A 57,671-nucleotide genomic window follows, 5' to 3' on the forward strand; every position below is an offset into this window, starting at 1 on the left:
AATAGCTAGAAATATATTTTCTGCTTATTATCAAAAGCAAAAAAAAGAAAGAACAAATATTATTGAAGATGATAAACTTTCTTCAGAGGATATTGTTTTATCAGAAGGAAAAAAAGAAGAATTAGATCATTTAAAGGTAGCTTTATTACAGCTTAGTAATTCAGACAGAGAGTTAATTGTAATGCATCGCTATCAAGAAATAAAATACGAGCAAATAGCTGAAATTATCGGAAGTTCAGAAAATGCCGTAAAAGTTAGAGTGCATAGAGCATTAAAAAAGTTAAAAGACATTTATTTTTAAACAGCAAACAATGAAGTGTAACGACATAGAAAATAAACTAATTGGTTTTATTGAAGGAGAGCTTACAAAGCAAGAGTCTTCATTAATTCAAAACCATATTGACTCTTGTAGTAACTGTCAAGATGAAGTTGCTCAAATGAAATCATTTTTAGGAGTTTTTGATGCTGATGTAGAAGAAATGCCTTCAGCAAATTTAAAAATGAATTTCAATACATTTTTAGAACAAGAAAAGCAACAAATAAAGGTCGTGCAATTGCAACCAAAAACGAACTGGAAATCACACTTACGTATCGCAGCAAGCATATTAATAGTTGTTAGTGCCTTTTTAATTGGAAAACATCAATCAGGTGAAAGTCAATTAACGATTGCTGAGAAACAAAAAATAAAAGAAGAAAAACAAGTATTGGCTTTGTTAGAAAATCAATCAGCTAGTAAACGAATACAAGCAATTGATTTATCAGAAGAGTTTACCAAAACCGACACAAAAATAATTGATGCGCTTATAAACAAGTTATTTAATGACAAGAATGTAAATGTGCGTTTGGCTGCAGCAGAAGCATTATCGAAATTCTCATCATTAGAAAAAGTAAAAGCCGCATTAATAAAATCGCTAGAAACCGAAAAAGTTTCCTCAATGCAAATTGAATTAATTCAAATTTTAGGAAAAATTCAAGAGAAACGAGCGCTCGAACCTATGAGGAAATTATTAGAAAAGCAAGAAACACCTAATTACGTTAAACAAGAATTACAGTATAACATTGCTAGTTTATTGTAAAAAAAACATATCAAAATCATGAAAAAAATATTTTTATTACTACTATTTATAACTGGAGTTATAACGGCTCAAAACAAAGAATACAAACACTCTTTATCTGGAATTAAAAAGGTGCGTTTAGAAACAAACACTACAGCTAAAATTACAGTAGGAGCAACAAATTCCTTAATCCTTAAAAATTATAAATTTTCACATAACGATTGTGATAATTGCGATCATGATGACGATCATGACCATGATAATGTACATTGGTCAGTAAAGAATGATAGAGATAAAAGAACGAAAACAAAAGAAGATAAACGCAAAGGTTTAACTGCTATTTATCCAGGAGGAAAAGATAATACTAATGGTTTTGGTTTTTCTGTTGAGAAGGAAGGAACTGTGTTAATTATTAGAGATCTAAAATCACATTTTCAACGACACGGTATTCAGTTAGAATTACCAAAAAGCATGAACATTTCTGTTGATTCTGGTAATCTAGGAAGCATTGAATTGGAAGGATTTACTTCTGAAGTTGAAGCTAATACCAATGTTGGTAGAATTACAATGAAAGATGTTACAGGACCAATAACAGCACATTCTAGTGTTGGACCAATAAATATTGAGTTTTCAAAAGTAAGCCAATCATCTCCTATTACAGTTAGTACTTCTGTAAGTGAAATTGATGTTGCAATTCCTTCTAGTACCAAAGCTAATTTAGAGCTAAAAACAAATGGAACTGTTTACACAAATTTCGACATTGAAATTCCAACCAAAAAGGGAATGAAAAACGTTAGTGGAGCTAAAAAGATTACAAGCGCTATTAATAGCGGAGGTGTAAATATCAAGCTTAAATCATCAATGGGAAACATTTATTTGCGTAAAAAATAAGCTCTCTAAAAAACTAATTCACACATAATTTAAAACACTACTAATGAAAAGATTATTCTTATTCATAGGATTACTATTGACTTTTGGTAACCTAGCAGCACAGAAAAAAATTACTAAAAACACTAAGTCATCAGGAATTGACGAGGTATATGTACACGTAAGGTTTGCTGACAAGATTAAAATAAAAAACTGGAATAAAAATGAAATTTCGGTTGAAACAACGATTAACATCAACGATAATAAAGACAATAACCTATTTAGCTTAAAAGAAGATGAAACAGGATCGACATACACTATAAAATCTGATTACGGAACATTATTTAAAAAACATAAGAAAGGAGTAACAATAACTCATGGAGGAGAAGGGTGTAATGGTTATAATCATTGCACAAACCACAATAAAATGGATATCAATTATGTTGTTTATGTTCCAAAAAACATGAAACTAAAAGTAAAAAGTATTTCAGGAAACGTAGATGCTTTGGCTTACAATGGTCAATTAACATTAGATTTAATTAGCGGAAATATTAATGTAAAAAAACACTCAAAAGCAATGAATTTAAAAACTATTAGCGGGGATATTGATGTAGTAGTTTCTGATGCTGAATTTAAAGCTGAAACATTAACTGGAACCGTGTATTCTGATTTAGATATCGACTTTAGCAAAAACAGCAAAAAATCTTTTGGAAATAAAATTTACGGAACCATTAAAAACGGAACCTCATCATTAAAACTAAAAACAATTAGTGGAGATATTTTTCTTAGAAAGATTTAAACTTTAGTTTTTATTATATATTAAACAGTTATTCTTTTTTAGAGTAACTGTTTTTCTTTTAAATTAGTAACACTAAAAGTTAATTTAAAAAAGTGTCCCCTTTTTAATTTTAACAAACGTCTTATAAGTGAATAACTTTAAAACTTTAAATTATGAAAAATTTTATGATGATTTTTATCGGTAAAGAATATACCGACTTAGGACTTTCACAAGAAGAAATGCAACAACGTATGGAAAAATGGTTTGCTTGGGGAAATAAAATGGAGCAAGCTGGAGTTTTACGTGGTGGAGAAGCACTAACACCACAAATAAGACGAGTTATAGGGCAAGACAGAACTGTTACTGATTTAACTTCAGCAGATGTAAAAGAGATTGTTGGAGGTTTCTATTTAGTTGAAGCTAAGGATTTTGACGCTGTACAAGAAATTGCACAAGATTTTCCTGATTATGATTTAGGAAATACTGTTGAGATTCGTGAAATCATGGTTTTTGACCGTTAATGGAAGCTAATCACATAGATCATCTTTTTCGTCATCATAGCGGAAAGATGATCTCTGTTTTAACTCGAATATTCGGGCTTTCGAACCTTGAAATTATCGAAGATGCAATACAAGACACTTTTTTAAAAGCCAGCATTCAATGGCGCATTAAACAACCAGATAATCCTGAAGCTTGGTTAACTCAGGCTGCTAAAAATAGAGTATTAGATATTTTTAGAAAACTTAAAGCGGAGCAAAAACATTTACCAGAAATTAAAAGCGGAGCCGAAGCCATAGCCATCAACGAACTTTTTCTAGATTCCGAGATTGAAGATGCTCAATTAAGAATGATTTTTACGGCTTGTCACCCTAGTTTAGAACCAAAAGATAGAATCTCTTTTGCATTAAAAACTATTTCTGGATTTAGTACGAAAGAAATCGCTTCTGCTTTACTAATTAAAGAAGAGACTGTTAAAAAAAGATTGTCTAGAGCTAGAAAAACGATTCAAAAAAAAGAATTATCATTTAAAATTCCGCAAGGAAAACAATTACAATTACGTATTGAGAGTGTTTTAGAAGTTTTGTACCTCATTTTTAACGAAGGCTTTCATTCTAATAAAAAAGAGGTTTTAATTAGAAAAGAGCTATGTGGTGAAGCTATGCGTTTGTGTAAAAGCTTATTAAAAAATAAGCATACCAGTATTTCTGCTAGCTATGCTTTATTTGCTTTAATGTGTTTTCACGCTGCGAGATTAGATGCTAAAATTAATATTGAAAATGAGTTGTTAGATTTAAAAAATCAAGATAGAAACAAATGGTCTTTTCCTTTAATTCAATTAGGAAATGCTATGATGAATAAAGCTGTAGAAAATAATGAGTTTTCTTCTTATCATTATGAAGCTGCTATTATAGCAGAACACATTAAAGCTCCAAACTTTAAACAAACCGATTGGAATAAAATATTACAATGGTATCAATATTTATATAAATTACAACCTAATAATTCACACTTACTTTCTATGGCAGTAGTATGTTTACAAAGTGAAAATTATGTGAAAGCTAATTTTTATTTTGAACAAATAAAACCAGAAGATTTAGAACAACGTTCATATTTGTTTTACGGAGCTAAAGCTGATTATTTCTCAGCTATAAAAAACAAAAAAGAAGCTATAAAATATATTGACATTGCTTTAAAAAAAGTAACAAATGGTTTAGAAAAAGAGTTTTTAGAGAAAAAGAAACAAAAGCTAATTACTTAATTCCTTTTTCAATTTTCTTAGCAGCATATACCTCTGCAATAGTTAAGTTTTCAGAACACGATTTAATTTGATTAAATTCATCGCCAGATTTCACAAAACCAGTTTGTAATACTTTAAAATAAATACCTGGGAAATCTTGTTGCCAAAATTGTTTTACAATTTTCATGTCATTAAAACGCACACCTAATTTCATACAAGGCTGTCGAGGTTTAGTTACTTCTAAAACTACTTCGCCAACTTGAAATGTATCTCCAACGTGTATTTTGGTTTCATCTAAATCGTCAATAGTTAAGTTCTCTCCAAACATTCCATATTGCCAATCTAAATCTGGATACAATTCTTTCCAATAATCGTAATGTTTTAGAGAGTATCCATAAACAGCTTGATCTATACCTCCATGATGTTCTCTGTCACAAATAACATCCTCTCTTACATCTTTTGTATCTAAAAAAATAGGTTGATCAACTGAAAATTTAAAAATACCAGTAGTAATGCTTTTACCTTTCCAATCAATCTTTTTTCGTCCTCCTAAGTTTGTAGATACTATTTTCATAACACTATTCCTTTAAGAAGTTTTGTAATACATCAGCAATCTTACGATTGTCTGATAACTGAGGAATTTTATTTTGTCCACCAAATTTACCAATTGATTTCATATACTCATGAAATCCACCTTTTTTAACTTTCCTAATAATAAGCGGACGTAATATTTTACCTTCTAACAAATCAAAATAATATACATTTTGGTTTTGCATTGAAACATCTATTTTAGATGCTAATTCTTCTAAGTTCTCTGGTTCGTTTTCAAACTCTATAAACCATTCATGGTATGGTAATCCACTTTCAGGATTTACTTGTGGAGCTACTGTAAACTCACTAACATTTACATCAGTGCCAACAATAGCATCATTCAATGCCTTTTCAACTTCTTTACCAATTACATGTTCACCAAAAGCAGAAATAAAATGCTTAATTCTTCCTGTAACTTTTATTCTGTAAGGTTTTAATGAGGTAAATTCAACTGTGTCTCCAATATTATATCCCCAAAGACCTGCAGATGTATTTAAAATAATTACATAATTCACGCCTACTTGAACATCATTTAAAGAAATTCTTGTTGGGTTTTCATCAAAAAATTCTATTGCTGGTATAAACTCATAAAAAATCCCTGAATTTAACTGCAATAACATTCCTTTTTCTGTCTGTGAATCTTGATAGGCTATAAACCCTTCTGAAGCTGGATACAATTCAACATAATCTATCTTCTTTCCAATCAATGCTTCAAACTTATTTTTATACGGTTCAAAGTTCACTCCTCCATACACAAAGAAATTAAAATTCGGAAAAATCTCTGAAATGGTTTTACCTGTTTTGTCTATCAGTTTTTCAAAATACATTTGTACCCAAGACGGTATTCCGCTAATCACCGTCATATCTTCAGGTAATGTTTCTTCTACAACTTTATCAACCTTAGTATCCCAATCTTCAATACAATTCGTCTCCCAACTTGGTAAACGATTTTTTAATAAATAGTTAGGTACATAATGCGCAGCAATACCACTTAAACGCCCTAATTTAACTCCGTTTACATCTTCTAGAACAGGGCTTCCTTGTAAGAAAATCATTTTACCATTAACAAAATTAGCATCACCTGTTTCTGCAATATAAAATAACAACGCATTACGTGCAGCTTTTATATGCGTAGGCATAGATTCTTTAGTAATCGGAATGTATTTTGCGCCAGAAGTAGTACCTGAAGTCTTTGCAAAGTATAAAGGTTTTCCTTTCCAAAGTACATTCTCTTCACCTTCAACAATTCTATCTACATAAGATCGTAAACCTTCATAATCGTTTACAGGAACTCGTTTTTTAAAATCTTCGTAATTGTTGATTGATATAAAATCATGATCTTTTCCAAAAGCAGTTTTGCATCCTTCTGAAACTAAGTATTGAAATACTTTTTCTTGGGTTTTGTGTGGCTTATTGGCCCATTTATAAACTCGTTTTCTAACTTGCTTTGCAAATGGGATTGCTAATTTTGACTTGATGCTCATTTACTGAAAATCTATATAATTTGTTGGATTTACTGGAAATCCGTTATTCCATAATTCGAAATGCAAATGAGGTCCTGTAGTTAATTCACCTGTTGAACCGACACTTGCTATAGCTTCACCCGACTTAACAACATCTCCTTGTTGCTTTAATAAAGTTCCGTTGTGTTTGTATACTGATATAAACTCATTAGGGTGTTGAATTGTTACTACATATCCCGTTTCTGCGGTCCATTCAGCTAAAATTACGGTTCCGTCTGCTACAGATTTTACTGGAGTTCCTACTGGAGCTACAATATCAATAGCATAATGTTTCTCGCTTGCATCGTATTGTTGACTAACTGTTCCTGTAAGCGGAGAAAAGAATACGATTTTTGCTCTTCCAATTGCCCCATCTGATAAAGGGAAACGATCTTTACCTTCTATTTTTTCTCTAAATAAAGAATCTTGCTTAGTTGCTTGTAGTTTACTTTCATCTAAAGCAATACTTTGCGCTTCGTTTTTAATTGAATCTATTTTTTCTGGTTCAATTTCACCAGTTAAAACAGGTTTTAAAGCACTTGTATAACGTTCTATAATATCTAATCTGGTTTTTAATGAATCTGCTTCGTAAGTTAATCTTGTAGCTTTCTTTTTTAATGAAGTTGATGAATAACCAGGTATATATTCTCTAATGCCTGTAAAAGCAATTAATAAAGTAGTTAAACCTATTAATATTATAGAAAAAACACCACCGAAGACAAATACATTAAGTCTAGATAATTTTAATGAGAATTTTTCCTGAAAAGTATTTTCATTTAAAATCACTAATCGATATTTATCGGTAAGCTTTTGTTTTATTTTTCGTTTGTCTTGAGTTTTTGCCACGTTTAATACTAGTTTGGACTTCAAATATACAACGAAAAAATGGCGAAACTATTTTTTAAATAAATTACAGTTTAACATAAAATACTCACACTACAAATCAAACAAATAAGACATAGAAAAATTAAATGAATTAGTAACTTTTAAATTCGTTTCTCCTTCTAATGCTGTTGGAAAATTAATTCTATACCCTAACTCTAAATCGAAGTCACCAACATCGTATTGTAATGGAATTATTAACTCGGTGTTAATTAACCCAAAATCATTATTCTCAAAATACCTTGTAAATTCTCTATCTCTATAAGTAAATGTTTGTGATAATTGGATGGTTTGTTCTGCTAGAATAATATTTAATTGTGGGCGTAATTTCAAATGATGTTTTTTAGTTTTAGATAAACTTAAAACTCCGTAAGTAGATCCTATTATTTGAAATGAATTATCACTACCAAATAAATACGTTGTTTCTATTTCCGCTCCAAGAGTTTTCTTTTTGTTATCTAATTCAAAACCTAATGAAACTGCATTTTTAAAAGGATTATCTCGTAAAGTATTCGTGTAAAAATATCGAGCATATGAAGTGGACCATCTATATTTTTTATCTCTTCCAAAACTTTTACCATATCCTAATGTCGCAGAAGTATAATCCCATCTTGGTGTGAATTGATCATAATAGATCCCTGTTACTCCTGCGTAGATTCCATTGGAATGCAAATAAATAATTTGAGGACTTATATTGAATTGATCGACTCTAAGCTCTCTACCAGAAAAATATGTTTTGTTATTATATTCTAACGAGACATGAATAAACTGAAACTTTGTAGTTGATTTTAAAAATTCCTCTTCACTTTCTTCTCCTAAAATATTATCTATTATTTCATCTTCTTCCGATAGTTGAATTTCACTTTTTTTCTCAGGAATATTTTGTCCGTAGAAATTTAAAAAACCTAAAAGTAAAAAGAAAAATGTGACGTTTTTTTTCATATATGGTATAAAAATACAAAAAAGCGGTTGAGGGATCTCAACCACTAAAAATCAATCAAAACATTAATTTTAAACAAGAGTTTTTTTATCTTTTTTGTAATCTTCTACGTATGTTTTTTCTTGCTCTTTTTTTCGACACTCCTCTTTTTGAATTAAATCGTTGTTTTAATTGTTGCTTTTGCAACTTAGTAAGAGTTCCTCTAAATTTAGATTTCGATTGTTTAACACTCAACCTATTTTGAGCAACAAGCTTTTTTTGAGTTACTGTTAGCGAATTTTTTAATGCTTCTTGTCTTTCTAGTTTTGTTAGTGCTTTGTTTTTTAATATCGCTAACTGGCTAGAAGTAAGAGTCGCTTTAAAGGCTTGTCTATTTTCTTTAATCAACTCTTTTTGTGCCTTCAATAACTGCTTTTGCTCTAATGAAAGGTTTAAGTCTTCAATTGAGTTTTGAGCAATAATATTTACACTTCCTATTAAGAGTGTAAAAATAAGTGCAGTTATAATTTGTAAAGATTTCATTTTTTTGTTTTGGTATTAACTCTATTTTTTAGACCTAAGCTTTTTAAAAAAGTTTTGATTATTCAGAAAAAATTTCATCAGTTAATAATTCATCGTTTACATATTCATTTAATAATTGATCTACATCTTCATCATCAATTACTAAAGAAGCGATTAAAATATCATTAACTATTTCATTTCCTTCTGATGAAAAAGGGTTTATTACGGCTAAAGTAAACAACAAAGCTATAACTGCTGCTGTAGACCAAGCGTAGATGTTCTTGTATAAAGGAATTACTTTTTTTTCCTCTTTAAAAACTGTTTTGTTTAAAATAGATTCTTTCGATTTAGAAAAATATCCATCAGGGATGTTTAAACCTAAATCTGCTTTATGTCTTTTTTCTGTGTTCACATCAAAAGTGTTTCGGATGTTAAAGTTATTGTTTTGTGAGTTCATAACAAACTATGCTTTAATTTTTTCTACATACGCTACTGCTGTAATGTTGTTTTCTATATGCTTTACAGCATCATAATAATATGTTTTTAAGGTGCCTTCTTTTATTTTTAAGATACCTGAAATTTCTCTAAACTTTAAATTATCATAATATTTCATTTGAAAAACTTGCCGTTGCTTTTCAGGTAAATCGTTTAAAACTTGCTGCAGTTTTAGCTGTGCTTCATCTCCATCAAAAAACACATCACCTGTTAAATCACCTAGGTACTTATCGCTTACATCTGTTAAAGATGAAAATGTTTTCTTTTTTTCTCGCTCTAAAAATCGCATAGATTCATTGTATGCAATTTTATACATCCAAGTATGTAAAGAACTTTGTTGCTTAAAATTTGCTAAACTTTTATAAACCCTAACAAAGGTGTTTTGCAAAACATCATCAGCATTTTCATGAGTTCCTACCAGCTTTCTTATATGCCAATACAAGCGTTCTTGATATAAGTCTAACAACTTAGAAAATGCCTTTTCTCTATGCTTTTTACTTGTTAATTGATTTATAAAATCAGCTTCGTTCATAGGTTTGTTAGTCTTATTTTTAATTAGACCCTTAAAGTTTAAAAAAGTTTAGATTTATTTTTACTTTTTTAATTTACTGAAAATACTGAACACAAAAAAAACCAGCTTAAAAAAGCTGGTTTAAAACATTAAACTTGTTTTTTACTTCTTCTTTTTATTTAATTTTAGTGTAATTTCTTTAGTGTTTCCTTCAGCATCGGTTAATGTTGCTTTATTATCACAAGATCCATCTCCAAAATCTAAAGTAGCTGTTCTTCCGTCTTTAGAAATTTCAATTACCCCACTTACAATGTATTTGCAAGCCCATTCTCTTCTTAAGTTAGTAGTAATAGTTGCTGTTTTTACAACTCCATTTTTATTTACAGATTCCCAGTTTCCTGAAATTGAATACACGTCATCTCCTCTAGTATCGGTATCTGCTCCTTCTATCTTTTCTTTTACTTTAGTTCCTTTTCTAACTATTACAGCTCCTGATTCTAAAGTAATTGTAATATCTATATTAAAAGTAGCTTCTGGATTTCCGTTTGCATTTTCTTTTACTTTAACAATAGATTTTCCTCCTTCAACAGTGTTGCCTTCTACCGAAAAGTTTTCAAATGTTAATGTTTTAGATAAACTAGTATCGTTTTTTTCGTATTCAATAATTATTTTTCCAGCAAATTCTCTTCCTCTTCTACCTTCACATCCATCACCAAAATCTAGAGTTACAATTTTCCCATTTGTAGTTTCTTCTACTGTTCTTTCAATACAACTTGTATGATAGCTTGTAGTAGTCGTTCCTTTACTTTCATAACCACTTTCAATACTATCATCTTCTACAACCTCATCTATTTCTGTTGAAATATCATCTGCTAAAACTACATTTAAAGCTTCTTCTGTTAGAGTTTCATCAAAACTACTTATCTCTTCAGAAGATTCGCAAGAAGCAAATAATAATAAACCGATAATTGATAGGTAAGCTAATTTCTTTTGTACATTTTTAAAAGTCATAATTCCTAATTTTTAAAGTTAATCAGTTCTTTGACCTTGGTATTTTAAAAAAGTTTGAAAAAAAATTATTTTTTATAAAAATTCATCTCATCTACATATTTCCAAACCTCTTTAGATAATAAAGGTTGAATGTTCTTTTTCTCCTTTATAGAATTACGAACCATTGTTGATGAAATTTGTACTATTGGAGCGTCAACTCTATGTATTTTAGAATGCTCTTTAAATTGGTTTTCTATAATTCCTTCAGAAATTCTTGGATATACATAAACGTTATAATCGTCTAGAATAGCTTCATAATTTCTCCATTTATGAAAGCTCTTCAAATTATCTTCACCCATAATTAAATTAAAATTGTAATCTGGGTGTTTTTCTGAAATGTGCGCTAAAGTATTTATCGTATAGTTTGGTTGTGGTAAATTAAACTCGATATCTGAAGGCTTAATTTTATCGTAGTCTTTCGTTGCTAGATGCACCATTTCTAAACGATGGTAATTATCTAACAATGAATTTTTCTTTTTAAATGGGTTATGAGGAGTAACTACCATCCATATTTCATCTAAGTCAGAATTTTCAACCATATGGTTTGCTATGATTAAATGACCTATGTGGATAGGGTTAAAAGTTCCGAAATACAGCCCGATATTCTTTTTCATTATTTTTTATCTAAGCCTAAAAAATCATCAACTAAATCTTCTGCTTCTTGCAAAGCTACATCTAAATCATAATTTTTAATGATCTGATCAAATTGTGGAGCAGTAGCCAATTCCACTGAAGCTTTTGCTATACGCATGTTGATTTTATCTTCGCTTTCTGTGCTTCTTTTCTTTAAACGAATTTTTAATTCATCAACACTTGGTGGTTTTACAAAAACAGCTAAAGTTTCTTCTGGAAACTTCTTTTTAATTCTTAATCCTCCAACAACATCAATATCAAAAATAACATGTTTTTCTTGAGCCCAAATACGCTCAACTTCTGTTTTTAAGGTTCCGTAAAAATTATCACGGTACACTTCTTCCCATTCTAAAAACTCATCGTTTTTAATCTTTTGTTTGAAGTCTTTTGCTGATATAAAATAATAATCTTCTCCGTTAACTTCATTTCCTCTTGCTTCTCTTGAAGTTGCAGAAATTGAAAATTCTAATCCGAAACGTTCTTGTTTTAATAAGTGGCGTACGATAGTTGTTTTTCCACTACCTGAAGGTGCAGAAAAAACAAATAATTTTCCTTGAAAGTCTTTTTTCATTTTGTTGTGTGTTGTAGTTTGACTTCTCAGTATTTTTTTAAAGAACGTTTAAGATTTGTTCTTTTATTTTTTCTAGTTCATCTTTCATTTGGATTACCAATTTTTGCATTGGTGCAAAATTAGCTTTAGACCCAGTGGTATTTACTTCTCGTCCTATTTCTTGAACGATAAAACCTAATTTTTTCCCGTTAGAATCTGCAGTAGCTAATTGTTCTAAAAAGTAATCTAGATGATTCGCTAAACGAACCTTTTCTTCGTTAATATCTAACTTTTCTAAATAGTAAATCAATTCTTGCTCAAAACGATTTTCATCGATCTCAACTTTTAAATCAGTTAATGCTTTTTGCAAACGTTCTTTTACGTTTTCAATTCTATCTCCGTCTAGCTTTTTTACCTCCTCTAATGCTGATTTAATATTTGCAATTCGCAATTTGAAATCATCTTCTAAAGACTTGGCTTCATCAGTTCTATAAGCTATGATTTCTTTTAAAGCTTCATCAATATGAATATCAATCTCAGTCCATTCATTTTCATCTAATTCTGCACGCTCAGTTTTTAAAGCATCAGGCATTCTTACTGCCATTTTTAATAACTCGACATCATCTTCAGACCCTACAAATAATACATTTTTTAGCTGTTGCATATATTCTTTAACAACTGCATTATTAACTGTTGTTGAAGTTTCATCTGCAGTCATTTCAACATAAATTGAAAAATCTACTTTACCTCTTACTAAATTACTTGCTAATTTTTTTCGAACCGATAATTCTTTCTCTTTATAATAAGAAGGAATTCTTGTGTTTAAGTCTAAATTTTTACTATTTAAAGACTTAATTTCAATGGTTACTTTTTTAGATGGTAAATGTAATACGGATTTTCCGTAACCCGTCATAGACTGTATCATAACTCCAATTTAATAAACGGCAAAGATACGTTTATTTATTGTTAGTAGCCACTTGTTTAGTTACCAAAAAGACCCCTAAAAAGATTAAGAGTGTTGCACAAATTTTAACTATATTTAAATTATCACTTCCTACAATTAAAGCATAAATTGATGCGATTACGGGTTGTAAATACATAAACACACTAACAGTTGTTGGTTTTAATTTAGATAATGCAAAAAGATTGAATAAATATGTAATACAGGTTGTAAATAACACCACAAAACCTGCTTTTAAATATATTGATGTTGGCATTATTTGCCATTGTACTTCAGATAATTCTGAGATGCCAAAAGGAATTACAAATAGTAAACCGAATAAATACAGCCATTTTACAAATACAATTGGATTGTATTTTTCGATTAGTTTTTTAACAATAACCAGGTACATAGCGTAAGATGCTGCATTAACAAACACTAGAAAATTACCTAACATCATATTTTTAGCACCTGCTCCTTTTGTACTACCATAAACAATTAAAATAACAGCACCTATTAATCCGATAATTACCCCTAAAATTTTTCTTTTTATTAGTTTTTCTTTTAAAATAATGCTTGCGAAAATTAACACTAAAATAGGAGTAGACACCATCATCACTGATGCGTTAATCGGTGTAGTATAACTTAGTCCTTTAAAAAAAGTAAGCATGTTAAATGCAACTCCAAAAAAAGCTGCTAAAGCTATTCTTTTAAAATCTGATTTTTCAATAGATTTTGCTTTCACAAAAAGCCCTAATAACCAAAAAACTGCAGTTGCTCCACCAACACGAAGCAATATAAATCCGAAAGGTTTTATATACATTGGCATCACCTCTTTTGCTACCGTAAAAGTAACTCCGTAAATAAGTGTTGCTATTGATGCAGCTATGATTGCTAGCGTTCTTTGATTCATTTTAATTATCTAAGAATTTAAAGTGCAAAGATGAAAATATAATTTCTCTTTTTACTGTAAGAATTTGAATTAAACTAATTTTTAATAATCGATATATTTTGAAACAAAAAAAGCACTGCATATGCAGTGCTTTTTCTTTGGTTGATTAACTTTTGATTAGTCCATTAAAGGCGGAATTCTTAATACCTGCCCTGGATAAATTTTATCTGGATGAGATAACATTGGTTTGTTAGCTTCAAAAATTACAGGATACTTCATTGCATCTCCATAAAATTCTTTAGCAATTTTACCTAAAGTATCTCCGCTTACTACTGTATGAAATTGAGCCATTGCAGCTTCTTCAATTTCTTCTACTTCAGCAACTGTCATATTATCTTCTACAGATGCAATACCATCAGTATTTCCTACTACTAAAACAACTTTTTCTTTTGTTGCTAAATCAGCAGCTTCACCCGAAATTGTAGCTTTATCATCATCAACACCTACTACAAGGTTTTCTACAGATAATTCTAATTTGTTTACTGCGTCTACTAATTTTGCAGATTTTTCAGCAGCTTCTTCTTCCGTTGTTTTTCCGATTCCAAAAACTTTAGCTCCGGCATTTTTAATAAATGAAAAAATTCCCATTTTCTTTTTTGATTTTTTGTTAATTAATAATTTGTTTTACTGTTTGCCTAAGATACAATTTTTATACCAAATGTTTTTAATTCAAATAAGAATTATCTTGACTCAGGTACTGAGTATAACTATATACTTAGAAAATAACTTCTATTTATTTGATAATCAGTATTAATGTAATATTAAAGGCTTTCATAAAAAAAACCACACTTTTAAAAGTGTGGTTTTTTATGCAATCGTATTTATTTTATCCTTTAAAAGAATTCCAGCCTTGAGCTTTTAACTCCATTTCTTGGTTGGCTCTTGTTACCAAATTCATTCCTTGATTTTCTTCAGTTATATGGCCGATAATTGAAAAATTTGGATTTCCTTTTATTTTATCAAAATCCGCAATTGGAACTGTGAATAATAATTCATAATCTTCTCCACCACTTAAAGCAATCATCGTACTATCCATATTAAACTCTTCTGAGGTTGATATAACTTGTGGGTCTAACGGTAGTTTGTCCTCATATATTTTACAACCAACTTTGCTTTGTGTACAGATGTGCATAATTTCTGAAGATAATCCGTCAGAAATATCAATCATAGACGTAGGTTTTACATCCAGTTCTTTTAATAATTCAGGTACATCTTTACGTGCCTCAGGTTTTAATTGACGCTCTATTAAATAGGTGTAGTTATCTAAATCTGGTTGGTTTTCTGGATTGACTTGAAATACTTGTTTCTCTCTTTCTAAAACCTGTAACCCTAAATAGGCTCCTCCTAAATCACCCGAAACAACAATTAAATCGGTCGATTTTGCTCCATTTCTATAAACAATGTCTTCTTTTTTGGCAGAACCTAATGCGGTTACAGAAATCAACATTCCTTTGGTTGATGATGTGGTATCTCCACCGATTAAATCTACTTTATAAGTGTCACATGCTAATTTAATACCTGCATATAATTCTTCTAAAGCTTCTAATGGAAAACGATTAGATACAGCAATAGAAACAGTTATTTGTTCAGCAACCCCATTCATAGCATATACATCAGATAAATTTACCATTACAGCTTTATATCCTAAATGTTTTAAAGGCATGTAACTTAAGTCGAAATGAACGCCTTCAACCAATAAATCAGTTGTTACTAATAGCTCTTTTTCTGATTGACTAATTACAGCAGCATCATCACCAACTCCTTTTAGAGTTGCTGAACTATACACTTTAAAATGCTTCGTTAAGTGGTTGATTAATCCGAACTCTCCAAGTTCAGCTAATGAAGTTTTTTCTTGATTCTTATCTTCTAACATTCTGCAAAGATACTAACAAGTATTTATACAAAATAGATAAATATTTCATTGTTCATTTGAAATAAATATAGGGTTTAAGAGTTTTTAAATGTTTTATATATAGCTATTTCTTTAACTTAGTACTCTCTTAAAATTTAACTCATGAAAAAATATAAAATTTTATCTATTTTTATTTGTCTGTTTTTTTTAATGTCTTGCTCATCATCTGAAGAAAAACAAATTTTGGATAAAGATAATGACGGTATAATAGATTCAAAAGATAATTGCCCAGATATAGCTAATCCTAACCAAGAAGATTCAAATAATGATGGAGTTGGAGATGCTTGTACACCTTTAAATAAAAAGCCATGCGAAAATGGAATGGCAAATGGTTTTCCTTGTAAAGGGTATGATTTATTATTAAACATTCCAGTAAGTACTTTTGGAGGAGGAGAAGGAAACGACTCTTGGGGATGGACGGACCCAACAACTCAAAAAGAATACGCTATAATGGGGTTAGACAATGGAACTGTATTTGTTGATATTTCTGATACTGAAAACCCTATTTACCTTGGTAAATTACCTACAGCAACAATTAGTAGTCCTTGGAGGGATGTTAAAGTGTATAAAGATCATGCCTTTATTGTAGCTGATAATAGTGTTGGGGAAGATAGTCATGGTATGCAAGTTTTTGATTTAACTCGCTTAAGAAATGTGTCAAATCCTCCTCAAACTTTTACAGCAGACACTCGTTTTACTGAATTTGGAAGAGCACATAATATTGTAATTAATGAAGATACAGGATATGCTTATCCAGTAGGAACCAATAGAAATAACATTTATAAAGGAGGACCTTTGTTTATTAATATTCAAGATCCTAAAAACCCTAAAAGCGAAGGTGGTTGGGGGACTGATAATTACAGTCATGATGCACAGGTTGTTACTTATAACGGGCCAGACTCAGATTATACTGGGAAAGAAATTATAATTGGAAGTAACGAGAATGAAGTTGTTATCGTGGATATTACTGATAAGGCTAATCCTAGAAATATTTCAAAAATTTCTTATCCTAATGTAAGATATACACATCAAGGATGGTTTACTGAAGATCAGAAATATTTTATTCTAGGTGATGAGTTAGATGAATTAAGAATTGGAATAAACACAAGAAGCATCGTTTTTGATTTTACAGATTTAGATAACCCTAAAGAGCACTTTATATATTCTGCAGAAACAAAATCTATTGATCATAATGGTTATGTAAAAGGGAATACGTTTTATTTAGCTAGTTATTCTGCTGGGGTTCGTTTTATTGATATTGCTAGCATAGATAGTAAATCTATAACAGAAGTTGGTTACTTCGATACTTATCCTGATAATGACGATGCCAACTGGCATGGTGTGTGGAATGTATACCCATATTTTAATAGTGGGAAGATAGTTGTTAGTGATATTGAAAAAGGATTGTTTATTTTAAAGAAACAATAAATGATAAAAAGGCTTTCTATCTTTCTAATTACAACAATGCTAATTTCAAGTTGTAGTAATGATGTTGGTATATTTTTTCCAACAACTAAAGAAGCTCCACAAATTAATTTTATAAAAACATTTGGAGGTTCAAGAAATGAAAGTGGTCGAAGCGTAGTTCAAACTTCAGATAATGGTTATGCTGTTTTAGGTTTTACTCAAAGTATTGATGGAGATGTTTTAACAACAAAATCTGATGTGCAATTTGATTTTTGGGTTTTAAAGTTTGATGAAAATGATAATTTACTTTGGCAAAAAACCTATGGTGGGTCAAAAGATGATAAAGCGTATCAAATAATTGAAACAAATGATAACGGTTTTGCAATTGTTGGCTATAATAAAAGTGACGACGGAGATTTAACTTCTAACGAAGGATTTGAAGATGTTTGGGTTTTGAAAATAGATGCTACGGGTAATATTTTATGGAAAACAACCACAGGGTTTTCAGGCTCAGATCAAGGTTTTAGTTTAATTCAAACTACAGATGGAGGTTATTTTGTTGGTAGTATTATAGATGTAACTGCATCCGGAGGTCAAGGGAATTCAAGATCTTCATCAAGACATGCTGGAGGTGATTATTGGGGTATTAAATTAAACTCAAGCGGAAGTATTGAGTGGCGTAAATATTTTGGAGGAACAAATACAGATACTTGTTATGGTATAGCAGAAACTTCAGATGGATATATAATGATTGGGTCTTCCGATAGTAATGATGTTGATATTAAAAACAACAAAGGCTCTTACGATTTTTGGATTGTTAAAATTGATAAAGTTGGAGCTCTTATTTGGGAAAAATCTTTCGGCGGAACCGAAATAGACGAAGCCAGAGCGATAACACCAACAAATGATGGAAGTTTTATTATTGTTGGTGATACTCGTAGCTCCAATAATGATGTGACCAATAATAGTGGTGGAGCAGATTTATGGGCTATAAAAATAAATTCTGATGGAGATTTGATTTGGCAAAAAAACTATGGAGGTTCAAGTTTTGATGTTGGGAGATCAATTAACAAAACATTAGATGGTGGATTTATTATATCAGGAAGTTCAAGAAGTGCTGATAATGGTATAATAAATAAAGGTCAAAATGATGCGTGGATTCTAAAAATAGATAATAACGGAAACCAGCAGTGGCAAAAAACTATAGGTGGAACGGATATAGATTTTTGTTACGATGCCATTGAACTTTCTAACGGAAATATCATTGCAGTTGGCGAAAGCAGTAGTAGTAATTTAGATATAACATCAAACAAAGGGTTTTCAGACCTATTAATTATCAAATTAAAATAAAAAATGAAACAATATTTAATCCTTTTTTTAAGTCTTTTACTTTTCTCATGTAGTTCAGATAATGATGAATTAACAAAAGAAGTTACAGTTAAGTTTAATTTTACTCAAAACTGGGATGGAACTGTAATTGAAAAATCAGATTTAAGTAACACTGAATACACAAATAAGTTAGGAACTAAGCTCACTATTGAAAAATTACGCTATTTAATTTCTAAAATCACTTTAACAAACGGGGCTGGTGTAGAAACTATTTTTGAAGGATACAAATTGGTTGACATAACCGAGTCTGAGAATTTAACTTTTAGTCCAACTGAAAAAATATCAGAAGGGGCTTATAATTTGTCGATGACTTTTGGTTTTAATAACGCTGATAATTTTAAAGCAGGAGGATATGCAGATTTAAACTCAGCGTCTTGGGATGTTCCAGATACGTTAGGTGGGGGGTATCATTATATGCAACTTGAAGGGAAGTTTCTTAATAAAAATATACAGCAACAAGGTTTTGCATATCATACAATTGGAGCATACAACTCAACTACAAAAGAAGTTGAAGACACTTCTTTTACGGTAGATTTAGGTACAATATCAATTAAAAACAATGCAACTATCGAAGTTAAAATGAATGTTGCAGAATGGTTTAAAAATCCAAACGAATGGGATTTAGATGTTTTGAACTCAATGTTAATGCCTAATTATGATGCTCAAAAATTAATGTCTGCGAATGGTAAAAGTGGCGTTTTCAGCTTAGGTAACATTTCACAATAAATATCTAATGATTAAAAAGAGTATATACACTTTATTATTACTTCTTTTAATGAGTTGTTCATCAAAAGAAGAAGATGTATATACTCCAAAACCTGCTAGTTTAAAAATACCTGAGTTATTTCAACAAAAATTAATAGCGCCAGTTATTCCAACTAACAATCCTTTAACAGAAGAAGGTATTGCGCTTGGTAAAAAGTTGTTTTTTGATAAAATTTTATCGAAAGACAATACGCAATCTTGTGCTACTTGTCACAACCCTAAAAAAGCCTTTACCGATGAGAATCGTTTTAGTGATGGTGTAAATGGTACATTTGGAACGCGTAATTCTATGCCAATATTTAATTTAGCTTGGAATTTCGATGAGCGTTTTGCTTGGGACGGAAAAGAGTTAAGTTTAGAACGTCAGGCATTAGAACCTGTTCGAAATCCTATCGAAATGCATAGTAAATGGACTAATGTTACAGAGAGATTACAAAATCACTCGGAATACCCAACATTGTTTCAGCAAGCATTCGGAGTTTCAAAAATAGATTCTACTTTAGTAACTAAAGCACTTGCCCAATTCGAAAGAACTTTAATTTCTGGAAACTCCAAATTTGATCAATTTCTATTAGGTAAAGCACAGTTAACTCCAGAAGAACAAAATGGATTTGATGTTTTTATGGATGAAACTCGTGGAGATTGTTTTCATTGCCATGGGAGTAATAACAATCCTTTATGGACAGATAATAAATTCCATAATAATGGTTTAGATGCTGTTTTTTCAGACTTAGGTTTAGGGAAAGTTACTGGTGACCCTAACGACAATGGGAAATTCAGATCCCCATCTCTTCGTAATTTAAAATTTACTGCACCATATATGCATGATGGGCGTTTTGCTACTTTAGATGAGGTAATTAATCATTACTCAACAGGATTAAAATCATCTCCAACTATCGATCCTTTAATGAAAAAAGTAAATCAGGGTGGCGTAAATCTTTCTGATAAAGACAAAGCTGATTTAAAAGCTTTTTTACTTTCTCTTTCAGATAATGATTTTGTTGCTAACCCTAACTTTCAAGAGTAATAAACATTCTCAATAATTACATAAAAAAACACAATGAAAGGTTGTGCTATTAAATGAGACTTATATTGTATATTTGCAAACTATTTAGAGTTAATCTATTTAAAATATATGATAAAAGTTTCAGACACAGCTAAAAAGAAAGTCATTGAACTAATGACAGACGACGGATTTGATGCTACAACCGATTTTGTTCGTGTTGGAGTTAAAAGTGGTGGTTGTTCAGGGCTATCGTATGATTTAACCTTTGATAAGAGTACACAAGAAAACGATAAAATTTTTGAAGAAAACAGTGTGAAAATTGTTGTTGACAAAAAGAGTTTCTTATACCTAGTTGGTACAACTTTAGAGTACTCTGGAGGGTTAAACGGAAAAGGATTTGTATTTAATAATCCTAATGCTAACCGTACATGCGGTTGCGGAGAAAGTTTTTCTTTATAACATTACATCTCAATTATGAGCAAGTATACCGAAGACGATTTAAGAGAAGAGTTAAAAACCAAAGAATATGAATATGGTTTTTATACTGATATAGAAAGTGAAACCTTTGCGAAGGGGTTAAATGAAGATGTGGTTCGTGCTATTTCTAAAAAGAAAAACGAACCAGAATGGATGACTGAATGGCGTTTAGAAGCATTTAGAGTTTGGGAGAAAATGGAAGAGCCAGAATGGGCTAATGTAAATTATGAAAAACCAAATTTTCAAGAGATTGCTTACTATTCAGCACCAAAAGAAAAACCAAAATTAAATAGTTTAGATGAAGTTGATCCAGAATTATTGGATACGTTTAAACGTTTAGGTATTTCTTTAGATGAGCAGAAAAAATTAGCAAATGTAGCTGTTGATATCGTAATGGATTCTGTTTCAGTTGCAACAACTTTTAAAGAAACATTAGCTGAAAAAGGTATTATATTCATGCCTATTTCTGAAGCTATTCAAGAGCATCCAGAATTAGTAAAGAAATATTTAGGGACTGTAGTTCCAACTACCGATAATTTTTATGCAGCATTAAATTCAGCGGTATTTTCTGATGGGTCTTTCTGTTATATTCCAAAAGGTGTTCGATGCCCGATGGAGTTATCTACTTACTTTAGAATTAACGAAGGAGGTACAGGTCAGTTTGAAAGAACTTTAGTAGTTGCTGACAAAGGTAGTTATGTTTCTTACCTAGAAGGATGTACTGCGCCAAGTAGAGATGAAAATCAATTACACGCAGCTGTAGTTGAATTAATTTCGATGGACGATGCTGAAATTAAATATTCTACAGTTCAAAACTGGTATCCTGGAAATGCAGAAGGAAAAGGTGGAGTATACAATTTTGTAACTAAAAGAGGTATATGTGAAACCAACGCAAAAATTTCTTGGACACAAGTAGAAACAGGTTCTGCAGTAACTTGGAAATACCCAAGTTGTATCTTAAAAGGAAATAATTCTGTTGGTGAATTTTACTCAATTGCAGTAACAAACAACTTCCAACAAGCTGATACAGGAACAAAAATGATTCACTTAGGTAAAAATACTAAGTCAACCATTATCTCTAAAGGAATCTCAGCAGGAAAATCACAAAACAGTTATAGAGGATTAGTTCATATTAGTCCACGAGCTGAAAATGCACGTAACTTCTCGCAATGTGATTCTTTATTAATGGGGAACGAGTGTGGAGCACATACATTTCCATATATAGAAACAAAAAATAAATCGGCACAGATAGAACACGAAGCTACAACAAGTAAAATTGGTGAAGATCAATTATTCTATTGTAACCAACGTGGTATAGATACCGAAAAAGCAATTGCATTAATCGTAAATGGGTTTAGTAAAGAAGTACTAAATAAGTTACCAATGGAATTTGCAGTTGAAGCACAAAAATTATTAGAAATTAGTTTAGAAGGAAGTGTTGGTTAAAAACTAACAACAAAGATATATTACCATGTTAAAAATAGAAAACTTACACGCTAACATAGAAGATAAATCAATCTTAAAAGGGTTGAATTTAGAAGTTAAAGCTGGTGAAATTCACGCAATAATGGGGCCTAATGGAGCTGGAAAAAGTACAATGGCATCTGTAATTGCAGGAAAAGAAGAATACGAAGTTACTGAAGGAACTATCGAATTAAATGGAGAAGATATCAGTGAGTTAGCTCCTGAAGAAAGAGCACATAATGGAGTGTTTTTATCTTTTCAATATCCAGTAGAAATACCTGGTGTTACGGTAACAAACTTTATTAAAACATCAATTAACGAATCTCGTAAAGCACAAGGTTTAGAAGAGATGCCTGCGAAAGATATGTTAAAGATGATTCGTGAGAAATCTGAATTATTAGAGATCGATCGTAAGTTCTTATCACGTTCTTTAAACGAAGGGTTTTCTGGAGGAGAAAAGAAACGTAACGAGATTTTTCAGATGGCAATGTTAGAACCTAAATTAGCAATCTTAGACGAAACAGATTCTGGTTTAGATATCGATGCGTTACGTATTGTTGCTAATGGTGTAAATAAATTAAAATCTAAAGATAACGCGGTAATAGTTATTACACACTACCAGCGTTTATTAGATTATATAGTTCCTGATTTTGTACACGTTTTACATGATGGTAAAATTGTAAAAACAGGCGATGCTTCTTTAGCATTAGAATTAGAAGCAAAAGGGTACGATTGGATTAAGGAAGAAGTGAACTCTTAAGAGAATGGATTTAAAAGAAAAATTAGTAGCATCATATGTAGCTTTTGAAAATGACGTGAATATCAATTCTGATGTTCATGAAATTAGAACAAAAGCACTTCAAAATTTTGAAGAATTAGGTTTTCCTACTAAGAAATTAGAAGCTTGGAAATATACTTCTTTAAACTCTGTGTTAAAGCAAGATTATAGTATTTTCCCAGATAATGAAGCTGCTATAGAACTAGCAGATGTGAAGAAATATTTTATTCATGATATTGATACTTATAAGATTATCTTTATTGATGGAAAATACAGTTCTTTCTTGTCAGATACTACGCATGATGAAATGGATATTTGTTTATTATCATCTGCATTAGAAAAGCCAAAATACAAGGCAGTTATTGAAAATTATTTCAATAAAATAGCTGAACAAGATAATTTAACTTCTTTAAATACAGCTTTTGCTAAAGAAGGTGCATACATCTATATTCCAAGAAATGTTGAGGTAGAAAAACCAATTCAAATCATCAATTTTACTACTGGAAAAGAAGATGCAACAATGTTACAGCCTCGTAATTTAATTGTAGCTGAACAGAATGCACATGTACAAATTATTGAGCGTCATCAAAGTTTAACTTCAAATCCTGTATTAACAAATGCGGTTACTGAGGTTTATGCTGCTAAAGATGCAACTGTAGACATTTACAAAATTCAGAACGACAACAACAATGCTTCTTTGGTAGATAATGCTTATATAGAGCAAAAGTCAAATAGTATTGTTTCTGTACATACATTTTCTTTTGGAGGAAATATTACTCGTAATAATTTAAATTTTTATCAAAGAGGAGAACATATTGATTCTATTTTGAAAGGTGTTACAATTATTGAAGGAAAACAACATATAGATCACCATACATTGGTGCATCATATAGAGCCTAATTGTGAATCTCATCAAGATTATAAAGGAATATATGATGAACGTTCTACTGCAGTTTTTAACGGAAAGGTAATTGTTGAGAAGGAAGCTCAAAAAACAAATGCTTATCAACAAAACAACAATGTTTTAGTAAGCGATAAAGCTACTATTAATGCAAAACCACAATTAGAAATTTTTGCAGATGATGTAAAATGTTCACATGGTTGTACGATTGGTCAGTTAGATGATGATGCTTTATTTTACATGCAACAACGTGGAATTCCTAAGAAAGAAGCAAAAGCTTTATTAATGTATGCTTTTGCAAATACAGTTTTAGAAAGTGTAAAAATACCTGAAGTAAAACAACGTATAAATAAATTAATAGCTAATAAATTAGGCGTTAATATTGGATTCGATTTATAAGCGTCATTGATGCTTTTACTATAAAATAAAAAACCACTCATTTTGAGTGGTTTTTTATTTTTAAGGGTTTTTGTAATGCTATTTATTAGCAAAACTCATCATAAGCAGCTGCTAAATTCTGAGCAATTGCCTGTGCAGAACGACCTTCAATGTGGTGACGTTCTAACATGTGTACTAAACTACCATCTTTAAATAAAGCAATAGCTGGTGAAGAAGGAGGGAAAGGAATCATATATTCTCTTGCCTTCGCTGTAGATTCTTTTTCTACACCTGCAAATACAGTAGTTAAATGAGTGGGTGCTTTGTCTGCTCCTAAAGAAGCAATAGCTCCTGGTCTTGCTGTACCAGCGGCACAACCACAAACCGAATTTACCATTACTAATGTTGTTCCTTCTTTAGCTAAAGCATTGTCAACATCTTCAGCAGTATATAAAGCGTCAAAACCAGCATCAATTAATTGATCACGCATTGGTTTTACTAATTCTTCTGGGTACATATTTTTTAATTAAAAATTTAATGCAAAGATACTTCATTTACAAGCAAGAATCAAACCAAAACAAATCACTCTTTTATAAAGAGTTAATACTATCTTTACGCCTTTAAAATTTAAGAATGGGAAAATTTGCAAAATGGCTCGGAGCTGGAGCAGGATTTACAATGGGAGGTCCTATTGGAGCAATAATAGGATATGCTGTTGGTAGTTTTATTGACGGAATTTCGATTGAAGATTTTACACAGGAACAACAAGATTATCAAAGACAAACACAACGTCAACATCAAAGAGGTAGAGCTACTTCAGGTGATTTTGAAATTAGCTTATTAATTTTAGCTTCGGTAGTTATAAAATCGGATGGAAGAGTAGACCAAAGAGAGTTAGATTATGTACGTATGCACTTTGTGAAAATGTATGGTAAAGAAAGAGCAAATCATGCATTTAAGTTGTTTAACGGAATTATGAAACGACAAATTTCAACACGCCAAGTTTGTATGCAAATTCGTCAACATATGTCGCATTCTTCACGTTTACAATTAGTTCATTTTTTATTCGGAATAGCCAAAGCAGACGGACATGTAACGTCTCCAGAAGAACAAGAAATAAGAAAAATATCAGGGTATTTGTATATAAACGATTATGATTATTCATCAATTAAAGCAATGTTTTATAATGAAGCAGATAGCGCGTATAAAATGTTAGAAATTACAAAGTTTGCTACAAATGGCGAGGTGAAAAAAGCGTATCGAAAAATGGCTAAAAAATATCATCCAGATAAATTAGAAGGTTTAGGAGAAGAACATAAAAGAGGAGCGAATGAAAAATTTCAAAAAATTCAATCAGCTTACGAACAAATAAAAAAAGAAAGAGGAATGGCTTAATTTTAATGGCTCCTTTAAAAGTAAAGAAACCACCCTTAATTAGAGTGGTTTCTATTTGTTAATCAAATAATTATAAACGACTAATCGTTAATCTTAATAGTTAAAGTATCATCAATTATTACTCCAGCTAAACCTACAGGAAAAAATTGTAGTTCAATAGTTTCTTCACCTTCAGTTACTCCATCATTATTTATTGTAAGTATATTACTTACAACATTATTTAAGCTTTGAGTAGCATCATAAGGGTAGTAAAATCCATCTTGAAGTAAATATATACTAACATTAGGATAGATGGGATCTAAATTAAAGGAGTAATCTACACCTTCAGTTGCAGTACCTCCAACGACTCTTATTCCTATTTGCCCTGAAACCCAAGCATATAATTCTTGAGCATCTATTTTTCTTTCAATTAAATTTTCTTGAACGATTGTAAAACTTGCGTCATCTCCTTCATTAACAGTAATTGAACTTTCTTCAATTACAGCATTAGTGCTGTTAAATCTTTCAATATCCTCAACACTTACATCTTGATCACAAGATGTGAAAATTAACCCAAGTGCGAAAATAGCAGATAAGATTTTTATATTATTTAATGTTTTCATTTTTTATAAATTTATAGATTTCTAAATATTAATTAACATCCCAAAAAATCTTAGAAGAGAAGCCGTCACTTCTACTTTGATTTATAACATTGCTAGAATTACCTGAGTATTCAGAGGCAGGGTATAATAGTCTTACAGGGATATTTGAATCTGTAGAGCCACTTGGTAATGGTAAGTTTGCTGGAAAACCAGTTCTATTATATTCAATCCATAATTCAGCTCCAGATATACTAGTTAAAGCAATCCATTTTTGAGTAATGATTGCTCTTAAAGCATCTCCTCCATTATATCCTAAGTCTATATTAGAATCATTATTAGAAATGTAAGTGGCAGCGTCAGAAGCTCCAAGTGTGTTAAAAGAAGCATTCACACCTTGATCAAATAATGCTTTAGCATTGCCTGTTAAATATCCTCTTTCTATTGCTTCAGCCTGTAAGAAATAGCTTTCAGCAGCAAGCATAATTGGTAAACGAGCATCGGCACCTTTTAAAACTCCAACTCCAATTGAAGCAGCATTTCCTGTACCATTCTGTTGAGTAGCAGTAAAGTGACCACTTATAATATTTGGTCTCCATAATCTATTTAATCTATTATCATTTGAATTAGTTAATAAATCAAAAGCAAATTGAGAAGGTCCAGTTTGTCTACCTTGACCTGTAGGGACACCTGCTACATTAAAGCCATATCTTTCCCAGAAAGGGTTTTGTATGTCGTCAGCATTGGCATAACCTGGATTCACACTAACATCCTGAGAAATAAATTGAGCACTACTTAATTCGGCAAATTTAGTATTTACATAAGTAAGTAAATCTCCACCGTCATTTTCAGCTTTTAAAACTAAACGCGTTAATAGTCTTAGTTTTAAAGTTTGTGCAAATTGTTTCCATCTTGGCATATCACCTCCAAAAACTATATCAAAATTACCAAAATCTTCAGAATTTGCACCATTATCTATCAATTGAATTGCTTCATCGGTTAGAGAGATCAAATCTTTGTAAATAGCTTCGGCATCATCATATTTATTGAAAAGGTTTTCACCTCCTTTAAAAGCTTCAGTAAAAGGTACATTTCCGTATAAATCTACAATGTATTGCATGTAAAAAGCTCTAGATATTTTAGCCGCAGCTTTTTGGTTGTTCCAGTTTTTACCATCATTATATCGCTCAATAGCTGCAAAATTTGAAGCAAAACGATACATGTTATCCCAAACTTCATCATAAAACGTACTAGAAAGTAAATATCTACTTTCATCACCATAAGCATCATTAAAAGCATTATAGTTACCAGACCAAGCAACACCCATCCAGTTCCCAACTCTGTTTAATTCATCTGCATAATTTTCAGCAGTTAAAGTCTGAGCACCTACGAATAATCGGTTAGGATCTACATTTTCAAGTATAGGATCATCTACACTATCATTAACATCTAAATAATCATCACAAGATACAATGCTTATAAGAAGTAATAATAAAGATGTTATTTTTAATATTTTTTTCATTTTTAATATTTTTTATTTTTTAAAAAGATAAATTAACAGAAAGTGTGTAAAATCTTGTAGGAGGTGTTATGCCATAAAAAGCAAGACCATTTCTTCCTCCATATTCAGGATCATTATAATCTAAATTTTCCTCAGGTAAACTTGTCCATAAATTTCTACCACTTAAACCAATATTGAATCTACTTAAATTTAACTTTTCAGTAAATTTAGCAGGTAAATCATAACTTATAGAAACTTCTCTTAATTTAAAAGCAGTTGCATCTGTAACAAAGTTTTCATCAAATCTAGTATAATTACCAGTATAATAGTCGTAAGCAAAGTTATATGGGTGAATAAAAGGATCAGCACCAGGACCAAAAGGACCACCAGAATTAGCTGTTAATACAGTTGTGTTAGCAACTCCAGATCCTTCAACAGTTGAGTTAGGGAAGATGAAAGGAAGTCTGTCATTATGTGTTGTTTCAATAGTTCTACCTTGACCAGCTAATTGAGCTTTAATACCATTGTAGAAAACATGACCAGTTCTATAATCTCCTACTGCTGCAAAACGGAAGCCTTTATATCTTGCGTTTAAAGAAAAGTTTAAAATGTAATCTGGAGTAGTGTTTCCTAATACTTTTAATTCTGAATCATTAATAGGGTTACCATTAGTGTCTATTATTACTCTACCTTGGTCATCTCTTGAGTAACCTGTACCTAGTAAAACAGGAAATTCTTCGCCTTCAATTGCATAAGCGCCAATTGTACCAGTAGTTTCTCCTACTTCAACTCTGTCAGAACCATCAGTTACTTTGTCTACTACTGTTCTGTATGTACTATAACCTACTCTACCATTTAATTCAAAATTTTCTGTTTTAAAAGGAGTAAAACCTAAATCTATTTCAAATGATTTTGAAGAGGTTTCACCAACATTAATAACTGCATCAGTAGTTCCTGGTGTTCTAGAGCTAGTAATACCTAAAATTTGATCGGTGTTTTTAGAAAAGGAAGCCGATGCATCTAAAGTTATTCTTGGTCCTCTAACATTTAAGAATTCTAAGTTAATATTTGCTTCATAAGAGTTGATGAATTCTGGTTTTATATTTGCATCTACAACAGTTCCTTCGGCAACTAAAGAAATTAATCCTGTACTTGGGAAAGTACCAGAATTTACTGTTCTTCTTGATAATTGATGAGGGTCAAGAGCACTAGCATTACCTGTTTTTACATAACTAGCAGATACTTTTGCTTTGTGTAAAACTTTGGTTTTTAAATTAGGAAAAGCTTTTGTAGGAATAAAAGACATACCTACTGAAGGGTAAAAGAAACTTCTGTTTTGTTCTGGTAACACTGAGTTCCAGTCATTTCTTCCAGTCATATTTAAAAATAAATAATCTTTATAACCTAAGTCAACTTGAGCAAAGACACTAGCAGTTCTTTTCTTTGTGTTTTCTTCTTCAATTGAAGGAACAGATGTTACATTTCCAAAATTAAATAGACCTGGTATTGATAAATCAAAACCTTCCTTTTCGTAAAAAGTTGAACTAAAGTCAGTAGCATTTACACCTACGTTAGATTTAAAGGTTAAATCATCAGTTAAATTATAATCAAAGTTAACTAATAAATCAGTGTAAATGTTTCTGTCATTATAATTATCTACTCTATATCTAGAGCGAATAGATCTATTTCCAGCAGCAGGCCAAAGGATAGTATCTTCAAAAGCGTTTCTTTTTATTTTATCATTGTCTTTAAGACTTCTTACTGATGATCTTAACACTGCGCTAATGTTATCATTGAATTCATAGCTTAATTCAGCAGATAAATCAACGATTTCTCTTCTACCTGGTCTGCGATCATTTTTTAATGTCCAGTATGGGCTATCATCATAAATAGTCCAGTGATCATCATTACTTCCACTATTAAATAATTCTACAGGAATGTTTCCAGGAGTATTCGCTAATCTTCTATAAAGGTCATCATTTACATCATTTGTTTTTTCATCAGTATATCTAGCAATTCCTTGAATTCTTAATTTACCTAATTTCTTTCCAGTAGTTAAAGAGAAATTGTTTTTAACTAACTTTGCTCCAGGAATAACACCTGATAAATCTTGTCTTAAATACCCGAAATTTAAAAAACCAGTTTCAGAGTTTCCACCAGCTATTGATATAGCATTTTGAAAGTTGTATCCTTCGTTGAAAAAAGGTAAAATGTTATCTTCTATATGACTATATGGTAGATTTCTGAAATTTCCATTAGCGTCAGGAGTACCAGCAGAAATGATAGCTCCATTATATGGTACACCCCAAGAACCTTGATCAACTGTTTCAATGACACCTCCCCAACCTTGACCAAAACGATCTTGAGTTTCTGGTAAATATGCAATACTTTCAATAGTAACAGATGACTTAAAGTCTACAGAAAATTTATCAGAACCTTTAATCCCTTTTTTTGTTGTTACAATAATTACTCCGGCTGCACCTAATTCACCATAAAGAGCAGCACCATTAGCACCTTTAATAACATTCATTGATTCAATAGTATTAGGATCTAAAGTAGATAGTACTTCAGCTGTAGAAACAATGTTGTCAATAACGATAAGAGCATCGTTATTTCCAGATATAGATCTAGCTCCTCTTAATGTTATTTGAGTACTAGGTGCTAAACCGGCAGATGTTGTGTTGATTTGTAAACCAGAGACTTTACCAGAAAGTGCTTGAACAGCATCAGGGTTTACAGCTTGGTTTAATTCATCAGCTTTTACAACTTGGTTTGCAGTTGTAATTTCATCTTGTTTACGTTTAATACCAACTGCAGTAACAACAACCTCTTCTAATAGGTTTTGATCTTCAGACATAGTAACATCTATCTTGTTATTTGTTGAGACTATTCTTTCAGTTGTTTTCATCCCCACGAAACTAAAAACTAAGATATCGCCATCTTTTGCTTTAATAGAATAATTTCCGTCAAAATCTGTTTCAACACCAGTTGAAGTATTTTTAACAATAACATTAACCCCAGGTAAAGGGCCGTTAGAGTCTTTTACAGTACCTGTGACTGTCTTCTCTTGCGCAAAGGTTATTTGCACAATAAACGCCAGAAAAAGCGTTAAAAATCCATTAAACTTTTTTTTCATTGTGTTTTTAATTTGAATTAATTATGTCAAAAATCATCATTTTAATTGTATTAACCAATTTTTCGTCAAAAAAAAATGTTTAATTTTAATAAAAATATAATTTTTGTGTTAAAATTTAAACAAAAAACACATTAATTTTTGAGTTTATAAGCTGTTTTTTATCAAGTTTTTCAAGAAAATACGTAATTTCGCAAATTCAATATACAGCAGCATAAAATGAGTAAACAATTCACAGAATATAAAGGACTTGACTTACCAAAAGTAGCAGAAGAAATCTTAAGCTCTTGGGAAGAAAATAACATCTTCGAAAAAAGTGTTTCTACACGCGAAGGGAATAAGCCATTTGTGTTTTTTGAAGGGCCACCTTCAGCGAACGGATTACCAGGTGTACACCATGTTTTAGCACGTGCTATTAAAGATATTTTTCCGCGTTATAAAACAATGAAAGGATATCAAGTAAAGCGTAAAGCAGGTTGGGATACTCATGGATTACCTGTAGAATTGGGTGTTGAGAAAGAATTAGGAATTACTAAAGAAGATATCGGTAAAAAAATCACTGTTGAAGAGTATAACGAAGCTTGTAAAAAAGCAGTAATGCGTTATACTGATATCTGGAACGATTTAACTCAAAAAATGGGGTATTGGGTAGATATGGAAGATCCATACATTACCTATAAATCTAAGTATATGGAATCTGTTTGGTGGCTGCTAAAACAGATTTATAATAAAAATTTACTGTATAAAGGGTATACAATTCAACCGTATTCGCCAAAAGCAGGTACAGGTTTAAGTTCACACGAATTAAACCAACCAGGAACTTATCAAGATGTGACAGATACAACTGTGGTTGCACAGTTTAAAGCTATAAAAGAAACGTTGCCAGAATTTTTACAAGTTGACGGGGATGTGTATTTCTTAGCTTGGACAACTACACCTTGGACATTACCATCGAATACAGCATTAACTGTTGGTCCAAAGATTGATTATGTTTTAGTACAAACATTTAATCAATATACATTTGAGCCAATTCAAGTAGTTTTAGCTAAGAATTTAGTTGGAAAACAATTTGGAGGAAAGAAATTTTATGAAGTTGAAACGGCAGAGAATTTATCAGCTTATGGAGCAGGAGATAAAAAGATTCCATACAATGTTGTAAAAGAATTCGTAGGTAAAGATTTAGTAGGAATTAAATATGAGCAATTATTAGATTATACATTACCATATGAGGATCCAGAGAACGCTTTTAGAGTAATTTCCGGAGATTTTGTTACTACGGAAGATGGTACGGGAATCGTTCATACTGCGCCAACATTTGGGCAAGATGATGCAATGGTTGCAAAACAAGCAACACCAGAAGTTCCACCAATGTTAGTGTTAGATGCGAATGAAAATCCAGTTCCTTTAGTAGATTTACAAGGTAAGTTCAGACCAGAAATGGGTGAGTTTGCAGGTAAGTATGTAAAGAACGAATATTATACTGATGAAGAAGCTCCAGAGAAATCTGTAGATGTTGAAATCGCTATTAAATTAAAAACAGAAAACAAAGCCTTTAAGGTTGAAAAATATGTGCACAGTTATCCAAATTGTTGGAGAACTGATAAGCCAATTTTATATTATCCATTAGATTCTTGGTTCATCAAAGTAACTGATGTAAAAGAAAAAATGCATAGTTTAAACGAAACAATTAACTGGAAACCTGAATCTACAGGAACAGGTCGTTTTGGAAACTGGTTAAAAAATGCAAACGATTGGAATTTATCTCGTTCTCGTTTTTGGGGAATTCCATTACCAATTTGGAGAACAGAAGATGGTACAGAACAAATTTGTATTGGTTCTGTTGAAGAATTGAAATCAGAAATTGCACGTGCCGTTGAGGCAGGAGTAATGACTGAAGATATTTTCGCTGATTTTGAAGTAGGAAATATGTCTGATGAGAATTATGACACTATTGATTTGCATAAAAACATTGTTGATAAAATTACTTTAGTTTCTGCATCAGGAAAACCAATGCAACGTGAAAGCGATTTAATTGATGTATGGTTTGATTCTGGTTCTATGCCGTATGCACAATGGCATTACCCGTTTGAGAATAAAGAATTAATTGATGATAATAAGTCATATCCAGCAGATTTTATTGCAGAAGGAGTGGATCAAACTCGTGGTTGGTTCTATACTTTACATGCAATTGGAACCATGGTTTTTGATTCTGTCGCTTATAAAAATGTAGTATCTAATGGATTGGTATTAGATAAAAACGGACAGAAGATGTCTAAGCGTTTAGGAAACGCAACCGATCCTTTTGAAACGTTAGCAAAGTACGGTCCAGATGCAACACGTTGGTACATGATTTCAAATGCAAATCCTTGGGATAATTTAAAGTTTGATATTGCAGGTATAGAAGAAGTTCGTAGAAAGTTTTTCGGAACGCTATATAATACGTATTCTTTCTTTACTTTATATGCTAATATTGATAATTTCACTTATGCAGAAGCAGATGTTCCATTAAACGAACGTCCAGAAATAGATCGTTGGATTTTATCAGAATTAAATACATTAATCCAGAAAGTTGATACTTTCTACGCAGAATACGAACCAACCAAAGCAGCAAGAGCAATTTCAGATTTTGTTCAAGAGTTTTTAAGTAACTGGTATGTGCGTTTATGTAGAAGACGTTTTTGGAAAGGAGAGTATGCGCAGGATAAAATATCAGCATACCAAACTTTATATACTTGTATGCTAACAGTAGCGAAGTTAAGTGCTCCAATAGCTCCATTTTTCATGGACCGATTGTATAAAGATTTAGTAAAAGCTACTGGTAAAGAAAGTTTTGAAAGTGTACATTTAGCAGAATTTCCAAAATACAATGCTGATTTAGTTGATAAGTCATTAGAGCGTAAAATGGAAAATGCACAAACAATATCATCTTTAGTTTTATCGTTAAGAGCTAAAGAGAAGATAAAAGTGCGTCAACCGCTTCAAAAAATTATGATTCCTGTGCTAGATGCTACTCAAAAAGAAGAGATTTTAGCAGTAGCAGATTTAATAAAATCAGAGGTAAATGTTAAAGAAATTGAATTGTTAGATGATGCTTCAGGTATTTTAGTAAAACAAATCAAACCAAATTTTAAAGCTCTAGGGCCAAAGTTTGGAAAAGATATGAGGCTGATTGCGAATCAGATACAGAATTTCACTCAAGACGATATTGTTAAAATAGAGAAAGAGGGTGAAATTTCTGTTGAAATTAATGGAAAAATGATTACCTTAGAAACCGCAGATGTAGAGATTACATCGAAGGATATCGAAGGATGGTTGGTCGCAAATTCCGAAGGTTTAACTGTTGCTTTAGATGTTACAATAAATGAAGATTTACGTAAAGAAGGAGTTGCAAGAGAGCTGATAAACAGAATTCAAAACGCACGTAAAGATTCAGGTTTAGAAGTAACCGATAAAATAAAGTTAACAATTTTACAAGCTGCCGACTTACAAGAATCGGTATCTGCAAATGCAGATTATATCAAAACAGAAACTTTAACAAATGAGTTGGTTTTCGTTGATGATTTAAAAAGTGGTACAGAAATTGAGTTCGATACCATTAAAAGTAAAATGTTAATTGAAAAAATATAGCATTATGGAAGATGTTAAAATAAGATACTCTGATGATGATTTACAAGAGTTTAAAGAAATCATTTTAAAAAAAATTGAGCACGCAGAAGAAGATTTAAGATTATTACAAGCTTCTTATAAAAACGGTGCTGATAATGGAACTGAAGACACATCACCAACGTTTAGATCGTTTGATGATGGATCTGATACCATGGCGAAAGAGGCAAACATGCAGTTAGCTGTTCGTCAAGAAAAATTTATTCGTGATTTAAAAAATGCATTAATTCGTATTGAGAATAAAACATACGGTGTGTGTAGAGTTACAGGTAAATTAATTCAAAAAGAACGTTTAAAATTAGTGCCTCATGCAACGTTAAGTATTGAAGCAAAACGTAAGCAATAATAATTGTTTATTAAATAACACAAAGCCTCTTTATAGAGGCTTTTTTTGTATGAAAAAAACACTATTAATAATATTTTTATGCTTTTGTTCATTAACTTTCTGTCAAGACAAGTTGATAGAACAGAGGGACGCTTTTCAAAATAATATTGAAATTATTACTGATGGATTGGATAACATAGTTATTGAAAATTCTGAAGATGATATGATAGTAGTGTCTTTATTAGATGAGAATCCGAATACACATAGTATCCTTTTTAAAGAGGAAGATGATGTATTGAGAGTTCAGTTTCAACTGAACTTTAAGACGCCTCAAAACGATGTTTTTAGAAAATACATCACTAAAAGATTACAAAAGGCCAGCGCAGTTATAAAAGTGCCCAAAAATAAAAATATTATTCTCTACGGTAAGGTTATAGGAGTTACTTCTAGTAACTATAAAGGTGATTTATCAATATTTATTGATAGGGGAAATATTCAGTTAAATAAGGTTATAGGAAATATTTACACATCTTTATTTCTAGGAAACGTATATGCTAAGCTAAAAAACGATAGCAATGTTGATATTGTAACAACAAAAGGAGAAATACTTGTTAATAAACAGCAATACAAAAGCAGATATTTTCAAAAGAATGATAATAAAGCTTCTTTAAATTTTACTGTGAAATCTATAAATGGGAATGTTAATTTAATAACAGAGTAAAAACCAATACTTTTCTTATTTTTGCTGCTATTAAATTCTAGAAATGTCTAAAAAAAATATCGCAATACTTACCGTAATTTTAGCAATTTTAATTGATCAAATTAGTAAAATATACGTTAAAACACATTTTCAATTAGGAGAAGAAGTTGTTGTTTTTAGCGATTGGTTTAAAATCCACTTTACTGAAAATAATGGAATGGCTTGGGGTTTTGAGTTTGGTGGTAGAGCAGGGAAGTTGTTTTTAACATTGTTTAGAGTTGTTGCGGTTTCAGGAATTGTGTATTGGTTATGGCAAACAATAAAAAGACAAGCACATACAGCAGTTGTAGTTGCTATAGCTTTAATTTTAGCAGGTGCTGTTGGTAATATTATCGATTCTGTTTTTTATGGTGTTATTTTCGATTCATCATATCATAATGTAGCAACTTTGTTTTCTGATAATCCATATGGAGAATTGTTTTATGGTAAAGTTGTAGATATGCTATATTTTCCGATGTATGAAGGAGAAAGCTTTACTTTTTTTAACGCAATATTTAATGGTGCAGATTCTTGGATAACCATTGGAGTTATACTGTTATTCTTATTTAACAAAGAAGCATTTCCAAAAGAAGAAGCATCGGCATAGTTTTTAAAATAATACTTCATATAGTTTTTCTATATTTATAGAAAAGATATTACATGCGACTTATAAAGTATATAACCATTTTTTTGCTGGGGTTTTTAATAGCCAAATTTTGGTATGATAAAAAAGAAGAAAAGCACCAACAAGAAGAAATTCAGGTAGTTTTAAACGGAATACAAAACTTAAGTAAATTGGTGGTTTCTGAAGGGAGTTTTTCGGAAATGTATAGCTTTTTTGACACTAAAAAATACTTTTATGATTATTTGTCTTTTGAGAAAAAAGCAATGTTATCTGTCAACGCTAAGGTCGAAGTGGGCTATGACTTATCAAAGCTAGAAATTCAAATAGATAGTATAGGTAAGCAAATAATTATCAATAAAATTCCAAAAGAAGAAATTGTGATATCTCCAGATATTAAGTATTTCGATTTACAACAAAGCCAGTTTAATACATTTTCAAAATCAGAATTAAATAAATTAAACGCTAAGGCAATCGAGAAAATAAAATCGACCATAACGGTTTCAAACTTACAAAAAGACGCTCAAGTGCGTTTATTTGAAGAACTGACTAAAATTTATCAACTATCTAAAATATATAATTGGAAGGTAGTTGATAATACAAATTCGAACCTGTTAGATAAAGTTTTAATTAAAGACTAATTAGGTAACTTATTACTTAGTAATCCGTAAATAAAAGTTCCAAGCATTGCACCAATTAAAACAATCATAATTGGGAATATCCCATGACCAATTAATACAAAAATTGGAGCAGGACAAGCACCTGCTAAAGCCCAACCTAAGCCGAAAATAGTTCCACCTACCAGGGTTTTGATAAATCCTTTTTTCTTTTCTTTTATAGTAATTTGATTTCCTAAGTAATCTTTAATTGTTCCGTTTTTAAAGAAATACATTAATACCATCGATACTGCTACGGCAGAACCAATAATACCATACATGTGAAATGATTGAAATTTAAACATTTCATAAATTCTATACCACGAAATAGCTTCAGATTTGGTTAAAACTATTCCAAAGAAAACACCTAGTAATAAAAATTTTAAATTCTTCATGTTAACCAAAAATTAAAGGGAATAAAAACCAAGTCATTAATAAACCACCAATAAAAAAACCAATAACAGCAATTAAAGAGGGCAATTGTAGGCTACTTAAACCTGTAATTGCATGTCCAGAAGTACATCCGCCAGCATAACGTGTGCCGAAACCAATTAAGATTCCAGCAATTAATAACACAGCAAAACCTTTTAGAGTTAACATATTTTCAATGCGAAATATTTCGTTTGGAACAAAAGTGTCACCAGCGTTTGTAAATCCTAAATCAGCTAATTCTTGTACTGTTTTTGGGTTTAAATCTATAGTAACAGAGTTTGATAAGTAGTTCGCAGTTATAAAACCGCCAATAACTAATCCAATAAGAAAAACTAGAGCCCAATCACGTTCTTTCCAATCTTTTTTAAAGTAATCGGAAACTTTCCCAGCACCAGCAATAGTACACATCGTTTCTAAATTTGTAGAAACTCCAAAGTTTTTACCGAAATAGAAAAATAGGAATAACACAAATGCTATTAGCGGACCAGAAATAAACCATGGCCAAGGCTGTAAGATGAAATCCATTTTTAATGTATTTATAAATAAATCATCATTGGTATTATTAATACCACAATTACGATTCTTTAATTATTTTTTGTTTAAAATACAAAAATAGTCGTTTAATTTTTCTTATATGTAACAATTGTAACACCGATTAATTTTTAATGCTTTTAAAAAGAATAGAGCATTTGGCAATATATCCATAATCAGAAGATTTACTGTTTTTAGCAGCTTTTAAACACTTTGTGGCTCCTTCTTTTGCAATATCATCTTTTCCTAATTTAAGTGCTAATTCAGCTTTGTAATACACGTACCAAAATGCTTGAGGTCTTAACTCTACCGCTTTGTTGAACCACTCGAAAGCAGTATTCAAATTTTTGTTTTTTTGATAGTAATATTGAGCCGCATCAAAATATGTTTGAGGATTAATAATTTTGTCGGTAGAAGTGATTTTTGTTTTTATTTGATTTTCAATAATGGCATCAGAATCTACATGAACTGGAATCGTAATTTTTGTTTTTTCCCATGAAATTACTAAATCTGCACCATTAATGGTAAAATTTTCAAAACGAATATTTAACGTCTGTGTAATGTCATTTGTTTTTTGTGATGGTACAGTAAAACGAACTAAATCATTTTCTTTCTGATAACCTCCAGCTCCCCATAACTTACTTTTTTTATGGATGATTATAGTCCATTCTTTCTTGTTTGGTATGCTGTATAACCCGTAAGTTCCAGCAGGAATTTTATTACCTGAAAAAGAAACTTCTTTATCAACAGTTATTTTAGTTGAGGCATTAGCTCCTGTTCTCCATAACTTGCCATAGGGAATTAATGAGCCGTATATTTTTCTTCCATTTTTACTCGGTTGTCCGTATTCTAGAGTGAAATTAGCAAGCCCTACCTCTTGCTTAGTAATTTTTTTAGGACTTAAACTAGGCATTTCTATTTGAGCAAGTAAACTTATTGAAGTAAATAATAATAAAAATAAGCTAAAACGAATTTTCATGAATCATATTTTTGGGTTACAATCTTTAGACGTAATTATAAAAGTTAATTACAAAAAAGGAGTTGTTAAATTGTTTATTGATGAGATTTGGGGTGTTTATTATTAAAGAGTATACGTGAATAAATAATGAAAAAGACTTATTTTTGAATCTTATTTGTTAAGCTTTATATTATGGGGATAGATTTTGTAGTTACCTGGGTTGATATGGATGACCCTAAATGGATTAAGGAATTTTCAAAATATTCCGATAAAATAGATAACTCTGTTAATGAGAAATCAGAAGCGCGTTTTCGAGATCATGGATTTTTAAAATACTGGTTTAGAGGAATTGAAAAATTTGCTCCTTGGGTTCGAAAAATCCATTTTGTAACTAGTGGTCAAAAACCTGAATGGTTAGACGAAAACCACCATAAAATAAACTTAGTTAGTCATTCAGACTACATTCCAAATGAGTTTTTACCAGTTTTTAACTCAAATTTAATTGAAATTTACATGCATAAAATACCAGATCTTTCAGATCGATTTGTGTATTTTAATGATGATTTTTTTATTATAAATCATGTTTCTGAGAGTAGGTTTTTCGAAAATGGATTGCCAAAAGACATTGCAACTTTTAGAACAAATACTGGTATTTCTCAGTTTGAAAAAATGCTTAAAAACAACATCCGTCTTATCAATAAACATTTTGATAAAAAGGAAGTTTTTAAAAGAGATCATGACAAATGGTATCACCCTTCATATGGTAGTAGGTCAAGAATTACAAAGTTGTTAAAATACTATAATAAGTTTGTAACACTTCGTACACCTCATAATGCTCAGCCTTATTTAAAATCTACCTTTGAGGATGTTTGGGAACATTGTGGAGAAGAACTTACAGAGATGTCTAAGCACAGATTCCGTAGTAATGATGATTATACACCAGAGTTGTTTAAAACTTGGCAGATATGTAAGTCTAATTTTATACCTTATAATACATATCAAGACACAAAAATGTTTTCACTGGTTATCAAATCTAAAAAGGCAATTAAAGCTGTTAGAGAGCAATCATATAAACTAGTGTGTTTAAATGATAATGTACATATTAGAAATTATGATAAAGTAATGCAGGATATTAATGATGCTTTTGAAAGTATACTGCCAGAAAAATCAAGTTTTGAAAAAGATTAAAATTTTTTAAAACTTATGAAATAAAAAAACCAGTGATTTAATCACTGGTTTTTTTATTTATGTTAAAGTACTTATGACTTCATTTCAAAATCTTCCATAAATTTTGTGGTATAATTACCAGCAACATAATCTGGATGATCCATTAATTGTCTATGGAATGGAATCGTAGTTTTAACACCTTCGATTACATACTCATCTAATGCACGTTTCATTTTGTTAATTGCTTCTTCACGTGTTTGCGCAGTAACAATTAATTTTGAAATCATTGAATCGTAGTTTGGTGGAATCATATAACCAGCATATACATGCGTATCAATACGAACTCCATGACCTCCTGGTGCATGGTAAGATGTAATTTTTCCTGGAGCTGGTCTAAATCCGTTATGAGGATCTTCAGCGTTGATTCTACATTCAATTGAGTGTAATTGAGGGTAGTAATTTTTTCCAGAAACAGGCACACCTGCTGCTACTAAGATTTGCTCACGAATTAAATCGTAATCTACTACTTCTTCAGTAATAGGGTGCTCTACTTGAATACGAGTATTCATTTCCATAAAGTAGAAGTTACGGTGTTTGTCTACTAAAAATTCAACAGTACCAGCACCTTCGTACTTAATATATTCAGCAGCTCTTACTGCCGCCTTACCCATTTCATCACGTAATTCATCCGTCATGAATGGAGAAGGAGTTTCTTCAGTTAATTTTTGATGACGACGTTGTACAGAACAGTCTCTTTCAGATAAGTGACAAGCCTTACCAAATGAATCTCCAACAATTTGGATTTCAATATGACGAGGTTCTTCAATTAACTTCTCCATGTACATATCATCGTTTCCAAAAGCTGCTTTCGATTCTTGTCTAGCAGAATCCCAAGCGTCTTTTAAATCCTCTTCTTTCCAAACTGCACGCATTCCTTTACCACCACCACCTGCTGATGCTTTTAGCATTACAGGGTATCCAGTTTCAAGTGCTGTTTTTTTACAAGCTTCAAAATCTTCAATAACACCTTCACTTCCAGGTACACATGGTACACCAGCAGCAAGCATTGTAGATTTAGCGTTTGCTTTATCTCCCATTCGGTCAATCATCTCTGGTGAAGCTCCGATAAATTTAATATCGTGCTCTTCACATAATTTAGAAAACTTAGCGTTTTCTGATAAGAAACCATAACCTGGGTGAATTCCGTCTGCATTAGTAATTTCTGCTGCAGCAATAATACGATCCATTTTTAAGTAAGATTCGCTACTTGGAGCAGGACCAATACAAACTGCTTCGTCAGCAAATTTTACGTGTAAACTTTCTGCATCTGCTTTAGAGTATACAGCTACAGTTTTTATTCCCATCTCTTTACAGGTTCTAATTACGCGTAGCGCAATTTCACCTCTATTGGCAATTAATATCTTTTTAAACATACGTTCTAAGAATTAAAAAAATCCAGATTAAATAAAAAGTGTATTTTATTTAATTTGGATTTTTATGTTAATTAAGATGGATCTACTAAAAATAATGGTTGATCGAATTCTACCGGAGAAGAATCATCTACTAATATTTTAACGATTTTACCTGAAACTTCAGATTCGATTTCGTTAAATAATTTCATTGCTTCAATAATACAAACTGTATCACCTACTTTAACATCTGTACCTACTTCAGCAAAATTTGGTTTGTCTGGAGATGGTTTTCTGTAAAAAGTACCAATAATTGGCGACTTGATAGTTATGTATTTTGAGTCGTCTTCAGTATTACTCGCTGGCGCTGCAGGAGCTGCTGCTTGAGCAACTGGTGCTTGTGCTACCATTTGGGGAGCAGCTGCCATAGGAGCTGCCGCTTGAATAATTGTAGTTTCAGGAGCTTCGCTTCCAGTTTTAATGGTGATTTTAATATCTTCCATTTCTAACTTCACTTCGCTTGCACCTGATTTTGCTACAAACTTTATAAGACTTTGAATTTCTTTAATATCCATTTTTCTTAATTTTAGTTGTTTGGTTTATTATGAGTTATATGCCCATTTTAAGTAGATTGCTCCCCATGTGAAGCCTCCACCAAAAGCGGCAAAAATTAAATTGTCTCCTTTTTTTAACTCTTTTTCATAATCGTTTAACAATAAAGGTAATGTTGCGGAAGTGGTATTTCCGTATTTATGAATATTCATCATTACTTTATCATCTTCAAGCCCAACTCTATTTGCTGTGGCTTCAATAATTCTTTTATTTGCTTGATGTGGTACTAACCACTGAATATCTTCTTTAGTAAGATTATTTCTAGTTAACATTTTCTCAGAAACATCAGCCATATTAGAAACAGCATATTTAAATACTGATTTACCTTCTTGATGTACAAAATGTTGTCCGTTTTTTAAAGTGTCTTCAGAAGTTGGTAAGATAGATCCACCAGCTTCAATCTTTAAAAATTCACGCCCAATTCCGTCACTTCTTAAGTATTCGTCTTGTAATCCTAAGCCATCATTGTTTGGTTCAAATAAAGCTGCTCCAGCTCCATCTCCGAAAATAATACAAGTAGCTCTGTCTGTATAATTAATAATTGAAGACATTTTATCTGCTCCAATTAATAATACTTTTTTGTAACGTCCACTTTCTATATATCTAGAAGCGGTTGACATACCGTATAAAAAGCTTGAACAAGCTGCTTGTAAATCGTAAGAAAAAGCATTTATAGCTCCTATTTTAGAGGCTGTATATGCTGCTGTTGAAGCAACAGGCATATCTGGAGTAGCGGTAGCTACTATAACCATATCAATCTCTTCTGGATTGATGTTTGATTTTTTAAGTAAGTCTTCGGCTGCTTTTATGGCCATGAAAGAAGTACCTTTTCCTTCACCTTTTAAGATTCGACGCTCTTTAATTCCCGTTCGAGAAGTAATCCATTCGTCATTCGTATCTACCATCGTCTCTAACTCCTTATTTGTAAGGGCATATTCTGGGAGATATTTACCTACGGCTGTTATCGCTGCAGTTATTTTAGTCATAGTTGTTTGTTTTGTCGTAAAACGAGTTTTCAAAGAAATGAAAATTATTTCACTTTATGTGCAAAAAAACGTCAAAAACAACAAATTTTGACGTAAAAACATGAAAAATCCCTCTTAAAGAGGGATTTTTTGATTTTTTATAACAGAAGGTTATATTAAGCTTCTGCAGTAGCAGATTCTAATACAACTTGACCTCTGTAGTATAATTTACCTTCGTGCCAGTGAGCTCTATGGTATAAATGAGCTTCTCCAGTTGTTGGATCTGTTGCTATTTGAGGTACAGAAGCCTTATAGTGAGTTCTTCTTTTATCTCTTCTAGTTTTCGATATTTTTCTCTTTGGATGTGCCATTTTATGTTTTTATTTATCTGTTAGTAAATCCTTTAATTTATCCCATCTTGGGTCTGTTGAGATTTCTTCTTCAACAGTTTTATTCTCTTTTATTCTTAATTCGTCTAATCTTTTTAAAGCTTCAGATTCCATTGAGCCGTTTAAAACGTCTGGATGGACTCTTTTAGTCGGAACCGATAAAACAATTAGCTCGTATAAATATTGAGCAACGTTTATTTGATAAGCTTCGTGTGGAAGAATCAAAATTTCATCATGTTCGTCATTAAATTCAGGTCCGAATTTAACTACTAATTTCATGCTGCCATCAATTTCTTGATTATATGGCTCGTTAGTAGTGTCGCAAGGAACATTTACTGTTCCGTTTATTGTAAAAGAAAATTCCATTAAGGTATTCTTTTTTACAAAATCAACATCTGCTTTTAAATTAGCTTCGTTAAAATCTTCAAACTGAAAATCTTCAAAGAACTTGTTGTCAATTTGATATTCAAATAAATGACTTCCTTCTTTTAAACCTATAAAAGGTATGTTGAATTCTTTTAAGTCTTTCATCTACAACTATCAATTTGAGCGTGCAAAGATATAAAAAATGTTTTTATATTTATATTTTCCCTAAAAAAAATATACTATTTAACTTTTAATACGTTTTCGGTTAGTTTTTTATTCTCTTCTCTATTCTTAAAGATTTGTAATGAGGTGAATAAAGCTTCTTTAAACGATGTAGGGTTTGCTTTGTTTTTACCTGCAATATCAAATCCTGTTCCATGATCAGGAGAGGTTCTTACTTTACTTAAGCCTGCTGTAAAATTAACACCATTACCAAATGATAATGTTTTAAAAGGCGCTAAACCTTGATCGTGATACATGGCTAAAATACCATCAAATTGTTTGTAGGTTTTTGATCCGAAGAATCCATCAGCTGCATAAGGACCAAAAACTAATTTACCAGATTCTTTTATTTCATTAATTGTTGGACGTATAATTTCATCATCTTCTTTACCAATAATGCCGTTATCTCCACAATGAGGGTTTAAACCAAGAATTGCAATTTTAGGTTTTCTTATGTTAAAATCGCTCTTTAAAGAATTATGCATGGTTTCTACCTTAGACTTTATCAATTCAGGAGTAATAGTTGTTGCTACTTCTGATATAGGAATATGACCAGTAATTAAACCGATACGTAATTCATCAGTCATTAAAATCATTAAACTTTTACCATCTAAGTTTTCTTCTAAATACTCAGTATGTCCAGGGAATTTGAATTCTTCAGATTGTATGTTTTCTTTGCTAATTGGTGCAGTTAATAGAACATCAATATGATTGCTTTTTAAAGCCTTTGTAGCTGCTGAAAGTGATTTGTAAGCAAATTCGCCACCAATTTCTGTTATTTTGCCAATTTCAATTTTAACTTCTTCTTTCCAGGCATTTAGTAAATTGATTTTTCCATGAACAATTTTCTCAATATTGTTAATTCCATGAATATTGTTGTTGAAACCTAAAGCTTTTTTGTGATAAGAAATTAATCGATTAGAAGCAAATAACACAGGAGTACAAAACTCAAGCATGCGTTTGTCTTCAAATGTTTTTAAAATAATTTCTATACCAATTCCGTTTATGTCGCCAACTGAAATTCCAACAATAATTTTGTTTGTATTGTCCATAGTTACTTTAGTGCGTAAAGTTGTATTTTTGATGCAAACAAAAGTAACTAAAATTTAGAGAATGTTTACTGGAATAATTGAAACTCTTGGAATTGTAAAGAGTGTAGTTAGAGATAAGGAAAACTTACACTTAACTATAAAAAGTGCTATTACAGATGAATTAAAAATAGATCAGAGTGTAGCACATAACGGTGTTTGTTTAACGGTTGTTGAAATTGATAATAATGAATATACGGTTACTGCAATTAAAGAAACATTAGATAAAACGAATATTGGCGATTTAAAAGTTAATGATGAAGTTAATTTAGAAAGAGCAATGAAACTAGGTGCTCGGTTAGACGGACATATCGTTCAAGGACATGTTGATAGAACAGGAGTTTGTACTCGTATTCAAGATCAAGACGGAAGTACTGTTTTTACTTTTTCATATGATTTTGATGGAAGCAATGTTACTATCGAAAAAGGATCGATTACTGTTAACGGAGTTAGTTTAACAGTAGTGAATTCGAAAAAAGAAGAGTTTAGTGTTGCTATTATTCCTTATACATTAAATCATACTACTTTCAAAAACTTTAAAGTTGGTAGTAAAATAAACCTTGAGTTTGATGTGATTGGAAAGTATGTTGCTAGACTAACTAGTTTAAAATAAAATATTTAGTATTTTTACTAATAGAGAAGTGACTTAGTAAATGCAAATGTTTCTTAATAATAAATGTTTTAATCCCTTCCATATGAAAAAATGTATACTGCTGGTATGTTTGATTACTTCAGTTTTTGGATATTCTCAAAGAAAATCTATAGCGAATAGGTTTTTTAATGAGTTCGCTTATAAAAAATCTGCAGAATTATATGAATCTATCTATAAAAAAGGAGATACTTCTAAGGTTGTAGTTAGTAGGTTAGGAGATTCGTACTATTATAATGTTGAGCTTTTAAAGGCAGAGAAATGGTATGCCGAATTAATGAATAAATACGAGTCTATAGTGTCGCCTGAGTATATTTTTCGTTATGCGCAAGTATTAAAAAGTAATGGAAAAGTAGAAGAATCAGATGAGTGGTTGGCTAAATTAAGTCAGGTAAAAAATGAGGATAGCAGACCTAAAGCTTTAGAAGAAAATAAAGATTACTTTATTGATTATACTAATAGAAAGAAAACCTATGTAAATATTAATAATTTATCATCCAACACTAAGTATTCTGATTTTGGAGGGTTTCTTTATGGTAACAAACTATATTTCGCTTCAACAAAACCTGAAGGGTCAAAGTTTGATAAAAAACTATATAGTTGGAACGAGCAACCTTTTTTAAATATTTATTCAGCAGAAGAAAGTTTAGATAATGAGCAAAATGTTATAGAGGTTAAAGATGTAAAAAAACTAGAAGGGATAAATACTCGTTATCATGAATCTAATATTGTTATTACTAAAAATGGTAAAACAATTTATTTTACGAGAAATAATTTTGATGGAGAAAAGGTAACAAGTGATAAAAATAAAGTTACTAATTTAAAAATTTTTAAAGCAGACAATGTAGCAGGAGAATGGAAAAATGTTAGAGAACTACCTTTTAATTCAGATGATTTTTCTTGTGGTCATCCAGCTTTAAGTCCAGATGAAAAAACATTGTATTTTGTATCTGATATGAATGGAGGGTTTGGAGCGACTGATATTTATAAAGTCGCTATTTTGGGTGATGATAATTATGGTGAAGTTGAAAATTTAGGAGCTGTAATTAATACGGAGGCAAGAGAATCTTTTCCTTTTGTAGATATAGATGGAACTATGTACTTTTCTTCTGATGGACACCTCGGGTTAGGAGCACTAGATGTGTTTGAGTCAAAACAAATGAACGGAAATTTCACTAAGCCTAAAAATTTAGGAACGCCAGTAAACGGACCTTTAGATGATTTTTCTTTTGTGATTAATGATGCAAAATCGAGTGGGTTCTTTTCCTCTAATAGAAAAGGAGGTAAGGGAGATGACGATATTTATAGTTTTATTATCTATTTCTGTAAAGAAAATATAAAAGGTATAATTACAGATGTAAAAACAGGTCAGCCAATATCAGATGTTGCAGTTAGGTTGATTAATGACAAGGGAGAAGAAGTGTTAAAAGAACTTTCAAAAGAAAATGGAAGTTATGTTTTCGAAGATGTAGATTGTGAGAAAACGTTTACGATAGCAATATCAAAAGAAGGGTATAGAAGTATTCAAAAGAATGCAGAAACTTTAGATGTAAATAATCAATTGATTACAGCAAATGTTGAATTAGAATCATTAATTGTAGAAGATCAAATAGTTATTAATCCTATTTATTTTGATTTTGATTTGTATAATATTAGAGAAGATGCTGAGTATGAATTAGAACACATTGTATCAATTCTTAAAAAACATCCAGATATGGTTATAAAGATCGAGTCTCATACTGATAGTAGAGGTCCGAAAGATTATAATAGAAAACTATCTGATCAAAGAGCTAAATCAACTAGAGATTATATTTTAGCAAGAGGAATTAATACTAAACAAATTGAAAGCGCTATTGGTTATGGAGAAGATCAGTTACTCAATGATTGTGACGATTCAAATCAATGCTCAAAGGAGAAGCATCAAGAAAATAGGCGATCGTATTTTTATATTATAAAGAAGAATTAAAAAAGAAAACCTACAGTAAATACTGTGGGTTTTTTATTTGGTACAAGTTTAAGGGTGTTTTTATAAACAAAAAACCACTTACATTTCTGTAAGTGGTTGAATTTAAGAGTGGTCCCACGAGGACTCGAACCTCGGACCACCTGATTATGAGTCAGGTGCTCTAACCAACTGAGCTATAGGACCCTTAAATTTTGACTGCAAAAATAAAAACTTTTTTAAATAAAAAGCAATTTTTTACACTTTTCTGCTCATTAAATTTTCACCAAACATACGTAGACCTTCTTTGGAAGCAGCATCTATGTTTAGGTGGGTTAGACTCTCGAAAGACTTATTGGTGTAATACTCAATAAGTTCGTGGGTGTAATTAGGTATATTATTCTTTGCGAAAATAGTAGAAACGGCTGCTATTTTTTCTGAATTATTTTTTTGTTTTTTATTGTAAAGGGTGTAAAGTTGCTCTTTATCTTCATCATTTGCTACTTCTAATGACTTTAAATAAAGAAAAGTTTTCTTGTTTTCGATAATATCACCACCCACTTGCTTACCAAAAGTTTCTGGGTCGCCAAAAGTATCTAGGTAATCATCTTGTAGCTGAAAAGCAATTCCAAGGTTTAATCCATAGTTGTATAAATGCTGTGCTTGTTCTTCATCAGCTTCGGCAACAATAGCTCCCATTTTTAACGCAGCAGCCACTAAAACAGAAGTTTTAAGTGTAATCATTTTAATGTACTCATCAATAGTAACATCGTTTCTTGTTTCAAAGTCTACATCTAATTGTTGTCCGTCACAAACTTCAAGTGCAGTTTTGCTAAATAATTGTGCTAATTTTTGAAATACTAAAGGAGAATAATTTTCGAAATACTGATATGCTAAGATTAACATAGCGTCACCAGAAAGAATTCCAGTGTTAATATCCCATTTTTCATGAACGGTTTCGTGTCCTCTTCTTAGTGGAGCATCGTCCATTATATCGTCATGTACTAAAGTAAAGTTATGAAAAACTTCAACAGCTAATGCTGCTGGTAGCGCTTTTTTGTAATCTCCTGAAAAAATATCTGAAGCAATGAGAGTTAATACAGGTCGGATTCTTTTTCCTCCTAATTGTAATATATAATCTATTGGTTCGTAAAGATTTTTAGGTTCTTTGATTAACTTTTGAGATGATAAATAAGTTAAAAAGTCTGATTGATATTGAAGTATGTCCAAATCTGAAATTTTTTGTAAAAATAAGACAAACATAAATTCTATTTATAATGGAATGTTAAAAAATTATTAAAACTCAGGAAACTTTTTTTGTTTCTAAAGTTTCCTGCTGTATCTTTGCCCTCGAATTATGAAGAATAAAATTTTAGAAAAGGCAGGAGAGATGTTTTTAAACTACGGGTTTAAAAGCGTAACGATGGATGATATTGCGAATGAATTAGCAATATCTAAAAAAACACTTTACAAGTATTTTTCAAATAAAGCAGATTTAGTTGATGATTCTATTGTTGCTGTTCAGAAAGCAATAGATGATACAATTATGTTTATAAAAGAACAAAAGCATAATGCTATTGAAGAGGAGTTTGCTGTTAAAGCAGTTTTTAAAGAGATGTTTAAGAATGCAAAGACATCTCCAATGTTTCAATTAAAAAAATATTTTCCAGAATCATATACAAATCTTGTTGAAAGAGAGGTTTGTATGTTTCGTGAATGTAATACAGATAATTTAGAAAAAGGAATAGAACAAGGGTTGTATAGACCAGAGATAAATAAAGATTTAGTTACTAACTTTTACTTTACATTAATTTTTGGGGTATTTGATAGTGATAATTATGGAGAAAAAATGGATGAATTAATGAAGGTAGAATATCAGATTTTGGAATATCATATAAGAGCTATTGCTACTAAAAAAGGAATTGAAGTATTAGAAAATCAATTAGAAATTAATAAATAACGATGTATAAAAATAAAATTTTAATTTTTTGCTTTTTCTTGATAGGAGTGTTACAAGCTCAGGAAAAGGAAATGAGCTTATCCATGAAGCAGGCTGTGGATTATGCAATAAAAAATAGCTATAGTAACAAAGTTGCTTTAAATGATATTGAAACTGCAAAGCAACGTAAATGGGAAACAACAACCATTGGTTTACCACAGATAAGTGGAAAAGTTGATTATAAAAACTGGTTAAAACAACAAATTTCTCTATTGCCAGGAGAAATTGCTGGAGGAGCTCCTGGGACTTTTGTTCCAGTTACTTTTGGAACTCAACAGACGATGGACGCTTCTGTTACTTTAAATCAGTTATTATTTGATGGGTCATATTTGGTAGGATTACAATCAGCTAAAACCTATTTGAAAATATCAGAACAAGCAAAGGAGAAAACTGAGTTAGCTACGAGAGAGGCAGTAATTAACGCTTATGGTAATGTTTTAGTTGCTCAAGAGCGTATAAATATTTTAAAAGAGAATAAGAAAACAGTAGATCGCCAATTAAGAGGAGCAAAAGAAGGATTCAAAGAAGGTTTAACAGAAGAAGAGACTATTGAGCAATTTGAAATTACTCAAGGTAATATTATTAGTCAGCAAAGAAATGCTGATAGAAATAAGGTTATCGCTTATCAAATGTTAAACTTATCACTTGGTAACCCTATTAACACCAAATTAAATTTAACTGATTCATTAGATGATTTAGTAGTGACTAATACAGATTTAAATTTATTAACAAAAACCTTTGACCTAGAAAAGCATATAGATTTAAGAATAGCTGAGAATGATAGAGAGAGTAAGCGTTTATTAATGAAGTTAGAAAAGAGTAAGTATTTACCAACATTATCTGCATTTGTAAATTATGGAGCTAATGCAAACTCAGACTCTTTTACGTTTACAAATGGTGACCAAAAATGGTTTGATTATTCTTTATTAGGGGTGAGCTTAAATGTGCCAATTTTTAGCTCTTTCGGTAAAAAAGCTAAAGTTAAACAAGCAACAATTGCTTTAGAAAGTGCAGATATTCGTTTGGCAGAGATTAAACAGAAATTAAGTTTACAAGCAGAACAAGCTCAAAGTAACTATGAGTTAAGTATAGCGAATTACGAAACAGCTAAAAAGAATTTAGCGTTAGCTACTCGAATAGAAAGAAAACAAAAAATAAAATTTGATGAAGGGGTAACTACAAGTATAGATTTATTAGCTACTCGTAATCAGCTGTATTCACAGCAAAACAATTATTTGCAATCGATATTAAATATTATTTCAAATAAAGCAAAATTAGAAAACGCATTAAATATTTCAATAAAATAATCAACTAATGAGAAAGATATTAACCATCGCAATTATTTCATTACTTTTTGCAGCATGCGGAAGTAAGGAACAATCAGTTGACTCAGTGATAGCGTCAAAAGATTTAACAACAATTCGTGCAAAAAAAGATGCATTAGATAAAAAGCAACAAGAATTAGTAGCAGATATCAAGTTACTTAATGATGAGATTTCTAAATTAGATACAAACAAGAAAGTTCCATTAATTACTACAATTGTTGCTCTAGAAAAACCATTTGTTCATTATTTAGAATTACAAGGAAATGTACAAACTAAAAAGAATGTTTTAGTATATCCTGAAATGCCAGGACAATTGGTAAGAATTTATGTGAAAGAAGGTCAAAAAGTTGTAAAAGGGCAAGCTTTAGCAAAGATTGATGACGGAGGAGTAAGCCAACAAGTAGGGCAAGCAGAAGCACAAGCAGCTTTAGCTAAAACAACGTACGATCGTCAAAAACGTTTATGGGAGCAAAGAATAGGTTCTGAGATTCAGTATTTACAAGCTAAAACAAATTACGAGTCTTCTTCGAGAGTTGTAAATCAATTAAAACAACAATTAGGTAAGAGTATAATAAGAGCACCATTTTCAGGTATTGTTGATGATGTAATTAAAGAACAAGGTACTGTGGTTGCTCCTGGTATGGGTTCTGAGGTATTTAGAGTAGTTAACTTAGGAGATATGTACATAGAAACGGATGTTCCTGAAAGCTACATTACTTCTGTTAAAAAAGGAAAAGATGTTGAGGTTGAGTTTCCAGTTTTAGGAAGATCATTAAACTCTAAAGTTCGTCAAGCAGGTAACTTTATAAATCCTGCAAATAGAACTTTTAAAGTAGAAATTGGAGTGCCAAATAAAGATAGAAGCATTAAGCCAAATTTAACGGCTAAGTTGAAAATTAACGATTATTCAAATCCTTCTGCAATTTTAATACCTCAAAGTATTATTTCAGAAAACGCAAAAGGAGAGCAATATATTTATGTAATTAAAGATTTAAAAGATAAAAAAGGTGTTGCAAAACAAGCAATTATTACTACAGGAAAAACTCAAGGAGATGTTATTGAGGTGTTATCTGGTGTAGAGAACGGAGCTCAAATTGTAGAAGAGGGTGCTCGTAGTGTAAAAGATGGACAAGAGGTGAAGATCTTAACTCTTTCACAAGCAAAATAATCAACTAAAGACTACAAGTTAAGATGACTGAAAAACAAAAGAAACAAGTCGATAAAGAATTCGGTTTATCCTCTTGGGCAATTAATAATAAGACAACCATTTATGTAATGATGGTGATGATACTTATTATGGGTATTTCTGCCTTTTTAAGTATGCCAAGAGAGAATTTTCCTGAAATTAGAGAAACTAAAATTTACATTAGTTCAGTATATCCAGGAAACACAGCTGAAGATATAGAAAAACTGATTACAGATCCGTTAGAAGATAAGCTGAAAACGGTAAGTAATGTAGTAGAGATTACTTCTACATCACAAGAAGATTATTCAATGGTAGTGGTGGAGTTTGATGAGAACATTACCGTAGACCAAGCAAAGCAAAAAGTAAAAGACGAGATTGATCAAGAAACATCTGGTGAAGATTGGCCAACCTTTAATGGAGCTAAAGTAGAACCAAATGTGTTTGAATTGAGTATGTCTGAAGAAATGCCAATCTTAAACATTAATATCTCTGGAGATTATCCTGTAGATAAGTTAAAAGAGTTTGGTGAGTATTTAGAAGATGAGATTGAAGATCTAGATGAAATTAAGAAGGTAGATATTCGTGGAGCAGAAGAAAAAGAAGTTGAGATTGCTGTAGATATCTATAAAATGATGGCTGCTCAGGTAAGTTTTCAAGATATTATCAATTCGGTAAACGGAGGAAACTTAACAATGTCAGCAGGTAATTTAATTGCAAGTGGACAACGTAGAACTATTCGAATTTTAGGAGAAATTGAAGATCCACAAGAATTACAAAATTTTGTAGTAAAGTCGGAAAAAGGAAACTCTATTTACTTAAAAGACATCGCAACAGTATCTTTTAAAGATAAAGATAAAACTACCTATGCTCGTGAGTTTGGTGAAGCAGTAGTGATGCTAGATGTAAAGAAGCGTTCTGGTAAAAACATGGTAGAAGCAGCCGAAAAGATTCAAAAGATTGTAAAAGATGCCAAAGCTGATGTTTTTCCAAGTAACTTAAAAGTTACGATTGCTAACGATCAATCTTCAAAAACAATTGGACAAGTAGATGATTTAGTAAACAACATTATTTTCGGGGTAATTTTAGTAGTATTAGTACTAATGTTCTTCCTTGGATTTAAAAATGCATTGTTTGTAGGATTTGCAATTCCAATGTCGATGTTCATGTCTTTAATGATTTTAAGTTGGTTAGGATATACCATGAATACCATGATTCTTTTCGGGTTAATCATGGGACTAGGAATGTTAGTAGATAACGGTATTGTAGTTGTAGAAAACGTATATCGTTTAATGGATGAGGGAATGCCTAGAATTGAAGCTGCTAAAAAAGGTATTGGAGAGATTGCCTTTCCAATTATCATTTCTACAGCAACTACAGTAGCGGCATTTATTCCATTAGGTATGTGGCCTGGTGTAATGGGGCAATTTATGATTTACTTCCCGGTAACCTTATCGGTAGTATTAGGATCGTCGTTATTTGTGGCAATTTTCTTTAACTCAGTGATGGTATCACAGTTTATGAGTGTAGAAGATAAGAGCATGCCATTAAAGAGAATTATTACCTTATCATCTATCATGGTAATAATCGGATTGTTGATTGTTATTTTTGGTGGAGCCTATAGAGCTTTAGGTACTATCATGGTATTTACTGCAATTATGTTATGGGTGTATAGAATGGCACTAAGACCTTGGGCAAATGCTTTTCAAAATAATGTATTGCCACGCTGGGAACGTTTTTACGAAAAAATGTTAAGAAGTGCATTAAAAGGATGGAGACCATATGTAATTACAATTGCAACAGTACTTTTATTATTTTTTGCTTTTGGAGGATTTGGAGCTTCAGTTTCAAGCCAGAGAACAAAAGTAGAATTCTTCCCAGATAATACACCAAACCAGATTATTGTGTATATCGAGTATCCACAAGGAACCGATATTGAAAAGACAAATCTGATTATGAAAGATTTGGAAGAGCGTGTGTACAACGTGCTAAACTCACCTGAGTATATGCATGGTGATCATAATTTCTTAGTAGAGAGTGCAGTTTCTCAAGTAGGGGCTGGGTCAGGAAACCCACAAACGGACGGAGGTTCTACAGCAGAAATGCCACATAGAGGTAAGATTACGGCTTCAATGCGTGAATATAAATATCGTGAAGGAGCAGATAGTAAGGAGTTGCAAAAGAAAGTAACAGAAGCTTTAAAAGGAATTTATCCAGGATTGGCAATTTCTGTAGAAAAAGAAGCAGTTGGTCCACCAGCAGGATATCCTATTAATATCGAATTAGAAGGAAAAGATTATGCTGAATTGATTAATACCGCTGAAAAAATGCGTGATTTTATCAACTCGAAAAGTATTGCAGGTATTGATGAGTTAAAGATTGATGTTAACAAATCAAAGCCATCTATGTTAGTAAATGTAGATCGTAAAAAAGCTGGAGAATTAGGAGTAAGTGCTTCTCAAGTAGGTGGTCAATTACGTAATGCAATTTTCGGGTCTAAAGCTGGTATTTATAAAGAAGATGGAGAAGATTACGATATCTATGTGCGTTTTAATAAGGATAATAGATACAATAAGAGTGCTATTTTCAATCAGAAAATAACGTTCAGAGATATGGCTTCAGGTCAAGTTAAAGAGATTCCAGTATCTGCTGTAGCAAAGCAAAGCAATGCATCTGGATATAGTGCAATTAAGCATAAACAATCTAAGCGTATCGTAACAGTGTATTCGGCATTAGCACCAGGATATACAGATGCAGCAGCAATTGTAGCGAAGATTGAGAATGAGATGAAATCGTTTACAGAACAACCAGATTCAGTAAAGATTCATTATACAGGTCAGATTGAAGAACAAAACAAACAAATGGCATTCTTAATGGGAGCATTTTTCTCAGGTTTAGGATTGATCTTTTTGATTTTAATTTTCCAATTTAACTCAGTTTCAAAACCAGGAATAATCATGTTAGCGATTTTCTTAAGTTTAATTGGAGTGTTTGGAGGATTAATTATTACAGCTAAGCCATTTGTAATTATGATGACAATGATGGGGATTATCTCATTAGCAGGTATTGTTGTAAATAACGGGGTAGTACTGTTAGATTATACCCAGTTATTGATTGATAGAAAGAAAGCAGAAAATGGAATAGATGAAGACGATTTTGTAGATGTAAATACTTTAGGAGAAGCAATTATAAGAGGAGGTAAGGCACGTTTACGTCCAGTATTATTAACAGCAATTACAACTATCTTGGGTTTAATTCCATTAGCAACAGGATTTAATATTAATTTCTTTACGTTATTTAGTGAGTTTAATCCGCATATTTATATGGGAGGAGATAACGTAATTTTCTGGGGGCCATTAGCATGGACAGTAATTTACGGATTATTTATTGCTACCTTCTTAACATTAATAGTAGTACCAATCTTATTCTATTTAATCACACGATTTAAAATGTGGTTACGTAGCGTTTTATAAATTGATTTTTTTGTTAACTTAAAAAGGGTTAAGAACATTATGTTCTTAACCCTTTTTTTATAATTTTTTAAAAGAGTTAATCAGGTAAACGATCTCTATCTTTTTTAGTTCTGTTAAACCTGTAAGTAAAAGTTACAGAGGTAAATCTACCTATAGGTCTGTTATAACTATTTATTGTATAATCTTCACCAGTAATTAACTGTGTTCTCTCTCTTGAGTCTAAAATGTTATTCATGTTAAGAGTAACAGTTGCTTTATCATTCCAAAGATCTTTACTAACCCCAATATTAGCTCTGTATTGAGCTTCAGTAAACATTTGTCCACTTTGTCTTTCTCCTTGGTAATTAAAACTAGATTGAATAGTTAGTTTTGAAAACTTCATTCTCGAATTTAAACGAGTAGACCAAGCACTGTCATCAACAGTATATATTCCTTTTTGATCGAAAGTAAAGTAATTAAACTCACTAGATAATCGCCACCATTTGTATGGTGAATATCGAATAGCTAATTCAGCACCAAATCTGTTTTCTGTTCCAGAGTTTATAGGCTTTGAAATTAAAGCGCCAAACTCATTAGGTGTAACTAAAGTTTCAAATAAATTGGTGGTTTTTTGGTGATAAATAGATGGATTCAACGTGAACTTTTTCAAACGTTTTAATAAACCTAATTCAAAAGAATTCGTGTACATTGGGTTTAAATCAGGATTACCAACACGTATATTTCTACGATCAGATATTCCTCCAAAAGGATTCAGGTGCCAAAAACTAGGACGTCTAATTCTTCTACTGTAGCTTAATTGTAAATTTGTAGCTTGGTTAAAATTATATGTTAAATGTGCTGTAGGAAATAAATCAGTATAGCTTTTGTCAGTCTTAAACTGATTTTTTCTATCAGTGCTTCCTGTATTAGCATGCTCAGCACGTAAACCTAATAAGTATTGTAATTTGTTTTCTCTATTTCCATATTGAACATAAGCTCCGTAAATGCGTTCGTTATATTTTAATAAATTGTCTAAACTATCAATTAAAACAGTATTGTCCCAAACTTTATAGTCGCTATCAATATTTCTAATTTCACCTTTTACACCCATTTCTACATGCGATTTTTTAGTAATAGGTAACTTAAAGTCTGATTGAAATAAAAAGTCTTTACTACTTTCTATATCTCTACTTTTTAATAAGTTTATAGCCGATACTGTTGGAAATTGCTCTTGCTCTTCTACCAATTCATTTTCATCATCATTCCAAAAATCATATTGAAAATTAAGGGTTAACTTTTGTCCTTTTTTAGCAAATGTTTTCACATAGTTTAATTCAATCTGATTTGCTTTTTGAGGTTCCCTATAGGTTTCTTTCGAAGTTAATACATTTTCAATCTGTTTTGAACTGTCTAAGAAGTTAAAAGTATAATCAACATTATTTTTACTCGTGTTGTTTCTGTAATAGTAACTTAATGTAAGTGTGTTAAAGTCGTTTATATAGTAATCACTTCCGAAATATAAATTAAAAGTACGACGAGTTCTATTTGTAGCTGTAGTTCTGTTAGAAAAATCAGTTATAACATTATTATTAAAATTAGTTCTGTTTAAATAACCATTTCCATCAAAAGACATATATCGATAGGAAATGTTTGAAAACAAGTTGAATTTTTCTCTTTTGTAATTTGCATTGTAATTAATTCTATGATTATCTGGTATTCCAGTAGTTAATTGTAAAGAACTACCAAAACCACCGTTTTTATTTTTCTTTAAAATAATATTGATAATTCCTGCGGTTCCTTCAGCATCATATTTAGCAGATGGATTGGTAATTACCTCTACCTTTTCTATAGTTTCAGACGGAATAGACTCTAAGCCATTATTAGCGGTTAATACAGATGGTTTACCGT

General features: G+C 31.2%; 56 protein-coding genes and 1 tRNA gene (2 of these 57 cut by a window edge). 27 read left to right on the forward strand and 30 right to left on the reverse strand.

Going from position 1 to position 57,671, the window contains the following annotated elements; all coding sequences use genetic code 11:
* From H3Z83_RS11450 to H3Z83_RS11475, 6 genes are all read left to right on the forward strand, one after another.
* Window positions 1-301 carry the 3' portion of an RNA polymerase sigma factor gene (locus tag H3Z83_RS11450; RefSeq protein WP_182125630.1) on the forward strand. It extends 224 nt beyond the left edge of the window, so only the last 301 of its 525 coding nucleotides appear in the window; its start codon lies beyond the left edge, outside the window; the stop codon is at window positions 299-301.
* A gap of 10 nt (window positions 302-311) precedes the next feature.
* Window positions 312-1,076, forward strand: a complete 765-nt coding sequence (locus H3Z83_RS11455; RefSeq protein WP_182125631.1) for a HEAT repeat domain-containing protein — start codon at window positions 312-314, stop codon at window positions 1,074-1,076.
* 18 nt (window positions 1,077-1,094) lie between these two features.
* Window positions 1,095-1,946, forward strand: a complete 852-nt coding sequence (locus H3Z83_RS11460) for a DUF4097 family beta strand repeat-containing protein (protein WP_182125632.1) — start codon at window positions 1,095-1,097, stop codon at window positions 1,944-1,946.
* A gap of 43 nt (window positions 1,947-1,989) precedes the next feature.
* Window positions 1,990-2,721, forward strand: coding sequence for a DUF4097 family beta strand repeat-containing protein (locus tag H3Z83_RS11465; RefSeq protein ID WP_182125633.1), 732 nt, complete (start codon window positions 1,990-1,992; stop codon window positions 2,719-2,721).
* Between the two features lie 152 nt (window positions 2,722-2,873).
* Window positions 2,874-3,221: a YciI family protein gene (locus H3Z83_RS11470; RefSeq protein WP_182125634.1), complete on the forward strand. Its 348-nt coding sequence runs from the start codon at window positions 2,874-2,876 to the stop codon at window positions 3,219-3,221.
* On the forward strand, window positions 3,221-4,459 hold the full coding sequence (locus H3Z83_RS11475) for an RNA polymerase sigma factor (RefSeq protein WP_182125635.1): 1,239 nt from the start codon (window positions 3,221-3,223) through the stop codon (window positions 4,457-4,459). The genes H3Z83_RS11470 and H3Z83_RS11475 overlap by 1 nt, the downstream gene beginning before the upstream one ends.
* Here H3Z83_RS11475 and H3Z83_RS11480 read toward each other — a convergent pair.
* From H3Z83_RS11480 to thiL, 14 genes are all read right to left on the reverse strand, one after another.
* Window positions 4,452-5,012, reverse strand: coding sequence for an MOSC domain-containing protein (locus H3Z83_RS11480; RefSeq protein WP_182125636.1), 561 nt, complete (start codon window positions 5,010-5,012; stop codon window positions 4,452-4,454). The genes H3Z83_RS11475 and H3Z83_RS11480 overlap by 8 nt on opposite strands.
* A gap of 4 nt (window positions 5,013-5,016) precedes the next feature.
* Window positions 5,017-6,513 carry a GH3 family domain-containing protein gene (locus H3Z83_RS11485; RefSeq protein ID WP_182125637.1) on the reverse strand — a complete coding sequence of 499 codons (1,497 nt, stop codon included), beginning with the start codon at window positions 6,511-6,513 and terminating at the stop codon, window positions 5,017-5,019.
* The gene (locus H3Z83_RS11490; protein ID WP_182125638.1) at window positions 6,514-7,377 is read right to left on the reverse strand and encodes a M23 family metallopeptidase; all 864 of its coding nucleotides are present in this window, start codon (window positions 7,375-7,377) and stop codon (window positions 6,514-6,516) included. It abuts the gene before it with no gap.
* Window positions 7,378-7,467: 90 nt separating this feature from the next.
* Complete coding sequence (locus H3Z83_RS11495; RefSeq protein ID WP_182125639.1) at window positions 7,468-8,355, reverse strand: hypothetical protein; 888 nt, start codon at window positions 8,353-8,355, stop codon at window positions 7,468-7,470.
* 85 nt (window positions 8,356-8,440) lie between these two features.
* Complete coding sequence (locus H3Z83_RS11500) at window positions 8,441-8,875, reverse strand: hypothetical protein (RefSeq protein ID WP_182125640.1); 435 nt, start codon at window positions 8,873-8,875, stop codon at window positions 8,441-8,443.
* Between the two features lie 58 nt (window positions 8,876-8,933).
* Window positions 8,934-9,311: a hypothetical protein gene (locus H3Z83_RS11505; RefSeq protein ID WP_182125641.1), complete on the reverse strand. Its 378-nt coding sequence runs from the start codon at window positions 9,309-9,311 to the stop codon at window positions 8,934-8,936.
* 6 nt (window positions 9,312-9,317) lie between these two features.
* The gene (locus H3Z83_RS11510; protein WP_182125642.1) at window positions 9,318-9,881 is read right to left on the reverse strand and encodes an RNA polymerase sigma factor; all 564 of its coding nucleotides are present in this window, start codon (window positions 9,879-9,881) and stop codon (window positions 9,318-9,320) included.
* 141 nt (window positions 9,882-10,022) lie between these two features.
* Window positions 10,023-10,871, reverse strand: coding sequence for a hypothetical protein (locus H3Z83_RS11515; RefSeq protein WP_182125643.1), 849 nt, complete (start codon window positions 10,869-10,871; stop codon window positions 10,023-10,025).
* A 65-nt stretch (window positions 10,872-10,936) separates the two neighbouring features.
* Window positions 10,937-11,524 (reverse strand): nicotinate (nicotinamide) nucleotide adenylyltransferase, encoded by a 588-nt coding sequence (gene nadD / locus H3Z83_RS11520; protein ID WP_182125644.1) that lies wholly within the window; start codon window positions 11,522-11,524, stop codon window positions 10,937-10,939.
* On the reverse strand, window positions 11,524-12,114 hold the full coding sequence (gene gmk / locus H3Z83_RS11525; RefSeq protein WP_182125645.1) for a guanylate kinase: 591 nt from the start codon (window positions 12,112-12,114) through the stop codon (window positions 11,524-11,526). The genes nadD and gmk overlap by 1 nt, the downstream gene beginning before the upstream one ends.
* 37 nt (window positions 12,115-12,151) lie before the next feature.
* The gene (locus tag H3Z83_RS11530; protein ID WP_246337552.1) at window positions 12,152-13,018 is read right to left on the reverse strand and encodes a YicC/YloC family endoribonuclease; all 867 of its coding nucleotides are present in this window, start codon (window positions 13,016-13,018) and stop codon (window positions 12,152-12,154) included.
* A 31-nt stretch (window positions 13,019-13,049) separates the two neighbouring features.
* A complete protein-coding gene (locus H3Z83_RS11535; RefSeq protein WP_182125646.1) occupies window positions 13,050-13,946 on the reverse strand; it encodes a DMT family transporter in 897 nt (298 codons plus the stop codon).
* Between the two features lie 156 nt (window positions 13,947-14,102).
* On the reverse strand, window positions 14,103-14,573 hold the full coding sequence (gene lysM, locus H3Z83_RS11540; RefSeq protein WP_182125647.1) for a peptidoglycan-binding protein LysM: 471 nt from the start codon (window positions 14,571-14,573) through the stop codon (window positions 14,103-14,105).
* Between the two features lie 238 nt (window positions 14,574-14,811).
* Window positions 14,812-15,858, reverse strand: coding sequence for a thiamine-phosphate kinase (thiL, locus tag H3Z83_RS11545; RefSeq protein WP_182125648.1), 1,047 nt, complete (start codon window positions 15,856-15,858; stop codon window positions 14,812-14,814).
* A gap of 141 nt (window positions 15,859-15,999) precedes the next feature.
* On the opposite strand from thiL, the gene H3Z83_RS11550 reads away from it, so the two are divergent.
* From H3Z83_RS11550 to sufD, 8 genes are all read left to right on the forward strand, one after another.
* Window positions 16,000-17,325, forward strand: coding sequence for a choice-of-anchor B family protein (locus H3Z83_RS11550; protein ID WP_182125649.1), 1,326 nt, complete (start codon window positions 16,000-16,002; stop codon window positions 17,323-17,325).
* Window positions 17,326-18,654 carry a hypothetical protein gene (locus H3Z83_RS11555; protein ID WP_182125650.1) on the forward strand — a complete coding sequence of 443 codons (1,329 nt, stop codon included), beginning with the start codon at window positions 17,326-17,328 and terminating at the stop codon, window positions 18,652-18,654.
* Between the two features lie 3 nt (window positions 18,655-18,657).
* Entirely contained in the window at window positions 18,658-19,419 is a 762-nt protein-coding gene (locus H3Z83_RS11560) for an MbnP family protein (protein ID WP_182125651.1), read from the forward strand.
* 49 nt (window positions 19,420-19,468) lie between these two features.
* Complete coding sequence (locus H3Z83_RS11565; RefSeq protein WP_246337554.1) at window positions 19,469-20,485, forward strand: cytochrome-c peroxidase; 1,017 nt, start codon at window positions 19,469-19,471, stop codon at window positions 20,483-20,485.
* 108 nt (window positions 20,486-20,593) lie between these two features.
* On the forward strand, window positions 20,594-20,923 hold the full coding sequence (locus H3Z83_RS11570) for a HesB/IscA family protein (RefSeq protein ID WP_182125653.1): 330 nt from the start codon (window positions 20,594-20,596) through the stop codon (window positions 20,921-20,923).
* A gap of 15 nt (window positions 20,924-20,938) precedes the next feature.
* Complete coding sequence (sufB, locus tag H3Z83_RS11575; RefSeq protein ID WP_182125654.1) at window positions 20,939-22,387, forward strand: Fe-S cluster assembly protein SufB; 1,449 nt, start codon at window positions 20,939-20,941, stop codon at window positions 22,385-22,387.
* 25 nt (window positions 22,388-22,412) lie between these two features.
* Window positions 22,413-23,165 carry a Fe-S cluster assembly ATPase SufC gene (gene sufC, locus H3Z83_RS11580; RefSeq protein ID WP_182125655.1) on the forward strand — a complete coding sequence of 251 codons (753 nt, stop codon included), beginning with the start codon at window positions 22,413-22,415 and terminating at the stop codon, window positions 23,163-23,165.
* A gap of 4 nt (window positions 23,166-23,169) precedes the next feature.
* A complete protein-coding gene (sufD, locus tag H3Z83_RS11585; protein ID WP_182125656.1) occupies window positions 23,170-24,483 on the forward strand; it encodes a Fe-S cluster assembly protein SufD in 1,314 nt (437 codons plus the stop codon).
* Window positions 24,484-24,568: 85 nt separating this feature from the next.
* Here the strand turns inward: sufD and H3Z83_RS11590 are convergent, their stop codons facing one another.
* Window positions 24,569-24,979: a BrxA/BrxB family bacilliredoxin gene (locus tag H3Z83_RS11590; RefSeq protein ID WP_182125657.1), complete on the reverse strand. Its 411-nt coding sequence runs from the start codon at window positions 24,977-24,979 to the stop codon at window positions 24,569-24,571.
* Window positions 24,980-25,095: 116 nt separating this feature from the next.
* Between H3Z83_RS11590 and H3Z83_RS11595 the strand changes: the two genes are divergently transcribed.
* Entirely contained in the window at window positions 25,096-25,857 is a 762-nt protein-coding gene (locus H3Z83_RS11595; RefSeq protein ID WP_182125658.1) for a TerB family tellurite resistance protein, read from the forward strand.
* An 80-nt stretch (window positions 25,858-25,937) separates the two neighbouring features.
* Here the strand turns inward: H3Z83_RS11595 and H3Z83_RS11600 are convergent, their stop codons facing one another.
* Genes H3Z83_RS11600 through H3Z83_RS11610 form a run of 3 tightly spaced genes read right to left on the reverse strand, consistent with a single transcriptional unit; the run spans window position 25,938 to window position 31,072 of the window.
* Window positions 25,938-26,459 carry a hypothetical protein gene (locus H3Z83_RS11600; protein WP_182125659.1) on the reverse strand — a complete coding sequence of 174 codons (522 nt, stop codon included), beginning with the start codon at window positions 26,457-26,459 and terminating at the stop codon, window positions 25,938-25,940.
* Window positions 26,460-26,487: 28 nt separating this feature from the next.
* Complete coding sequence (locus tag H3Z83_RS11605; RefSeq protein WP_182125660.1) at window positions 26,488-27,957, reverse strand: SusD/RagB family nutrient-binding outer membrane lipoprotein; 1,470 nt, start codon at window positions 27,955-27,957, stop codon at window positions 26,488-26,490.
* Window positions 27,958-27,976: 19 nt separating this feature from the next.
* Complete coding sequence (locus H3Z83_RS11610) at window positions 27,977-31,072, reverse strand: SusC/RagA family TonB-linked outer membrane protein (protein WP_182125661.1); 3,096 nt, start codon at window positions 31,070-31,072, stop codon at window positions 27,977-27,979.
* Window positions 31,073-31,288: 216 nt separating this feature from the next.
* On the opposite strand from H3Z83_RS11610, the gene ileS reads away from it, so the two are divergent.
* Genes ileS through H3Z83_RS11635 form a run of 5 tightly spaced genes read left to right on the forward strand, consistent with a single transcriptional unit; the run spans window position 31,289 to window position 37,059 of the window.
* Window positions 31,289-34,696 carry an isoleucine--tRNA ligase gene (ileS, locus tag H3Z83_RS11615; RefSeq protein WP_182125662.1) on the forward strand — a complete coding sequence of 1,136 codons (3,408 nt, stop codon included), beginning with the start codon at window positions 31,289-31,291 and terminating at the stop codon, window positions 34,694-34,696.
* A 4-nt stretch (window positions 34,697-34,700) separates the two neighbouring features.
* Window positions 34,701-35,078, forward strand: a complete 378-nt coding sequence (locus H3Z83_RS11620) for a TraR/DksA family transcriptional regulator (protein ID WP_182125694.1) — start codon at window positions 34,701-34,703, stop codon at window positions 35,076-35,078.
* A gap of 49 nt (window positions 35,079-35,127) precedes the next feature.
* The gene (locus H3Z83_RS11625) at window positions 35,128-35,778 is read left to right on the forward strand and encodes a hypothetical protein (protein ID WP_182125663.1); all 651 of its coding nucleotides are present in this window, start codon (window positions 35,128-35,130) and stop codon (window positions 35,776-35,778) included.
* A gap of 43 nt (window positions 35,779-35,821) precedes the next feature.
* The gene (locus H3Z83_RS11630; protein WP_182125664.1) at window positions 35,822-36,403 is read left to right on the forward strand and encodes a lipoprotein signal peptidase; all 582 of its coding nucleotides are present in this window, start codon (window positions 35,822-35,824) and stop codon (window positions 36,401-36,403) included.
* A 53-nt stretch (window positions 36,404-36,456) separates the two neighbouring features.
* Window positions 36,457-37,059, forward strand: coding sequence for a DUF4230 domain-containing protein (locus H3Z83_RS11635; RefSeq protein WP_182125665.1), 603 nt, complete (start codon window positions 36,457-36,459; stop codon window positions 37,057-37,059).
* On the opposite strand, the gene H3Z83_RS11640 is transcribed toward H3Z83_RS11635, so the two are convergent.
* The 3 genes from H3Z83_RS11640 to H3Z83_RS11650 all read right to left on the reverse strand — a co-directional run bounded on the left by H3Z83_RS11640 (window position 37,056) and on the right by H3Z83_RS11650 (window position 39,016).
* A complete protein-coding gene (locus tag H3Z83_RS11640) occupies window positions 37,056-37,469 on the reverse strand; it encodes a DUF6691 family protein (protein WP_182125666.1) in 414 nt (137 codons plus the stop codon). The genes H3Z83_RS11635 and H3Z83_RS11640 overlap by 4 nt on opposite strands.
* A gap of 1 nt (window position 37,470) precedes the next feature.
* Complete coding sequence (locus H3Z83_RS11645) at window positions 37,471-38,031, reverse strand: YeeE/YedE family protein (RefSeq protein ID WP_182125667.1); 561 nt, start codon at window positions 38,029-38,031, stop codon at window positions 37,471-37,473.
* A 130-nt stretch (window positions 38,032-38,161) separates the two neighbouring features.
* Window positions 38,162-39,016 (reverse strand): DUF2911 domain-containing protein, encoded by an 855-nt coding sequence (locus H3Z83_RS11650; protein ID WP_182125668.1) that lies wholly within the window; start codon window positions 39,014-39,016, stop codon window positions 38,162-38,164.
* 171 nt (window positions 39,017-39,187) lie between these two features.
* Between H3Z83_RS11650 and H3Z83_RS11655 the strand changes: the two genes are divergently transcribed.
* Window positions 39,188-40,183 (forward strand): Stealth CR1 domain-containing protein, encoded by a 996-nt coding sequence (locus H3Z83_RS11655; protein WP_182125669.1) that lies wholly within the window; start codon window positions 39,188-39,190, stop codon window positions 40,181-40,183.
* Window positions 40,184-40,254: 71 nt separating this feature from the next.
* Here H3Z83_RS11655 and accC read toward each other — a convergent pair whose 3' ends face one another.
* The 6 genes from accC to pdxA all read right to left on the reverse strand — a co-directional run bounded on the left by accC (window position 40,255) and on the right by pdxA (window position 45,177).
* Window positions 40,255-41,595, reverse strand: a complete 1,341-nt coding sequence (gene accC, locus H3Z83_RS11660; protein ID WP_182125670.1) for an acetyl-CoA carboxylase biotin carboxylase subunit — start codon at window positions 41,593-41,595, stop codon at window positions 40,255-40,257.
* Between the two features lie 71 nt (window positions 41,596-41,666).
* Entirely contained in the window at window positions 41,667-42,146 is a 480-nt protein-coding gene (accB, locus tag H3Z83_RS11665) for an acetyl-CoA carboxylase biotin carboxyl carrier protein (protein ID WP_182125671.1), read from the reverse strand.
* A gap of 27 nt (window positions 42,147-42,173) precedes the next feature.
* Window positions 42,174-43,169 (reverse strand): beta-ketoacyl-ACP synthase III, encoded by a 996-nt coding sequence (locus tag H3Z83_RS11670; protein WP_182125672.1) that lies wholly within the window; start codon window positions 43,167-43,169, stop codon window positions 42,174-42,176.
* Window positions 43,170-43,324: 155 nt separating this feature from the next.
* Entirely contained in the window at window positions 43,325-43,519 is a 195-nt protein-coding gene (rpmF, locus tag H3Z83_RS11675) for a 50S ribosomal protein L32 (RefSeq protein WP_182125673.1), read from the reverse strand.
* Window positions 43,520-43,528: 9 nt separating this feature from the next.
* The gene (locus H3Z83_RS11680) at window positions 43,529-44,068 is read right to left on the reverse strand and encodes a YceD family protein (protein ID WP_182125674.1); all 540 of its coding nucleotides are present in this window, start codon (window positions 44,066-44,068) and stop codon (window positions 43,529-43,531) included.
* A 74-nt stretch (window positions 44,069-44,142) separates the two neighbouring features.
* Window positions 44,143-45,177 (reverse strand): 4-hydroxythreonine-4-phosphate dehydrogenase PdxA, encoded by a 1,035-nt coding sequence (pdxA, locus tag H3Z83_RS11685; RefSeq protein WP_182125675.1) that lies wholly within the window; start codon window positions 45,175-45,177, stop codon window positions 44,143-44,145.
* A 61-nt stretch (window positions 45,178-45,238) separates the two neighbouring features.
* On the opposite strand from pdxA, the gene H3Z83_RS11690 reads away from it, so the two are divergent.
* Entirely contained in the window at window positions 45,239-45,826 is a 588-nt protein-coding gene (locus H3Z83_RS11690; RefSeq protein WP_182125676.1) for a riboflavin synthase, read from the forward strand.
* A gap of 82 nt (window positions 45,827-45,908) precedes the next feature.
* A complete protein-coding gene (locus H3Z83_RS11695) occupies window positions 45,909-47,828 on the forward strand; it encodes an OmpA family protein (RefSeq protein ID WP_182125677.1) in 1,920 nt (639 codons plus the stop codon).
* A gap of 109 nt (window positions 47,829-47,937) precedes the next feature.
* Here H3Z83_RS11695 and H3Z83_RS11700 read toward each other — a convergent pair.
* Window positions 47,938-48,011 (reverse strand) — tRNA-Ile (locus H3Z83_RS11700).
* A 51-nt stretch (window positions 48,012-48,062) separates the two neighbouring features.
* A complete protein-coding gene (locus tag H3Z83_RS11705; protein WP_246337556.1) occupies window positions 48,063-49,034 on the reverse strand; it encodes a polyprenyl synthetase family protein in 972 nt (323 codons plus the stop codon).
* 127 nt (window positions 49,035-49,161) lie between these two features.
* Here H3Z83_RS11705 and H3Z83_RS11710 point away from each other — a divergent pair, with 127 nt between their 5' ends.
* From H3Z83_RS11710 to H3Z83_RS11725, 4 genes are read left to right on the forward strand one after another with little or no spacing between them, the layout of a single operon-like run.
* A complete protein-coding gene (locus tag H3Z83_RS11710) occupies window positions 49,162-49,764 on the forward strand; it encodes a TetR/AcrR family transcriptional regulator (RefSeq protein WP_182125679.1) in 603 nt (200 codons plus the stop codon).
* Between the two features lie 2 nt (window positions 49,765-49,766).
* The gene (locus H3Z83_RS11715) at window positions 49,767-51,110 is read left to right on the forward strand and encodes a TolC family protein (protein WP_246337558.1); all 1,344 of its coding nucleotides are present in this window, start codon (window positions 49,767-49,769) and stop codon (window positions 51,108-51,110) included.
* 7 nt (window positions 51,111-51,117) lie between these two features.
* A complete protein-coding gene (locus H3Z83_RS11720) occupies window positions 51,118-52,296 on the forward strand; it encodes an efflux RND transporter periplasmic adaptor subunit (RefSeq protein ID WP_182125680.1) in 1,179 nt (392 codons plus the stop codon).
* 23 nt (window positions 52,297-52,319) lie between these two features.
* Window positions 52,320-55,784: an efflux RND transporter permease subunit gene (locus tag H3Z83_RS11725; protein WP_182125681.1), complete on the forward strand. Its 3,465-nt coding sequence runs from the start codon at window positions 52,320-52,322 to the stop codon at window positions 55,782-55,784.
* A gap of 76 nt (window positions 55,785-55,860) precedes the next feature.
* Here H3Z83_RS11725 and H3Z83_RS11730 read toward each other — a convergent pair whose 3' ends face one another.
* Window positions 55,861-57,671: the 3' portion of an outer membrane beta-barrel family protein gene (locus H3Z83_RS11730; RefSeq protein WP_182125682.1), read on the reverse strand. The gene runs 520 nt beyond the window's last position; 1,811 of the gene's 2,331 nt are visible here — the last part of the coding sequence; its start codon lies off the right edge, out of view; it ends in the stop codon at window positions 55,861-55,863.

Origin of the sequence: Tenacibaculum pelagium (genome assembly GCF_014062345.1) — a bacterium.
GTDB classification, from domain to species: Bacteria; Bacteroidota; Bacteroidia; order Flavobacteriales; family Flavobacteriaceae; genus Polaribacter; species Polaribacter pelagius.

Bases quoted from the DNA above. Each gene is read 5' to 3' on its own strand.
- H3Z83_RS11720 (WP_182125680.1), top strand. From the start codon at position 51,118: ATGAGAAAGATATTAACCATCGCAATTATTTCATTACTTTTTGCAGCA.
- H3Z83_RS11460 (WP_182125632.1), top strand. From the start codon at position 1,095: ATGAAAAAAATATTTTTATTACTACTATTTATAACTGGAGTTATAACG.
- H3Z83_RS11590 (WP_182125657.1), bottom strand. From the start codon at position 24,979: ATGTACCCAGAAGAATTAGTAAAACCAATGCGTGATCAATTAATTGAT.
- gmk (WP_182125645.1), bottom strand. From the start codon at position 12,114: ATGAAAAAAGACTTTCAAGGAAAATTATTTGTTTTTTCTGCACCTTCA.
- H3Z83_RS11465 (WP_182125633.1), top strand. From the start codon at position 1,990: ATGAAAAGATTATTCTTATTCATAGGATTACTATTGACTTTTGGTAAC.
- H3Z83_RS11600 (WP_182125659.1), bottom strand. From the start codon at position 26,459: ATGAAAACATTAAATAATATAAAAATCTTATCTGCTATTTTCGCACTT.
- H3Z83_RS11655 (WP_182125669.1), top strand. From the start codon at position 39,188: ATGGGGATAGATTTTGTAGTTACCTGGGTTGATATGGATGACCCTAAA.
- H3Z83_RS11510 (WP_182125642.1), bottom strand. From the start codon at position 9,881: ATGAACGAAGCTGATTTTATAAATCAATTAACAAGTAAAAAGCATAGA.
- H3Z83_RS11530 (WP_246337552.1), bottom strand. From the start codon at position 13,018: ATGATACAGTCTATGACGGGTTACGGAAAATCCGTATTACATTTACCA.
- H3Z83_RS11500 (WP_182125640.1), bottom strand. From the start codon at position 8,875: ATGAAATCTTTACAAATTATAACTGCACTTATTTTTACACTCTTAATA.
- H3Z83_RS11555 (WP_182125650.1), top strand. From the start codon at position 17,326: ATGATAAAAAGGCTTTCTATCTTTCTAATTACAACAATGCTAATTTCA.
- H3Z83_RS11640 (WP_182125666.1), bottom strand. From the start codon at position 37,469: ATGAAGAATTTAAAATTTTTATTACTAGGTGTTTTCTTTGGAATAGTT.
- sufD (WP_182125656.1), top strand. From the start codon at position 23,170: ATGGATTTAAAAGAAAAATTAGTAGCATCATATGTAGCTTTTGAAAAT.
- rpmF (WP_182125673.1), bottom strand. From the start codon at position 43,519: ATGGCACATCCAAAGAGAAAAATATCGAAAACTAGAAGAGATAAAAGA.
- H3Z83_RS11505 (WP_182125641.1), bottom strand. From the start codon at position 9,311: ATGAACTCACAAAACAATAACTTTAACATCCGAAACACTTTTGATGTG.
- pdxA (WP_182125675.1), bottom strand. From the start codon at position 45,177: ATGGACAATACAAACAAAATTATTGTTGGAATTTCAGTTGGCGACATA.
- H3Z83_RS11565 (WP_246337554.1), top strand. From the start codon at position 19,469: ATGAGTTGTTCATCAAAAGAAGAAGATGTATATACTCCAAAACCTGCT.
- H3Z83_RS11725 (WP_182125681.1), top strand. From the start codon at position 52,320: ATGACTGAAAAACAAAAGAAACAAGTCGATAAAGAATTCGGTTTATCC.
- accC (WP_182125670.1), bottom strand. From the start codon at position 41,595: ATGTTTAAAAAGATATTAATTGCCAATAGAGGTGAAATTGCGCTACGC.
- H3Z83_RS11630 (WP_182125664.1), top strand. From the start codon at position 35,822: ATGTCTAAAAAAAATATCGCAATACTTACCGTAATTTTAGCAATTTTA.
- H3Z83_RS11710 (WP_182125679.1), top strand. From the start codon at position 49,162: ATGAAGAATAAAATTTTAGAAAAGGCAGGAGAGATGTTTTTAAACTAC.
- H3Z83_RS11610 (WP_182125661.1), bottom strand. From the start codon at position 31,072: ATGAAAAAAAAGTTTAATGGATTTTTAACGCTTTTTCTGGCGTTTATT.
- H3Z83_RS11695 (WP_182125677.1), top strand. From the start codon at position 45,909: ATGAAAAAATGTATACTGCTGGTATGTTTGATTACTTCAGTTTTTGGA.
- H3Z83_RS11635 (WP_182125665.1), top strand. From the start codon at position 36,457: ATGCGACTTATAAAGTATATAACCATTTTTTTGCTGGGGTTTTTAATA.
- H3Z83_RS11495 (WP_182125639.1), bottom strand. From the start codon at position 8,355: ATGAAAAAAAACGTCACATTTTTCTTTTTACTTTTAGGTTTTTTAAAT.
- H3Z83_RS11570 (WP_182125653.1), top strand. From the start codon at position 20,594: ATGATAAAAGTTTCAGACACAGCTAAAAAGAAAGTCATTGAACTAATG.
- H3Z83_RS11455 (WP_182125631.1), top strand. From the start codon at position 312: ATGAAGTGTAACGACATAGAAAATAAACTAATTGGTTTTATTGAAGGA.
- H3Z83_RS11550 (WP_182125649.1), top strand. From the start codon at position 16,000: ATGAAAAAATATAAAATTTTATCTATTTTTATTTGTCTGTTTTTTTTA.
- H3Z83_RS11470 (WP_182125634.1), top strand. From the start codon at position 2,874: ATGAAAAATTTTATGATGATTTTTATCGGTAAAGAATATACCGACTTA.
- ileS (WP_182125662.1), top strand. From the start codon at position 31,289: ATGAGTAAACAATTCACAGAATATAAAGGACTTGACTTACCAAAAGTA.
- thiL (WP_182125648.1), bottom strand. From the start codon at position 15,858: ATGTTAGAAGATAAGAATCAAGAAAAAACTTCATTAGCTGAACTTGGA.
- H3Z83_RS11645 (WP_182125667.1), bottom strand. From the start codon at position 38,031: ATGGATTTCATCTTACAGCCTTGGCCATGGTTTATTTCTGGTCCGCTA.
- nadD (WP_182125644.1), bottom strand. From the start codon at position 11,524: ATGAAAAAGAATATCGGGCTGTATTTCGGAACTTTTAACCCTATCCAC.
- H3Z83_RS11480 (WP_182125636.1), bottom strand. From the start codon at position 5,012: ATGAAAATAGTATCTACAAACTTAGGAGGACGAAAAAAGATTGATTGG.
- sufC (WP_182125655.1), top strand. From the start codon at position 22,413: ATGTTAAAAATAGAAAACTTACACGCTAACATAGAAGATAAATCAATC.
- H3Z83_RS11560 (WP_182125651.1), top strand. From the start codon at position 18,658: ATGAAACAATATTTAATCCTTTTTTTAAGTCTTTTACTTTTCTCATGT.
- H3Z83_RS11485 (WP_182125637.1), bottom strand. From the start codon at position 6,513: ATGAGCATCAAGTCAAAATTAGCAATCCCATTTGCAAAGCAAGTTAGA.
- H3Z83_RS11535 (WP_182125646.1), bottom strand. From the start codon at position 13,946: ATGAATCAAAGAACGCTAGCAATCATAGCTGCATCAATAGCAACACTT.
- H3Z83_RS11475 (WP_182125635.1), top strand. From the start codon at position 3,221: ATGGAAGCTAATCACATAGATCATCTTTTTCGTCATCATAGCGGAAAG.
- H3Z83_RS11625 (WP_182125663.1), top strand. From the start codon at position 35,128: ATGAAAAAAACACTATTAATAATATTTTTATGCTTTTGTTCATTAACT.
- accB (WP_182125671.1), bottom strand. From the start codon at position 42,146: ATGGATATTAAAGAAATTCAAAGTCTTATAAAGTTTGTAGCAAAATCA.
- lysM (WP_182125647.1), bottom strand. From the start codon at position 14,573: ATGGGAATTTTTTCATTTATTAAAAATGCCGGAGCTAAAGTTTTTGGA.
- H3Z83_RS11670 (WP_182125672.1), bottom strand. From the start codon at position 43,169: ATGACTAAAATAACTGCAGCGATAACAGCCGTAGGTAAATATCTCCCA.
- H3Z83_RS11515 (WP_182125643.1), bottom strand. From the start codon at position 10,871: ATGACTTTTAAAAATGTACAAAAGAAATTAGCTTACCTATCAATTATC.
- sufB (WP_182125654.1), top strand. From the start codon at position 20,939: ATGAGCAAGTATACCGAAGACGATTTAAGAGAAGAGTTAAAAACCAAA.
- H3Z83_RS11650 (WP_182125668.1), bottom strand. From the start codon at position 39,016: ATGAAAATTCGTTTTAGCTTATTTTTATTATTATTTACTTCAATAAGT.
- H3Z83_RS11690 (WP_182125676.1), top strand. From the start codon at position 45,239: ATGTTTACTGGAATAATTGAAACTCTTGGAATTGTAAAGAGTGTAGTT.
- H3Z83_RS11605 (WP_182125660.1), bottom strand. From the start codon at position 27,957: ATGAAAAAAATATTAAAAATAACATCTTTATTATTACTTCTTATAAGC.
- H3Z83_RS11715 (WP_246337558.1), top strand. From the start codon at position 49,767: ATGTATAAAAATAAAATTTTAATTTTTTGCTTTTTCTTGATAGGAGTG.
- H3Z83_RS11680 (WP_182125674.1), bottom strand. From the start codon at position 44,068: ATGAAAGACTTAAAAGAATTCAACATACCTTTTATAGGTTTAAAAGAA.
- H3Z83_RS11595 (WP_182125658.1), top strand. From the start codon at position 25,096: ATGGGAAAATTTGCAAAATGGCTCGGAGCTGGAGCAGGATTTACAATG.
- H3Z83_RS11620 (WP_182125694.1), top strand. From the start codon at position 34,701: ATGGAAGATGTTAAAATAAGATACTCTGATGATGATTTACAAGAGTTT.